The sequence below is a fragment of the Collinsella sp. OM07-12 genome (genome assembly GCF_003438275.1).
Lineage (GTDB): Bacteria > Actinomycetota > Coriobacteriia > Coriobacteriales > Coriobacteriaceae > Collinsella.
This window is the reverse complement of record NZ_QSTQ01000012.1, coordinates 1-57,671: the sequence shown is the minus strand read 5'-3', so window position 1 is coordinate 57,671 and position 57,671 is coordinate 1. Positions and strand designations below refer to the sequence as shown.

The following is a 57,671-nucleotide window of genomic DNA, read 5'->3' as shown; positions in this document are numbered from 1 at the left end:
GCGGCGCCCGTGTGCTCGCGCTCGATCCGGGCTACCGCACCGGCTGCAAGGTCGCCGTCATGGACGAGACCGGCAAGCTGCTCGACCACAGCGTAGTCTACCCCACCAAGCCGCGCCACGACGTCGCCGGCACTAAGCGCGAGCTCGCCCGCCTCGTCAAGAAGGACGGCGTCAACACCATCGTCATCGGCAACGGCACCGCCAGCCGCGAGACCGAGGAAGTCGTCTCGGAGCTCATCGCCGAGCAGGCGCCTGGGCTGCGATACACCATCGTCAACGAGGCCGGCGCGTCGGTGTACTCCGCCTCCGAGCTCGCCAGCCAGGAGTATCCCGACCTGGACGTCACCGTGCGTGGCGCCATGAGCCTGGGCCGCCGCCTGCAGGACCCACTGGCAGAACTCGTCAAGATTCCGCCCCAGTCCATCGGCGTTGGCCAGTACCAGCACGATCTTGACCAGGCCGAGCTTTCGCGCACCCTGGGCCACGTGGTGGAAGACGTCGTCAACCGCGTGGGCGTCGACGTAAACACCGCAAGCGCGAGCCTGCTGGGCTACGTATCGGGCATCACGCCGAGCGTAGCCAAAAACATCGTGGCATACCGCGAGGAAAACGGCGCCTTTACCGATCGTCGCCAGCTTAAGAAGGTTCCCAAGTTAGGACCCAAGGCATATCTCAACGCCGCGGGCTTCCTGCGCATCAGCGGCGGTAAAAACCCGCTCGATGCGACAAGCGTCCACCCCGAGAGCTACGAGGTGGCCACGGCCGTCCTGGAGCGCGCCGGCGTTGCGGCAAGCGAGCTCAGCCGCGGCGGCGTGCCCGACATCGGGCGCCGTCTGGGCAGCATCTCGGCGCTGGCAAGCGACCTGGACTGCGGCACCCTGACGCTCATCGACATTGTCAACGAGCTCAAGAAGCCCGGCCGCGACCCGCGCGACGACGCACCCGAGGTGGTCTTTAGCCGCTCGGCGCTTTCCATCGACGACCTGGAGTCCGGCATGGAGCTCAAGGGCACGGTGCGCAACGTCGTGGACTTTGGCGCCTTTGTCGACGTGGGCGTGCACCAGGACGGCCTCGTGCACATCTCCAAGCTTGCCAACCGCTTCGTCAAGCACCCGAGCGACGTGGTGCGCGTCGGCGACACGGTCAAGGTGTGGGTCGAGAAGGTCGATCGCGACCGCAAGAAGATCTCGCTCACCATGGTGCGGGGCAAATAAGCCGCTGCAGGCGCTCGGCGGGTCCCATTCCGCCGAGCGCCCCTCCTTCTAAAACGATTTGGCGATATCCCGAAGTGCGAGACACCGTTTCCTCTAATCCTCACCTGCAATTTTTGAGATATTCGGCCTCACTGGGCCGCGATAACACCTCTTCAAAGTGCAAGCTCAACAAATAGGCGTCAGATATTCCACAAAAGTCCCATATCTGCACCCGCAGAGGTGCGGTACGGGACGTTTTTCAGCCATATTGGCAATCTTGACGGCACCCTGAGACCGAATATCTCGATTTTTGTTGGTGGGACACTTATGGGCACGAACCGCAAAGACCTCGTTTGCCCAGTAGAGCTGTTCAACCACGTCAAGTATGAGATCTTACATGCGCGGAACAAAGGATAATCGAAGGGTCTTGGGCGACTTGCGCGTCGCCCCGAACACATAGCCGGCAGGGTCCTTTGCCTTGGCGATGACTGCCAACTCGGGGCCGGATCGTTTTCGATACTTGATAGATATGGATTAGAAGATCATTAGATTACAGGTTGATCCATGATGCGGAACCGCGTTGTCCACGCGATGCCGCCGGAGCCCACGCCGCCGTCCGAGGTGACGCCGGACGCGTAACACGAATCGTCATCCGGCGAACGAAGCCGCCAGTGGCACGCGGCGTTGCCATCCGAGCCCAGCCCCATTACTGCCCGAGACAGTTGGCGGGGTAACGCTGTCGACCCCCATCGGAATAAAGGTAGCGATTCAGCTCAGGATCTACCGACGGGTTCGTGTCGGCAGCCCCGGCCTTTCCTTTGCCTAGCGCGACCCTCGCGAAGCGCGTGAGCGATAGGGAAAGGAAAGGCCGGGGCGAACAATCCGCGGCGCAGCCAGTGTTCGCGTTACGGCAGGATATGGAAACCGAGCGCCGCGATATCCTTGGCAAAGCCGCGCACGGTATCGAGCGAAACCTCGTACGGGTCGCGGCCGATGTTCTTGCGCTTGGCCAGAATGCTGTTGGGCACCGTGATGATCTGGCAGCCGCAGGCCTGCGCCTGGTAAATGTTGATAAGCTCGCGCGTGGATGCCCACAGAACCTCGCAGTTGGGCTTGGCGGCGGCCTTCTTGACCGACTCCGTCATAAACGGAATGGGATCGACGCCGGTGTCGGCGATGCGGCCGGCAAAGAGCGAGATGATGGACGGCGTCTCGGCGTCGACGGCGTCGACCATCTCGTCAACCTGCGCGGGCGTAAAGATGGTGGTGACGTTGACCTTGATGCCGTCGGCGGAAAGCTTGCGCACCAACTCGGCCGTGGACTCGCCCTTGGTGGTCACGCACGGAATCTTGACATAGACGTTCTCGGCCCAGGCAGCGATCTCGCGGGCCTCGATCTCCATGGTCTCGACGTCGTCGGCAAAGACCTCAAACGATACGGACGCATCGGTGATGTGGGCCAGGACCTCCTTGGCAAACGCGCGGTAATCCGTCACGCCGCCCTTCTTCATAAGGGACGGGTTGGTCGTGAAGCCCTGAACGTTGCCGTTCTCGTACATGTCGAGCATGCCCTCGAGGTTTGCACCGTCAGCGAACACCTTGATTGCCATCTGCCTGATTCCTTTCGTTAGCATACGGGCGTGGAACTGCTAAACACTTTATCTACGTTTATCAAGGCGTGAGCTGCGGTTTTTTATCTTCTCGGCGAACGGTATAAACGCCTTAGCGTTTGAATTGATAAATCGATTGAGCATGTGAATCCGGTGAGTTGCAGATCGAAAATCGTCCGAACGGCGAAATAATTAGATCAACCCAAAGTGGCGCATGGCGGTGACGGTACCGTCGCGTGCGACGTCGTCGGTCACGTAGTCGGCGATTGCCTTGACCTCGGGCATGGCGTTGCCCATGGCAACAGCCGTCTCGACGGCGGCAAGCATGCCCAGGTCGTTGCCCGAATCGCCAAAGCCAAAGGTGCGCGCGTTGCCGGCGCGCCCCAGATACTCAAGCGCTCGCGCCACGCCCACGCCCTTGTCAATGCCCTTGGGACTCAGCTCGCGATTCTGGCCGCCGGTGTTGCACAGCTCAAAGTTGCGTTCGATAAAGCCGTCGTCATTGGCCACGCGAGCCAAGCCGGGCTCGTTAAGGCACACCTTGCCCACACGCAGGCGGCCGTCGATGCGCATTTCCTCGGCGCTATGCACCACATGCGTGCCGATCAGAGACGACCGTTCAACACCCGCGGGCTCCAGTGCAAAAGTCGCAGCGTTGGCCTCAAAAAAGACCTCAATGCCGGCGTCCACAACGCGACGCGCAAGCTCCTCGACAATGTCCTCTTCAAAGCAATCCTCGTGCACCACACGGCCCTCAACCTCGAGCGTCGCCCCCGCCATGGCCACGATACCCGCAGGTTCGAGCTCACGCAGACCATCGGCAATCAGCCACAAGGGGCGTCCTGTGCAGATAAACGCCTTGTGCCCCGCATCGTGCAGGCGATGAAACGCCTCAATGACCGTCTGCGACGGGCGCACCGCCGAAAAGTCCTTATCGGTCATGCTGTCGGGATCGAACGACGTCAGCGTGCCGTCCACGTCAAAAAACAGTACAGCGGAATCGGGGCACGCATCAATCATATGGGTTCCTTTCGAGGGCGATGGCAAACGAAGCTTCCATCATATAATGGAGCGACACAACCAGAGAGGTCACCCATGGAATTTTATGCAAGCTGCCCCGAGGGCTTTGAGTCCGCACTCGCCGACGAGCTTAAACGGCTCGGGCTTTCGCATGTCCGCCGCCTCAAGGGCCGCGCCACGTTTGAGGGCGAGCTCGAGCAAGGCTACCGTGCCTGCCTGTGGTCGCGCCTGGCCAGCCGCGTGTTTGTGGTGCTCGGGCGCTTTGAGGCACAGGATGCCGACGAGCTGTACGATGCCGTTTACGACATTGCCTGGGAAAACATCGTCCGTCCCGGCGCCACCATTGCCATCACTGCCCGTGGTGTGACCGAGCAGCTGCGCAACACGCGCTTCTCGGCCCTGCGCGCCAAGGACGCGCTGTGCGACCGTCTGGCCGAGACCACGGGCCGTCGCGCCGATGTCGACGCCGCCGATCCCGATGTTCACCTGCTGCTTTCGCTGCGTCAGCGCCGCGCGAGCATTAGCCTGGACCTTTCGGGCGATCCGCTGTTCAAGCGCCTGCCGCCCGCAGCGACCCGCGCCGGCGAGGGCACGCACGTGCTGCGCCCCGACTACGCCGCCCTGGTGCTGGCGCAGGTCGGCTGGACCGCGCTGTGCGAGCGCGAGCTGACGGCCGATGATTACGAAAACGAGGCCCTGCCCGCGCTGATCGACGCCTCGTGCGCCGGCGGCGGCCTGCTGCTGGAGGCCGTGAACATTCTGACCGACCGCGCCCCGGGCGCCGCCCGCGAGCGCTGGGGCTTTGAGGGCTGGCAGCTGCACGATGCCGCCCTGTGGGAGCAGCTGCTTGCCGAGGCACGCGAGCGCGAGGCGGCAGCGCGCGAGCGGCAGGCGCGCATCGTTGCCGTGGATGTTGACCCCGCCGCCCGCAAGACCGCTGAGCGCATGGTCAAGCGCGCCGGCTATAAGCGCTTTGTCGACTTTTGCGCCGCCAAGCCCACTACCGTACTGGACCATGCGGGTGCTGTCGCCGGCGCCGCCGTGGTCGCAGACACCACCGAGACCCCGCTTTCGCTCATGCACGACGCCCTGACGCTGGTCGGCGAGCTGCGTCGCGCGCCCGAGCTTACCGCCGCACCGGTCGCCGCACTCACCCGCGACGGCCTTATGGCCCGCGCACTCCATGCCGAGCCCGCGCGCTCCATCGCCGTCATGCCCAACAACGAAGAGGCGACTATTGAGATTTGGCCTTCGCTCGACCACGCCGCCGCAGCATTTGAAGCTGCGACTAGCGCGGATGCCGAGGAGCAGGCCGCAGATACCGAAAACGAAGCCGCCAACGCTCCCATGCCCGAACCTGCCGCCACGCTCGATTTGGGCGACGGCAAGCCGCTGCCCGTGCTCATTCCCGAGTCCGAGCAGTTCGCCAACCGCCTGCGCAAGAACGCCCGCCTGCGCCGCAAGTGGGCAAAGCGTGAGGGCGTGAGCTGCTACCGCGTCTACGATGCCGACCTGCCCGACTACTCCGCCGCCGTCGACCTGTACGAGGGCTGCCCGCAGACGCCGGGCCGCTGGCTCGTCATCGCCGAGTACGCCGCACCCAAGACCATCGATCCTGCGCTGGCCCAGGCCCGCATGCTCGATATCTTGGCCATCGCGCCGCGCATCTTGGATGTTCCAGCCGAGCACGTGCACGCCAAAGCCCGCATACGTTCGCGCGGCGGTTCGCAGTACGGTAAGCAGGGCGCCGGCAAGGGCGGCTCGGGCGAGCGCGCCAACATTGCGCGCCGTCGCCTGCCGCTCATCGAGGAAGGCGGTCTTACCTTTGCCGTCAACTTTGACGACTACCTGGACGTCGGCATCTTCCTGGATCATCGCGTCACGCGCAATCTGGTGCGCGAGCACGCCAAGCAGGCGCGCCGCTTCCTCAACCTGTTTGCCTACACCGGCACCGCCACCTGCTATGCAGCCGACGGCGGCGTCGAGGAAACCGTGACGGTCGACCTCTCCAACACCTACCTGGACTGGGCCGAGCGCAACATGCGCCAGAATGGCTTTGTGGGGCCGCAGCACCACTTTGTGCGCGACGACGTGCTCGCCTGGATTCGCGACCAGCGCCAGACGCGCAATCGCTGGGACCTGATCTTTGTCGATCCGCCCACGTTTTCGAACTCGTCCAAGATGGGCCGCCGCACCTGGGATGTTCAGCGCGACCATGTTGAGCTTTTGGCCGGTGTATCGCGCCTGCTCGCGCAGGGCGGCCACGCCATCTTTAGCTGCAACCTGCGCGGCTTCCGCCCCGAGACGCGCAAGCTCGCGCGCGCGGGCGTCGTGCTGGAGGACATTACGGCGCAGACCATCCCCGAGGACTTCGCGCGCAACCAGAAGGTGCACCATTGCTATATCGTGCGCCGCCTGCCCATCGAGGATGCCATGGCCGAAGTCGGCTTTAGTACCGAGGAGATTGCCGAGCGAACCGAGGAGCTGCGCAACCCCGAAGCCCGCAAGCCCCGTACAGCAGTGCCCGCGCACGCGCAGGCCGGCGACCGAGGGCCGCGCGGTGACGGCAAGCCCACCTGTGCAGGTAAGCCCAAAAAGAAGAAGTTCTACGCCAGCAAGCCCAAGGGCAAATAACAAAATTGCGGTGGAATAGTTCCTAAAAATGCCTGGTAAAGGCCCAAATAGGATCTATTTCACCGCAACTCATAGAGGGGCCGCGCTCTGCCCTACTCCTGGGTGACCAATCGGTAACCGATACCCACATGCGTTTGGATATAGCGCGGATGGGCGGGGTCGGACTCGATCTTCTTGCGCAGCGTGCCCATAAAGACGCGTAGGCTCGCCAGGTCGCTCTTAGTCGCCGTACCCCAAATCTCGTTCAGGATAAATTGGTGCGTCAGCACCTTGTCGGCATTGTGTGCCAGCAGGCAGAGCAACTTGTACTCGATCGGCGTCAGATGCAGCTCCTCGCCATCCATCGTGGCGATGCCGGCATCAAAATCGATATGCAACTCGCCGGTATCGAACGAGCCCTCGGAAGCAACACCGCCCGCCTGCGCATACGAAAGGCGCCTGAGCGTCGTGCGAATGCGCGCGAGCAGCTCCTCGACCGAAAACGGCTTAGTCAGGTAGTCGTCGGCGCCGGCATCGAGCGCGCGGATCTTGTCCACGTCCTCGCTGCGTGCCGAAACCACGATAATCGGCATGCCCGACCACGCGCGCACCGACTCCACCACCTTGACGCCGTCCATATCGGGCAGGCCCAGATCGAGCAGCACAATGCTCGGCGCCTGCGACGAGGCGGCGGCGATGGCGGCGTGAGCGGTCTCCACGGCCATATGGCGCAAGCCGTGCGCCTCGAGCGCGGCGACGATAAGGTTGCGGACGGCGGGATCGTCCTCAACGACCAAGATGAGCGGTTTCACGGCAGAGTTCGGCACAGCGCTACTCCTTATCAAACGAAATATCGGCGGCGGGAAGCTCAATCGTAAAGACAGAGCCGTGCGGGGCCGCCGCGGCAACCTCTATGCTACCGCCATGTGCCAGCGCAATGGAGCGACAGAGCGAAAGCCCCAAGCCCACGCTGCGGCAACTGTCGGCTAGGCCATGGTTGGCGGTGTAGAACGACTCAAAGATTCGCTCGCGGTCCTCGGGCGCAATGCCCGGGCCATCATCAGCAACCGAGCACGCCACGCATCCATCATGGACGCCAATCGAGATTATGACATGCGAGCCCGCAGGCGTATAGGTGATGGCGTTGTTCACCAGATTGACCACCAGCTGCACCATCAGGCGCGCGTCGACGTTGACGAGCGCCGGCTCATCGCACGCCACTACCTTAAGGTCGTGCTCGCGCACGGCCGGATTTACGTGACGCAGCGCCTCCTCGACGATATCGTCCATGAGCTCGAGCGTGGTCGACAGGTGCATGCCGCCGCCCTCGAGCTTGGTGATGGCGAGCAGATTCTCGACGGTAGCGTTGAGCCACAGCGCATCCGAGCGAATGGATAGGAGCATGCCGCGGCGTGTCTGGTCGTCGAGCACGGCCGTGCCGGTCGAGCCCTGGTCGAGCAACACGTCGGCATTACCCGAAATACTGGTGAGCGGCGTACGCAGATCGTGCGAAATGGAACGCAGCAAATTGGCACGCAGCTGCTCGTTTTTAGCGAGTACCGCCGCCTCCTCGCGGGCCTCCATGGCGCGGGCGCGATCGAGCGCAAGCTCGCCTTCGCTCACAATGGCATCGGCAAGCGTCCGCTCCTCGGGCGTCAGCGCATCGGGCTCGGCGACAATGGCGAGCACCCCCACCACCGAGGCGGGATCGTCCGCGCGCACCATGGTGTCACCCGAGCGCACGGTCAGGTATATGCCGTAGAACGCCGAGCCACCATAGGTGGCATCGAGCGGCGTTCCCACATAAGCGGATGCCGAGAGCCGCGGCGGCATCTGGGGCGCCAACTGGTGCACCGGCGCGGCATCGCCCACGGCCGTGTACGTCGCGCGCGGCAGCAGGTCATCGTCGTCGGCATCGGCGCTATACCACACGACCGGACAGTCCGAAAGACGCGCCAGCTGCGTTGCCATAGCGTGCACAATCTGTTGCTGATCGGCGCAGCGCTGCAGCATACGGTTGGTCTCGAGCACCATCTGCGTGCGACGGTCGCTGGCGGCAGCCTGCGCCAAGGCGCGGCGCAGGGCCAGCGCGATCGAGCTCGACACGAGCGAGACCGCAAACATAATGAAGAACATGCCGGGATAGACGCGGTCGATAAACGACAGCGAGCAGCGCGGGTCGACAAACAAGAAGTTGTAGAGCGCCACGGCGGCAGCCGAGCTCAGCAAGCAATACAGGCGACTCCAGGTAAAGAATGCGCACAGCTGCACGGCGAACACATAGACGATCATGATGCTCGGCGCGAGACCCGGATGGTCGAGCAGCGCGCCCACAATCGTCGCCGCGACCAGCAGCCCCGCCGATACGCAGGCGTCATACAGAGGGCTGCGACGCGTCAGCGTTGTACGCCGCCACCAAAAGTTCTCGGCAATATCGCCGTCCGCATGGACGTCCATCAGCGCCCCGCCCCTCTCTCAAAAACAAAAACCACCACAAAGGGGACAGGCACCTTTGTGGTGGTTTCCCCTCGTGGTGGTTCCAAGTGTATAGCCTTTGCAACCTGCGGTCGCTAGACAAACAGCACGTGCGCGAGCAGTGCGCACACGCACGCCGCGACAAACACCAGCGCCACGACCGAAATCACACGATCGGCCATGTCCATGTTGGCCCGATTCGTAAAGAACCGATCTTCGGCGGCGTCGACGCGTGCCTCGCGCACCAGCTCGGCCGCAAGATCGCGACCGTCAAGCGTCTTTGCGTCCATGGTTTTCTCCCCAGACTCATTTCCCGTCATTGCAAACCTGCCCGTTCACAGTCAAATCTCAGGTGTCGATTACGGGCGCTCGTTGGGAGCCAGACGCTGCATCTTGCTCACGGCCTTAAACTTGGTGAACAGCGGCACGTACTCAAAGTTCACGTTGGAGTTCTCCAGGCCGTACCAGCGCGCAGGCGTGCCAGCGGCGCGGCGGATGATGTACTTGAGCGTAATGGCCGTACGCTCGCTCGGCTCCACGTCGCTTTCGGGCGCCAGAAGCTTGCGGATCATAACGAACTTGAACGTACCGATGTTGCCCGGATCCTTGTAGACCGAGTAGTCATGCGTCTGCGGCGGCAGCTCGCCGCTGGCTGCCAGATCCTGAACAACCTGGCGCAGATAGGCGTTAACGCGCTGGTTGATCTTGTAGCCCAGGTACAGATGCACGCGGAACACGTAGTCGGTGCCGAACGTCTCGACCGAGTAGGCAAAGGTATGCGGCTCGTCCATGGTCTCGACATTCACGAACCACCAGGCGCGAGCGCGCTTGGGGTGCTTATCCAGGATGGAGTAGACGATATCGCGGTCGATATAGTCGGTGTTGGTGTCCTTGGTCAGGTACACGATATTGTCGCTCATGAGCTCGTAGCGGTCGTCGTCGCGCAGGCGCTTGAGCTGCGGCAGGTAGCTGCGCAGCGGCAGCAGCGTAAACTGGCGCTGCTCGACCGCCGTGCCGTTGTACCAGCACACCATAATGCTCATGATGAGCGCGGCCATAAGGATGGTGAAATAGCCGCCGTGGAAGAACTTGGTGAGCGAGCTCACAAAGAAGAAGCCCTCGAGCATGAGGAAGAAGACGGCAAAGATCCACGGCGCAACCTTGAGCTTGCGCTCCACGTGCAGATAGAAGAAGAGCAGCAGCGTCGTGCACATCATGGTCAGGGTAATAGCCAAGCCGTACGCAGCCTCCATGTGCGCCGAGTTCTGGAACAGCAGCACCACGATAACGCAGCCCACGAGCATGACGTTGTTGACCATGGGGATGTAGAGCTGACCCTTGGTCTCGGCAGGATAGAAGACCTGCATATGAGGCATGAGGTCCAGGCGGCTGGCCTCGGACACCAGCGAGAATGCGCCGGTGATGAGCGCCTGCGAGGCAATGATGGCGGCGATGGTGGAAAGGCCGACGGCAAAGGGACGCAGGCTCGGGGTGAGCATCTGGTAGAAGGGGTTGAGGTCGGCGATGCCCATGAGCTCGGGGTTGGCAGCGTTGTTGATAAGCCACGCGCCCTGACCCATGTAGGACAGCAGCAGGCAGCACTTAACGAACGGCCAGGTGGCGTAGATGTTGCCGCGGCCCACATGGCCCATGTCGGAATAGAGCGCCTCGGCACCGGTGGTGGCGAGGAAGCAGCTGCCTAGGATCATGATGCCCGCATGGTTGTTGGGGCTCAGCAGAAAGCCGATGCCGCGCAGCGGGTTGAGGCACAGCAGCACCGCGGGATGCTGGAAGACAAAGAACAGGCCCGTACCGCCCAGGAACAAAAACCACAGCGTCATGATGGGGCCAAAGGCGTGACCGATCTTGGCCGTGCCGATGCGCTGCACCAAGAAGAGCGCAATGATAATGGCAAGCGTGATCGCGACAACGCGACCCTGGTCGTCACCGAGCACGGCGTGGACCGCCGGGATGGTGCGCAGGCCCTCGATGGCAGTGGTCACGGTAACGGCAGGCGTCAGGATGCCGTCGGCGAGCAGTGCCGCGCCACCCAGCATGGCGGGGATGATGAGCCACTTGCCGCAACGCTTGACCAGGCTGTACAGGGCAAAGATACCGCCCTCGCCGTGGTTGTCGGCGCGCAGCGAGATCAGCACGTACTTGACGGTCGTCAGCAGCGTGACCGTCCACACAACAAGGGAGAGCGCGCCGAGCACGAACTCCTGCGTGACGCTTCCGATGCCGCCGTTGCCGGCAACGAGCGCCTTGGTTACATACATGGGGCTGGTGCCGATATCGCCGTACACCACGCCCAGCGTGACGAGCATCGCCGAGATGCTCACAGGAATCGCAGCGTGCGAAGCTGCCTCCTTGGCCTTTTGTTCCATAAGCCGGTTTCCTCCCAACTTTAATGTTCGAAGGGATTATAGGTAATCGGCCCATGTTTGCATGGCGCCGTTTTCCCAGCTAGATAAACATTTATACGGCCTTTAGGCCACCACGGCGATATGGAATGTGACAGAGGGACTTTCCCTTTGTCACATCGCCGCATTCGTTACTTGCCGAGCCAGTTTTTGAACCACCACTCCATGGAACGGCTCATCTCGGCCATAAAGGGGCTCGTGTGCTTGCGGGTGTAGATATCCACCACGCGCTCGCCTGCCTCGCGGGCATGCGGACGGAACATCGCGTCCATCTCGGCCACCTGCGCGTCCATGGTCGCGGTATCGGCGCGGCGGTAGCGCTCCTCGTGCACCAGGTTCACCACGGGATGCGCGATTGCCGGACGCTCCTTGCGGGGCGTGCCGATGATGAGCATCGACAGCGGCATGGTATAGGGAGGCAAGTCCAGCAGCGAGGCGACTTCCTCGGCATTCTCGACGATATCACCGATGTAGCAGCTCCCCAGCCCCAGGGCCTCGGCGGCGACCACGGCATTTTGCGCGGCGATCACGGCGTCCTGCGCCGCGATGGCAAAGTCGCCCAGACCCGGTGCACGACGGGGCGCCTTGCCCGTGCGCTCGACAAACTCGGGCTTAAAGCAGCCCACGTGCTCAAACAGATCGATCCACTTGGCATAATCGACCACAAATATGAGTGCCCAGGGCGCCTTGGCGATCATGGGCTGGTAATCGCACAGGTCGGCGAGGCGGTCCAATGTGGCCTGCTCGCGAATGCTCACGATGGAATACATCATCATGGCGCCCGCCGACGGCGCGCGACTCGCCGCATGCAAAATCGCCGCCCGCTGCTCGTCAGTCACCGCCACGGGACAGTCGTCGTCATCACGCGCGAAGGCACGCGTAGACGAGCGATGCTCCAAGATGTCCAGCACCGTGTTGCCCGTAGTCTCGACCGGATAGCCGCACGTATCCACGCCCGCAGCTCCGCCGCAGTACTCGGCGCCTGTCATACAAACCTGCTCGCTCATCGCCCTACCCTCGCCATTTCTTTAAGAAGCCTTTACGTTTCCGTGTAATTCCCGTCCATTATCGCGCAGGTCGCCACTACATTGCGCCACACCGCCACACGTGCGCGTTAATATGGCTGGTTGTGCGCAGCCACCAATTGCAGCGCATATCTTGCTAACAATCGGGTAAACCCCCGCTTTCGTAGGTTTTAAGTTTGTGAGGAGTCTCAGCATGTTCGCAGCCGCCATCTCGCTCGTCGGTCTTGCGGCGACCATCTACCTTGTCTTGCGCGAGGCCAAGGCCATTCGCGCTCAGTCGGGCACCGTTGCCAAAAGCGCTCTTGGGTGGAGCGTCGTCTTCGGCCTGTTCCAGCTCTTTTTGACCATTTGGGGCGCCATTGGCCTCGTCGCCCAAAACGAGCCGCTCGCCTTTGTGATGCTCATCCTGACCAACGCCATCCTTACCGGCTGCGCCTGGGCCAGCATCGCCCGCGACCGCATCGCCCCGCGCGTCTTTGCGTTTGCCGGGCCCGACGCTCCCGCCCCCACCGGCAAGCTCGCCCGCCTGCGCGGCGCCTTTGTGGGCAAACCGCTCGTCGCCGCCGTCCTGTGCCTGCTGCTCGCCGGCGTCTTTGCGCTGCTGGGCATGGAGGTCTCGTCCAACCACGACTTTACCTGGGTCTATCCCCTATGCATCCTGCTCGAGTGGGCCATCATCACCGTGCTCATGGTCGGCCTGTTCTTCCTGTTCCAGCGCCATGGCGCAGCTCCGGCCGTCCTGGCCTTTGCCCTCTTTATCCTGGGCATTGCCGAGTTCTTCGTCATCACGTTTAAATCCATGCCCATCCAGCCGGGCGACCTTTCGGCCATCTCCACTGCCGCCGCAGTCGCCGGCAACGGCTACACCTTCTCCATCTCGCTGTTCTGCGTGCTGTCCATGGGCTTTACCGCCATCGCCATGCTGCTATGCGAGTACGCCGGCCTAGTGGCACCGCATCGTCAGAAGGGTACCGCCAACGCCAAGCGCATGCTGCTCACCAACCTGCTCGTGGCGGTGCTGTGCCTGGGCGGCGTTACCGCACACGTCACGCTCATCGACTACTACAACACCCTCGGCATCACCGTCTACACCTGGCGCCCGCTCGAGAGCTACTGGCGCGAGGGCTACCTGCCTGCCTTTATTAGTGCGGCACAGTCCATTAAGCCGCCCAAACCCGCCGACTACTCCGTCGACGATGCCAAGGCCACGCTCAAAAAGTACGCCAAGGCCTACGACAAGTCCAACGCGGCCAAGAGCGACGAGCGCGCCGCCGCAGAGGAGCAGTTCGACAGCGAGAAGCCCACGGTCATCGCCATCATGAACGAGACCTTCTCGGACCTGTCGATCTATCAGAACATGCGCGCCGGCTACGAGGGTCCGCAGCACTTTAAGAGCCTGTCCAACTGCCTCAGCCGCGGCAAGCTCTATGTAAGCGCCTACGGCGGCGGTACCGCCAATACCGAGTTTGAGTTTATGACCGGCAACTCCATGGCCAACCTGGGCTCGGGCGTGTACCCCTACACCATCTACAACATGGAAACGACTGGGAACCTGGCAGAGCAGTTCAAGTCGCTCGGATATTCCACCACGGCCATGCACCCCAACCACGCGACTAACTGGAACCGCGAGAACGTCTACAAGGACTTTGGCTTTGACCAGTTCCTGTCCATCAACGACTTCCAGGGCGCCGATACCCTACGCGGCATGGTGACCGACCAGGCTACCTACGACAAGATTCTTGAGCTGCTCGACCAGAACGCCGATCCGCAGTTTATCTTCGACGTGACCATGCAGAACCACTCGGGCTACGACACGGGCCTGCTGCCGGTCGACAAGCAGCTGCACCTGAACATCGACACGACCGACCTGGACACCAAGACCGTCGAGGACGGTACGCTCTCCGATGTCGACGAGTATGTTTCGTGCATTGAGCAGTCCGACCAGGCGCTGCGCTACTTCCTTAACGCCTTGAGCAAGCTCGACCGCAAGGTGGTCGTGGTGTTCTGGGGCGACCATCAGCCGTTCTTCCCGTCCAAGTTCAACGATAAGTGGTTTACCGGCGAGGACGACGCCACGCACCAGGAGCGCTTGTGGCAGACCGATTACATCATTTGGGCCAACTACGACGTTGCCGGCTGCGACCAGACGAGCGAGGTCGACGACCTGTCCACCAACTACCTGTCTACCCAGCTGATGCAGCTGATCGGCGCCCCGCTGACCGACTACCAGAAGGCGCACATGACGCTGCGCGAGTCGCTGCCCGCTATCAACTCCGTGGGCTACGAGGACGCCAGCCTGCGTTGGGCGCTTTCCTCCAACGTCACCGGTGACGACGCCGCTGCCGCAGCCGCCACCAAGGCGCGCGAGGATTACGCCAAGATGCAGTACTACGAGATGTTCCGCGACGGCAAGAACGTGTACACCGAGCACTTCCAGACCGAGGCCAACGAGACCGACCCCAACCTGGCACCGGGAACAACCAAGATTAAGTAGCGGGTCGCTCATAACTGAAACGTCTGTCCGGACGGAGGCATATAAGGTTCCCTGCTCGGACAGTCCTGCGCAAGACGGAGGCCACATTAAGTGGCCTCCTTTGCGTGCGGAACTCGCGATGAGCCTTATATGCCTCCGCCCGGACAGACGCCCAGTTGCTGGAACGCGGCTTGTCATCGGGGTGATGGAAAATGTCGCCCCAAACGCTTGCAGTGGTTGCGTCCACAAGTGTCAAGAAAAAGCCTCGAGAATCTCGAGGCTTTCACATTTGTATTGTTTTGCACGAAGGACCGCGAACGGCGAAGCTACTCTCCCAGCACGGCCTTCTTGGCGGCTGCAGCCATGTTGTCCAGGTCTTCCTTGGTGGGATGGTCCTTCGCGGCAACCCAGTTGTCGAGCAGCATCTTAAATCGGACGTTATCGGGATCTTGCTCGAGCATGGCCTCGTAGCGCTGCTTGACCGCGGGGCCCATCTTGCCCTGGCACATCGCCCAGCCCGCAAGCTCGGCATCCCCAGCCAAATTGGAAGTTACGCGATCAATAATCTGCTGGTAATAGCTCTGGTCGGCCCCAAAGCCGCAGGTGCCAAACAGGAAGACGCGCTTACCGTGCAAGGCGGAGAGCAACGCCGCGACCGAAGGCGTGCACGCGCCCTTGTCACACCAAAAACCGACGAGCACCGTGTCGGCCGCGCAGGCGCCCTGCGCCTCGAGCTCAACCTGATCTGCGTCCGCATCGTCGCTCAACGCCGCAGCGTGGACAAACTCAACGCCCGCAGCCTGCAGAGTGCGCTTGATCGCACCCGAAACCATCCTGGTATTACCGCTCTTGCTGTTAACCACCAAAGAGCACGTCGTAGTCACGTTGCCTCGTTTCCCCCGAAACTCGAGCCATTAATGCAATTTGTTAGAAGCATATCTTAGTACTAACGGCGCAGATGTAAACCATCTGCCGCTAATCGGTATTCCCTACTGGGCGAATTGGCTGCGGTAGAGCTCGGCATAGAAGCCGCCTGCCGCTATCAGCTCGTCGTGTGTGCCACGCTCGATAATCTGGCCGTCGCGCATGACCAGAATGCAGTCAGCGTTGCGGATCGTCGACAGGCGGTGCGCCACCACAAAGCTTGTACGGCCAGCCATGAGCTCGTCGAATGCCGCCTGCACCTGCAGCTCGGTGCGCGTATCGATGCTCGAGGTCGCCTCGTCCAGCAGCAAGATCGCCGGGTCGGTGAGCATGACGCGCGCGATGCACAGCAGCTGCTTTTGGCCCTGGCTAAATGTGCCGCCGTCCTCGCCGATCACCGTATCGTAGCCGTCGGGCAGCTGCACGATAAACTTGTGCGCATGCGCACGCTTGGCGGCTTCGATGACCTGCTCGCGCGTGGCGTCGGGACAACCGTACGCGATGTTATCCGCCACCGTGCCCTCGAACAGCCAGGTGTCCTGCAGCACCATACCAAAGGCGCGGCGCAGGCTTGCGCGCGTGTAGTCACGCGAAGACTGGCCATCGACCATGATGCGTCCGGCATCGATATCGTAAAACCGCAGCAGCAGGTTGATGAGCGTCGTCTTGCCGCAGCCTGTGGGGCCGACCAGGGCAAAGCGCATGCCGGGTTTGGCCTCGATGCAAATGTCCTGCAGCAGCTTGCGGTCGGGCACGTAGCTAAAGTCCACATGCTCAAAAGTCACCTCACCCTGCGGGGCAGCAAGTTCCACGGCATCCGCCGCATCGGGCTCCTGCTCGCACGCATCGAGCAGCGCGAACATGCGGCGCGCCGAGGCATACGCCGTCTGGATCTGCGTAATGACGTTGGTGACCTCGTTGAACGGCTTGGTGTACTGGTTAGCATAGGACAGGAAGATTTGCACGCCGCCCACCGTGAGCGCCGCGGGCACGCCCGTGATCACGCCCACGCAGCCGATCACAGCGACCACGGCATAGATGATGTTGTTGATAAAGCGCGTGCCAGGGTTGGAGAGCGAACCCATAAACTGCGCGCGCTCGCCCGCGGTGTAGAGCTCGGCATTGAGGGCATCGAAGCGCTGCTGAGAGCGCGGGCCGTAGGCAAAGGCGTCGACAAGCTTCTGCTCGCCCACGTATTCCTCGATATGGCCGCCAAGCTGACCCTGAATGCGCTGTTGAGCCGTAAAGCTTTTGTTGGAGAGCTTGGCGATGGCGCCGGCGGCAAAGATGGAAAGCGGCGTGACGAGCACCACCACGAGCGTCATGGTCAGATTGATGGAGAACATAAACGCGAGCGTGCCCACGATGGTAATAACGCCGGTAAAGAGCTGCGTGAAGCCCTGCAGCAGACCGTCGCCCACCTGATCGACATCGTTGACCACGCGGCTCATGAGGTCGCCGTGGGCATGGCTGTCGATAAAGCCGAGCGGCATGCGGCTGAGCTTATCACTCGCCTCCACGCGCATGTCACGCACCGTCTCGTAGGATAGGCGGTTAACGCAGTAGCCCTGCAGCCACTGGAAGGCCGCGGCTCCCACCACGACGAGCGAGAGTTTGGTGACGAGCGGCAGCAGTGCGTCGAAATCCACCTGGCCCGCGGCAACAATCAGGTCGATGCCCTCGCCAATGAGAATAGGTGTGTAGAGCTGCAAGATAACGGAGATGGCGGCGCTCACAAACGACGCCGCAAACGAAATGCGATGCGGACGGACGTAGCCCAACAGGCGGCGAGTCACCGCACCCACGGGATAGCGCTCGGGATCGCCGGGCTGGCGCGGACCGTCGCCCAGGTCGTTGAGGTTATCGTTGCCGGACACGTTGGCCGTCATCGTGGCGACCGAACCGGAGGAAGTATACGGATTCATCTAACAGCCCTCCTTTGTGCAGACGGATGCGGGGGCAGTCGGGGCGGACGCGGACGCCGCGCTCCCCTGCTGGCCCTCGAGCTCCTCGCGGCGCAGCTGCGACTGGCAAATCTCGCGGTAGAGCTGGCAGCTTGCATACAGCTCGTCATGTGTGCCCAGGCCCGCAACCGAGCCGTGATCGAGTACGCAGATCATGTCGGCGTCGCGCACGGTCGAGACGCGCTGACTCACGATGACGGTCGTCAGCGGCAGCCCGCCCTCGGCGGCACCGCGCACGCTGCGCTCGCGGATGGCATGGCGAAGCGCCGCGTCGGTCTTAAAGTCGAGCGCCGAGGCGGAGTCGTCCATAATCAGGATCTGCGGCGAGCCCACCAGAGCACGCGCAATGGTCAGGCGCTGGCGCTGACCGCCGCTGAAGTTCTTGCCGCCCGCCTCGACCGGGGCATCGAGCCCCTGTGGCTTGTTGCGCACAAACTCGCTGGCCTGCGCCATATCGAGCGCCGCCCAGAGCTCCTCGTCGGTTGCCGCCTCGTCGCGCCAGGTCAGGTTGCTGCGGATGGTGCCGCTCACCAGCGACGCGCGCTGCGGTACGGTCGCAACCACATGGCGCAGCTGATCGAGTGGCCAAATGCGCACGTCGGTACCCATCACGCTCACACTGCCGGTGCCCGCATCATACAGGCGCGGAATAAGCGAGACGAGCGTGGACTTGCCGCTGCCCGTGCCGCCGATGATTCCGAGCGTCTTGCCCAGCGGCAGCTCCAGGGTCACATCGTCGACGGCATTTGCCGCGCCCGCGCCAAACGAAAAACTCGCATGGTCAAAGCTCAGCGCGGGGGCCGGGGCGGCATTGCCCGTCGCGCCCGGCTTGGGCAGTGCGACCGGCTCGTTGTCCTCGTCGGTAACGCTCGGCACGCAATTGAGCACCTCGTTGATACGCGACGCACTGGCGCTCGCCTTGGTAAAGACCACGACCAGGTTGGCAACGTACACGATGGAGGTGAGGGTCTGCGTCATGTAGTTTACAAACGCCATAACCTGACCCTGCGTGAGCTCGCCCACGTTGACCTGGATGCCGCCCACCCACAGGATGGCGCACACGCCTAGGTTCATCACCAAAAACGTGACGGGGTTGAGAATCGATGAGAGCTTGCCCACCGCGATGGCAGTATTGGCCTGGTCATCGGCGGCTTGGGCAAAGCGCTCACGCTCGTGGTCCTCGCGCACGAAGGCGCGAACCACGCGGACGCCCGAAAGACCTTCGCGGCAGATAAGCGCGATGCGATCGAGCTTTGCCTGCAGCTGCTTGTAGTACGGGATGCAGCGCGCCATGACAAACCAAAACACCAAGCCGATGGCGGGCGTGCAAATCAAAAAGATCATGCCGAGCTTAAGGTCGATGGCAAGGGCCGCGACCATGGAGCCCGCGGCCAAGAAGGGCCAGCGGATGAACATGCGTACGCCCAGAGCCACAGCGAGCTGCACCTGGTTAACGTCGTTGGTGATGCGGGTGATGAGCGACGGCGTGCCAAAGCGATCGAGCTCGGCGTAGCTCAGCTTATTGATGTGCTCGTAGAGCGCGCCGCGAATGTCGGTGCCCATGCCCTGCGAGGTGAGCGCCGCCATCTTTTGGCAGACGAGCGTAAACGAGATGCCGATCACAGCCATGGCGGCGAGCACCACGCCGTAACGGACGACAGCGTTCACATCGTGCGCCCCAATGCCCTTATCGATCATCTGGGCAATCACCAGCGGCGTAAGCAGGTCAAAGATCACTTCAATCAACTTGCACGCAGGGCCGATCACCATATAGCGGCGAAACTTTCCACCAAAACGCCTGAGCAGCTCAATCATAAAAAGGCGCTCCCCATCATCATTCACACTCAATTCGAACCATGATAGTACGGTGAGCCCAAAAGAAGCGTAAACAACTCGTCATTTCTAATGGGATTCGGTTTTCAGAGGGGTATACGCGCACACCCAGCCAGTGTCGGGTCAACTAGCTTGGTATACTTACATTAGTGCTACCAAGTTAGTCGCCGACTCTGGAAATGAGGTGCCGAGATGAACGACATTCTCGCAAGAAGAGCAAGACGAGCAACTGTGGGCATCGCCCTTTCCGCGGCACTTGTCGCGGGAATCGCCCCCGCAACGGCGATCGCGGCAGAAACCAGTTCCCCCACCGGTGCGGCCGTTTCGCAGACGAGCGCCGCCAACGGCAATTCGGGCGCCCCGCAGACAGAAGACGCGGCCGCCGCAAAAGAAAGAGCGTATGCAGCCATGCAGGAAGCGCTCAAAAACCTCGAAGCCGCAAAAGACGCCGCAAGTCCCGAGAAACTTGCGGAAATCGATGATGACATTGCCAGTTTTCAAGAGATCCACGACATGGTGGTGACGGAAGCCGCCAAACGGAGGGAACCCCTTCCCGCCATGCAAGCGAACGTCGATGCAGCCCAAGCCAAATACGATGAGGCCCACAACCGGACAAGCGGCCTTCAGGCAGAATTAGATAAGGTACTCAAGGAGCTCGGCGACGAGGCGCCCAGCACAGCTATTAAGGAGCATATTAAGCAGTTGCGCAGTGAGATCATGGCGGCAGAAAGGCGAGAAGAATCTTGTGAAGATGATCTTCACCGCTACCAACGCCGGCTCGAAAGCCAGGAAAAACAGGTTCAGTATTTCGAAAGTGAGGCAGAGGAAGCTAAAGCCCACATCGACGAGGACATAGCCAAGCGAAATGCACTCCTCGGCGATTTGGAAAAGGCGCAAGCGGCCTATGACGACGCCTGCAAGGCATACGAAGAGGCAAAGGCCGCGGCAGACAAGGCCACCTCGCCCGAGATAACGAAACCCGCCGAGACGACAAAACCCTCCAGCTCAGCGCAGCCGGCCGAAACGGCACAGCCCGCCAGCTCGCCCGCGACCGGCAAATACGCTCCATCGAGCTCCACCAAGCAAGCAGATACGACCGACGGCAAGCTCGCGAACACGGGCGACGCAGCGCCGAGCGCAATCACACTCGCAGGAATCGCCGCCGCAGGGTTCGGAATAGCCACCGCGGGTGTACGTCGCATCAAGAACTCAAAGTAGCTGCCAGAGCATATCGCTCCCACCAATCTACAAGCCCATAGACAAAGAGGCCCGTTTCCCCAACCAAAACCAGGGAAACGGGCCTCTTTACTTGTAAAAACAGATGGCAACGCCGCCGTCTCTTGAACCACGTAGCCATTGATGTCTTGGCGCAGTCAGCGAGCGCCATCCAGGGCGAACAAGTTGGCATGAAAAAGGCAAGGCATAGACCTTCTGGTCATGCCTTGCCTTTTGAATGACAAATTGTCGCCCTGGATGGCGCGCAGCGTCGAGCATTGCGCGGTTTGGTAAAACCGCGCAAAAAGAAAGCCCGTGCGCTCGATGGATCCGGATGCCCGACAGAGGCTCCTTATGGCTGCTTCCTTCCGGACCTGACCAGATTCGGAACATGTCGTCATCCGAACCCATCGAACGCGCTAGGCGCTCGGTATATCTTACCCGCTCCCGCCCGATGGGGCAAGACAGCTAATTTGGGACGGGGCTTTTTTGACTACTTTTTGACTGATGGGTAGTCAAAAAAGCCCCGTCCCAAAATGACTACTTTTCTAGAGGCGGCCGAGGTCGTAGGCTCGCGCGGCAGACTCGCCGGCGCAGATGAGGTTGGTTGCGGCTTCTTGCGGATCGAGTGCCCGCTCCAGGTCCATGGGCTTGCGACAGATCGGCAGGACAAGGTCGATACCCTGCTCGTACACCGCATCCAGGTTGTCGGCACGACCGCCCACGACGGCAACAACCGGCTTGCCATAGCGCTTGGCACGGCGGGCCACGCCCACCGGCGCCTTACCGGCGGCGGACTGCTCGTCCATATTGCCCTCGCCCGTTATGACCAGGTCGACATCGCGTACACGCTCGTCAAACCCCACGAGATCGAGCACCGTCTCCACGCCCGAGCGTAGCTCCGCACCGAGCGCCAGCAGCGCGGCACCCAGGCCGCCGGCGGCACCTGCGCCGGGCACGCCAAGCACCGAGCCAAATGTCCGTGCGCCCTCGGGTGCGCGCAACAACCCCTGGGCTCGAGCCTCGACAATTGCCGTATCGAGCAGACGACCGTAGCCGACCATCCAGCTGTCGCACCTGCTCAGCGCCTCGGCGTCACCCGTCGGCAAGCCTTTCTGCCCGCCAAACACCGCAAGCGCGCCCCGACGCCCTACGAGCGGATTCTCGACATCCGAAAGCACAACGATACGAGCGCCATCCAAAGCCTGCAGCGCTGGCGCCAAATCAACGCTCGCCACCCGCTCAAGGCCGGCAAGACCGGGGGCGACATCGCAGCCCTGGTCATCGACCACACGCGCGCCCAGCGCCTGCAGCATGCCGGCCCCACCGTCGTTGGTAGCACTGCCGCCCAGACCAATATAGATAGTCTTTGCCCCAGCACGGACTGCGCGAAGCATGAGCTCGCCCACGCCATAGGTCGAAGCCGCCAACGCCGCCGACTCCGTACAGGGCGAATACCCAATACCCGCCGCCTCGGCCATCTCAATAATAGCCGACTCGCGCTCGCCGTCCACCAGCATCCGGGCAGACACGCGTTCGCCCAAGGGACCTGCCACCTCGCAGGCCGAGAGCTCACCACCGCATGCGGCGATAGCATCGAGCGTTCCCTCGCCACCATCTGCCAGCAGCAATGTGCACACCTCGGCATCGGGCCAAACGCGGCGCATGCCTTCGGCAACGGCCTCCTCTGCCTGCGCACTCGACACGCTACCCTTAAAGGAATCAATCGCCAGCAGCACACGGCGGGGCCGGCGGCATGCGACACCAAAATCGACCGCCTCAACGGCAATATCTTCGGCACACGCGAGTGCCTCGGCATGAGCGGCATGCGCCTCAAGATCGGCCCCACAACCGCAGCCAGCACCATCGGTGCCACGCAGCCCACTAAAATAGCTGCTCAACACCTCACGACACTCGTCTGCCAGCACGCCGGCCGTCACGTTAAACCGATGGTTCAGGCGCGAATCGGCATTCAGGTCATACAACGAGCCCAAGGCGCCCGCCTTGGCATCAGCCGCGCCATACACGCAGCGCCCCACGCGCGCGTTGACCATAAGCCCCGCACACATGCAGCAAGGCTCGAGCGTCACGTAGACCGTGCAATCGGAAAGGCGCCAGCGACCGAGCGACTGAGCGGCAGCGCACAGGGCCGCGAACTCTGCATGCGCCGAAGGGTCCTGGTCGAGCTCGCGACGATTATGCGCCCTCGCGACGATCTCGCCCGCGCGCACCACTACGGCTCCGATGGGCACCTCGCCCACCGCAGCGGCGGCGCGAGCCTCCGCCAGCGCCTCGCGCATGAACTTCTCGTCGATTTCGGTGATCGTCATCGTTCGCCTTCCCTGTTGCAGATTCAAAACGATGCTATCATTACGACTCACGGAGAGATGGCAGAGCGGTTGAATGCGGCGGTCTTGAAAACCGTTGAGCGCGGGAGCGTTCCGGGGGTTCGAATCCCCCTCTCTCCGCCACTTTTAGCGATGCACCGGCGTCATGGTCCGCTCGAACAGCGCATCGACAACGTCAGCCATCTCGGAGCGACGCTCCAGATCGTGACCCGATTCCCACCACATAGTAAAGAGCCGAATAATGCCGCCGGCGACAAACTCAGCCGTCGTGTCGAGCGGCACGGGCGCAAGCGCGTCCTCGTCTAGCGCACTCATCACACGCTCGCGGATAGAGCGGGCAATGCGATCGCAAATCATGCTGGTCAGCATGCCCGACATGCTGCTCGCCAAAATGTTGTCCATGAGCTGCTCATGGGCCAGAATCAGGTCCATGGCGTCGGTGAACACCTCGTGGCGAAGCACGCGCACGTCGTCGGCCGACACCGTGCCGCCCTCGCCAGCCCGCTTTTGCGGCAAACCCGACATAAGCTCATCGATATAAAAGGCAAAGTAATCGTTCTTGTCGCGAAAGTGCTTGTAGAACGTCGTGCGGCGAATCATGGCGCGGTCGCACAGCATGGCAACCGTCAGGTCCTCAAATCGATGCTCCTCGAGAAGCTCGGTGAAGGCATCGAACAGGGCGCGGTAGGTTTTCTTAATGCGAAGGTCCACTGGTATCGCCATCCTCAGGGTAAAGACAACACTCGTCAATCTGTCGCATATCTTACACCTGTACCTCGCGCGCTTTGCCCCGGTGCCAACCCCGCCGAAAACATAACGCTTACCGGAAAGTTCGGCACGACAAAACGTTGCGGGTATACTAGTAGCGTTATACCAACGGCAGCTGGCGCATGCCGCCGCGGCCATTCGAAACGGAGACATCATGCTTCCCGTCATCATCGGCATCGTTGTTGTTATTGTGATTGTCTGCGCCATCGCCGGCATCTACAACAACATGGTCACCAAGCGCAACCGCATCGATAACGCATGGCAGAACATCGATACGCAGCTGCAGCGCCGCAACGACCTGATCCCCAACCTAGTCGAGACCGTCAAGGGCTACGCCAAGCACGAGCAGGAGACGCTCTCCGCCGTGATCAGCGCGCGTAACACCGCCGTCAAGGCCACCACGCCCGAGGCCAAGATGGAAGCCGACAACGTGCTGACCGGTGCGCTGCGCCAGCTCTTCGCCGTAGCCGAGGCCTATCCCGACCTTAAGGCAAACACCAACTTTACGCAGCTGCAGGCGTCGCTCGAGGATACCGAGAACAAGATTAGCTATGCACGCCAGAGCTACAACGACTGCGTGCTCAGCTACAACAACGCCATTCAGACGTTCCCGGCTGTCATCTTTGCCGGCATCTTCCAGTTTAAGGAGCGCCAGGGCTTCGAGGCAGCTGAGGCCGCCCGCCAGACCCCGACCGTCAAGTTCTAAACAACAAGGCAGAGTCTTAAGCCAGTTCATCAACCCTTTGGGACCCAAGGCACAAACCTTGGGCCCTTTTCGTATCCACGCACAACGCGCGGCCAAAAGGCCGGACGCCATCTTTATTCAGATTAATTGTTGCCTGTTGCGACAACGTCGTTCCCGCAGAGCGGAGAGCAAGTTCCCTCCCGGCGCACTCCGCAGAACGCAAGAAGCCCTCGCCGCACGAAGTGCGCAGCGAGGGCTTCTTGCATGTCCGAGGACGCGCCGGGAGGGAACTTGCTCTCCGCCCGAACAGGAAAGGATAATTACGCGACGGTGTAAACCCAGTCGTGCTTATCCTCAACAGCACCAGACTGGATGCCCGTCAGGGTCTCGCGGAGCTTCTTCATCACAGGGCCGATCTCGGTGTAGCCAGCCGGGAAGGTCACGGTCTCGTCGGCGCCGTAAACCTTGTTGTCGATCTCGCCGACCGGAGAGATGACGGCAGCGGTGCCGCACAGACCGCACTCAACGAAGGTGCCGGCCTTGACCTCGGCCCACTCGACGGGACGCTGGTCGACGGTCATGCCCAGATCCTCGGCAACCTGAACGAGCGAGCGACGGGTGATGGAGGGCAGGATGGAGTCGGTGTGCGACTGCGGAACGACGAGGGTGCCGTCCTCCTTCACGAACAGGACGTTCGCGCCGCCGGTCTCCTCGACATAGGTGCGGGACTCGGAGTCGAGATACAGGTTCTCGGCATAGCCCCCGCGATGGGCCTCCATCGTGGGCTTGAGGGACATGGCATAGTTAAGGCCGGCCTTGATGTTGCCGGTGCCGTGCGGTGCGGCGCGGTCGTACTCGGAAACGCGCAGCTTGACGGGCTTAAGGCCACCCTTAAAGTACGGACCGACCGGGGTCACGAGAATACGGAACGTGTACTCAGGAGCGGGAGCCACGCCGATCACGTCACCGGAGCCGATCATAAATGGACGCACGTACAGGGTTGCACCGGAGCCGAAAGGCGGAACCCAGGCGGCGTTGGCAGAAACGACCTGCTTGACGGCCTCAACAAACTTGTCCTTGGGGAACGGGGGCATCTCGAGGCGCTGGGCAGAGTTATACATACGCTCGGCGTTCATGTCGGGACGGAAGCAGACGATGCTGCCGTCCTCGGCGGTATAGGCCTTCAGGCCCTCAAAGACCTCCTGGCAGTAATGGAAGATGCCGCCGCACTCGGAGACATGCAGGGTGTGGTCGGTGGTCAGGCCACCCTCGTCCCACTCGCCATCCTTCCAATGAGCCTCGTAGCTGTAATCGGTCTTCATGTAGCCAAAGCCAAGGCTACCCCAATCGATATCCTTCTTCTCGACAGCCATATGTCGCTCCTTACATACACAGTTGCATACTCGCGAACCCGCACGCAAGGACCGAGGCCGACCGCGTCGCAACGTCGCACGCCCGGAGCGTAGAGCCGGACGGGACACGCGAACAGCATCAAAGCCGATGGCACGTCGGTTCGCATGCACGAGATTGTACTCCCCGCATGCGTTGGATAAAACGTTTTTCTTTAACTAACTAAAGTATTTTCATTTGACCGAAGCAAAGGGCCCGCCACCGTAAACGGTGACGGGCTTCAACGGCACGGTTTGCGCGCTGGCTCGAGCTACGCGTTCTTTTTGCCCAGCTTAGCCTTAACCAGACCGACCACAGTCGGGATGATCGACACGGCAACGATACCAACGATTAGCAGCTCAAAGTGCTCCTGCACAAAGGGAATGCCGCCAAAGAAGTAACCCAGCAGCGTAAAGACCGTCGACCAGGTGATACCGCCCAGCACGTTATAGATGACAAAGTTACGCCAGTGCATGCCGCCCATACCGGCGATGAAGGGCACAAAGGTGCGGATAAACGGGAAGAAGCGACCCAGGAAGATGGCCAGGTGGCCCCACTTGTCCAGGAAGTCCTCGGACTTTTTGATACGCTCGGGCGTCATGGCCTTCACCTTGCCCGAGGCGATGATCTTTTGGCCAAAGAAATGACCGATCATAAAGTTGCACTGATCGCCCAAGATGGCAGCCGTCCATGCGACGGCCAACAGAGCCACGATGTTAAAGCCGCCGTTGTGGGCAAAGAAACCCGAGGCAAACAGCAGCGAGTCGCCGGGAAGGAACGGGAAGAACACCACGCCCGTCTCGACAAAGATAATCAGGAACACGCAGCCGTACGCCATAAGCGGGCCGGCGGCGATCCAGCCGGCGATCGCAGTGCGCGGATCCTTAAGCAGCTCGGCGATAAAATTGATGAAACCCATGAAGTAAAACCTCTCAGTTGTGGGCGCGGACACGTCCAAGTTGACCAGTATACGGTTACGACACGGCCACGCACACGACCTTACAAAAGCGTGACTTCATTACCAGCAAGTTTGCATAATTGACACCTGTCGCGCAAAGCAGGCAAGATTGCCCTTTCTAATCCCTAGCGAATCGCTATACTTTATTGAATTGCATTGTCGCGGCGCTAAGGGAGGGCGGCCGGTGAGCTTTATCAATACCATTCGCGAGGACATCAAGACCGTCCAGGCACAGGATCCCGCTGCGCAAAACGGCCTGGTCATCTTCCTCTCCTATCCCGGCCTACACGCCAAGTGGAACCACGTACCCGAGCACTGGCTCTGGGAGCACGGCCATCGCTCGCTCGCCCGCGTGCTCTCGCAAATCACCCGCCATATCACTGGCGTCGAAATTCACCCTGCCGCGCAGATTGGCAAGCACTTCTTTATCGACCATGCCATGGGCGTCGTCATCGGCGAAACCGCCATTGTGGGCGACAACTGCGTACTCTATCAGGGCGTCACGCTCGGCGGTACTGGCAACGAGACCGGCAAACGCCACCCAACGCTCGGCAACAACGTCACCGTGGGCACGGGCGCCAAGGTGCTCGGCAACATCCGCATCGGCAACAACGTCAAGATCGGCGGCAACTCGGTCGTCGTCAAAGACGTGCCCGACAACTGCACCGTCGTGGGCGTGCCGGGACGCATCATCAAGCGCAACGGCTGCCGCGTGTTCGAGGAGAGTTTCGACGCCAAGCAGCATCGCGAGTACATGCCCGATGACGCCGCCGAGCAGAGTGCCCTCAACCGCCAAGGCATCACCGAGAACGCCCGCCGCGTCAAAGAACTCGAGCGAGAGGTGGCGGAGCTCAAGGCCCTCGTCGCCAAGCTCGTGGACGAACGCTAGGGCTGCGGACGGTACAGACCCGCATCAACGCAAGAAGGCGCGCCAGGGAATCAATCCCCCGGCGGGCCTTCTTTTCGATGTGACAAGGGAACTGTCCCTTTGTCACCTTAGGCGAACTGACTCAGATAGAGGTCGGCGTAAGCGCCCTCGGCTGCGAGCAGCTCCTTATGTGTGCCCTGCTCGATAATGTTGCCGTGATCCATGACCAGAATCAGGTCGGCATCCACGATCGTCGACAGGCGATGCGCGATCACAAAACTGGTGCGCCCGCGCATGAGCGCGTCCATGGCGCGGCCGATGGCAAGCTCGGTGCGCGTGTCCACGCTCGACGTCGCCTCGTCCAGGATGAGAATCGCCGGGTTGTTGAGCAGCACGCGTGCAATGGTCAGCAGCTGGCGCTGGCCCTGACTAATGCTCTCGGCATCGTTGGCCACCCGCGTGTCATAACCCTGCGGCATGGTACGCACAAAGAAGTCGACCTGCGCGGCGCGCGCAGCCGCCACGATCTCGTCGCGCGTCGCCTCGGGACAGCCGTAGGCGATGTTCTGCGCAATCGTGCCATCAAATAGCCAGGCGTCCTGCAGCACCATGCCAAACTGCTGGCGCAGCTCGCCGCGGTCCATACGGCTCGTGTCCACGCCGTCGAGCGTAATGCGGCCACCGTCGATCTCGTAAAAGCGCATGAGCAGGTTGATGAGCGTAGTCTTGCCCGCGCCCGTGGTTCCCACCACGGCGATCTTCTGGCCCGGCTCGGCGGTAAACGACACGTCGCGCATAAGCGGCTTGTCGGGCGAATAGCCAAAGCGTACATGCTCAAAAGCGACGCGACCCTCAACGCGACCCGGCAGCTTGGCGGCCTCGTCCGGCAGCGGATCGGCCTCCATCTCGGGCTCATCGAGCAGGTCGAACACGCGCTCTGCGCTCGCCAGCGCGCTCTGCAGCGAGTTAAAGGTAAACGACAACTGCGTCATGGGTTCGGACGCCTCGTAGATAAACTGGAAGAACGCCTGGAACACGCCGACGGTCATGTGACCGGCAACCAGCATACTGCAGCCCACCAGCGCGATCACGATCTGCGCCAAACGGCCGATAAAGCGCACCGCAGGGCCGACGGCGTTAATCATAAAGTCGGCCTTGGCACTCACGCGCGCCAGCTCGCCCGAGGCTTCGTGCACCTCGGCAGAACTCTGGCGTTCGCGGTTGAACGCGCGAATCACCAGACGGCCCGAGTAACCCTCCTCAACCGCGCTCGTAATCTTGGAGACCCATTCCTGGCGCTCACCGGTTACGTCATGCGTGCGGTGCGAGACCACCTTGGTCACCAGCAGCGATACCGCCGTAAAACCCAAAAAGATCAACGTGAGCCTAACGCTATAGACGAACATCATGATGATGGCGCCCGTCACGGTGCCGATCGACATCAGCAGCTGCAGCAATCCGCGCTGCATGCTCTCGGACATCTTGTCCAGGTCGTTGGTCGCGCGGCTGACTACCTCACCGGGGCGATGCGCATCAAAGTAAGCGAGCGGCAGACGGCTGAGCTTTTGCGCGATGCGGTTGCGCAGGCGCAGGTTGAGGCGCTCAGCAACACTCGACATCAAAAAACTCTGCAGTGCATAGAACGATCCGGCGGCCGTCCAGATTAAAAAGTAGATGAAGATGGTTCTGCCGCAGCTCTCCCAGGTGATGTTGAAGGTGGTGTCGTTGGCAAACGCCACCTGTATATGGCCCCACAGCTCGTCGATGACATGAGCGCTATATGCCGGCGCGGCGGTGTTAAAGATGACGTAGAACACGATGCTCACGAACACGATATAGAAGCGCCAATGGTCGCCGGTAGCCTCGTTCCACAAACGGCGCACCGTCGCCCAGGTATCCCGAGGCGTCTCGTCCTCGTCTTCGTCGTCCACGTCGCGCATACGCTCTGCCTCGGCACGGGCGCGCTCGTCCTCGGCTCGTTCGTTTTCCTCGTACAGCGCTTGGCGACGAGCCTCGCGCTCGGCCGCTGCCTTGGCGGCATCGTCCAGCTCGGGTACCGCGGCAGCCGTTTCCTCAACCAATCCCGCGGCAGCGGCGTCATCAACGCCGCCCTGCTTCTTGAGCTCCTCGGTCATGCTACTCACCTCCCTTCATCTGCGATTCCGCGATAGCGCGGTACACCTCGCAGGTCTCCATGAGCTCGTCGTGCGTGCCTAGGCCCACGACCTCGCCGTCCTTGAGCACCACGATCTGGTTGGCATGCAAGATCGTCGAGATGCGCTGCGCGATGATGAGCACCGCAGCGTCGCGCGTCTCGTCTTGCAACGCATGGCGCAGGGCGGCATCAGTCTTAAAGTCCAGGGCCGAAAAACTATCGTCGAAGATATATAGATCGGCATGCTTCATGAGCGCACGGGCGATGGCCAGACGTTGGCGCTGGCCGCCCGAAAAGTTCGTGCCGCCCTGCGCCACCGGGGTATCGAGCCCCTGCGGCTGATCGAGCACAAAGGTGCTCTGGGCAACCTGGAGCGCATGAAGCATGTCTGCCTCAGTCGCGTCTTCGTTGCCAAAGCGCAGGTTGCTTGCCACGGTGCCCGAGAACAGCCACGCCTTCTGCGGCACATAGGCAATACGCCCGCGGATGTCGTCTTGCGAAAGTTCGCGCAGATCGACGCCGTTCAGGCGAATGGCGCCCTTCGTGGCATCGTGGAAGCGAAGCAAGAGCTTGGCCACCGTTGACTTGCCCGATCCCGTCGAGCCGACAATCGCAGTCGTCTGACCGCGGCGACAGGCAAAGTTCAGATCGCACAGCGTGTCCTCGTCGGCATCGTCAAAACGAAACGACATGTGATCGAACACGGCGACCGCATCCGATCCGTCCTTTGAGTCGGACGCGCTCGCGTCGAGCGTGCGTTCGCCATCCACGATACTCGGCTCAATCTCCAGCACCTGCTGCGCGCGGTTCAGACATGCGGCGGCGCGCGGGAGTGTCAGCACCACCATCTGCGCCATCATCACAAAGAACAGAATCAGGATCGCGTACTCCAGCACGGCCGAGATGCTGCCGATTTGCATCGCATGGGCGCCCACGCGGTTGCCGCCCACCCACAGCACCGCCACCTCGGCGATGTTCATCAAAAAGAAGCTGGAGCTGTCGAGCCCCACAAACAGGTGGTTGACCTTAATGGCATTGTCCGCGTAATCGCTAAACACCTCGTCCAGGCGCTGCTCCTCATGGCGCTCCTTGTTAAACGCACGGATGACGCGCACACCCACGATGTTTTCGCGCAGCACCACGTTCATACGGTCGATAAAACTCTGCAAGCGCATAAAGATCGGAGCCGCGTTGGCAACCGTAAAGACCGCCGCAACCAGCACGATCGCAACCACGACGCCCAGAAGCATGCCCATGGCCGAATCGATGAGCCAGGCGAAGATGATGCCTGCCACCGCCAGGAACGGCACCGGCAGCACCAGCTGGATCGTCTGCAGAATCGCCTGTTGAATCACGTTGATGTCGTTGAGCGAGCGCGTGATCATCGAGCCCGTGCCAAAGCGCTCAAAGTCACTGGCAGACAGCTCGAGCGACTTGTCGTAGACGGCATTGCGGATATCGCAGGCCACGTTGGCGGCCAAGCGCGCCGAAAGATAGCAGCCCAACACCGCGCCGCCGCTGGCCATGCCGGTCGCGATAAGCATGTAGAGGCCGTTGCGCAGGATGTAGTCGACATCGCCCGTGGTGATGCCGGTGTTGACCATGTTCGCCAGCATCGTAGGAACCAACAGCGTACCGACGTTGTCGATTAGCAGCACCAACAACGTCACCGCGACAAGCCTGCGATACGGCTTCATAAACCTCATTAAGAGTCGCACGACTCCCCCTCACCTTGATTCTCGGCCTGGCTCTCGGCAGCGATATGCTGCTTAAAGGCATCGCACTCATCGCCGAGCGCATGGGAAAATTTTCCGATTAGGCGCATGATTTCGCGCTGTTCCCAGGGCTCGAGCACTTCGAAAGCCTGTTGCTCGGCTTCTTGCGCCGGCAGCGCATATTGCTCGGCAAACCGCATGCCCGCTTCGGTCAAACGCACAACCTTGTTCTTACGGCTGCCTTCGGCAAACTCCAACGTTGCGAAACCCCGCGCCGTCAAGGTTTTAATTGCCGAGTTGATAGTCTGCTTGCTGTAGAACCATTCGCTTGTCAGACGGCTTACGGCAACACTGCCGCCCGCCGTGCTGGTATCGACGAGCATCCAGTAAGCGCAGTCCGAAAGACCGCAGGCGCGCGAGAACTCCGAATAGATATGGTCGAGTCCATTGAGCAACCGGTCGAAATCGACCAGTGTAACCGCACTATTCATCTATCCCACCATTCGATTGTCCGATTTTTGACCAATTTTGTATCTCTATATTAGTCCGAGTTTTGACTATCGTCAACAGGCGCTCCGCAAATGTTTGCACTTTTATGGCCTATCGGCAGAAAAAGACCGCCGGCGCGGGGGCAGCGCCAGCGGTCACGTGAAATTCGGGTTTTATTGCCTGTTAAGCGGCGACTGCCTCATAGACCGTAGCGCCCGAGAAGCTATCATGCAGGCTCTTGCCGGCAATCCACGGCAGCTCGACGACCTCGCAGACCGTGTTGACCAGCTCGGAGCAGTCAGTAAAGTGGCCCTTGTCGTTGAGGGCCTCGCAATCCTGAACACGCCAATAGCCATCGGTGTGCGTGATGTAGTACTCGTGATCGTTGATCGACACGAAAGCGCGCGTCTTGGAACGCAGCAGCTTCAGAAATCCTTCGAAATCGGTCTCGACGACATCTCCAGCCTGGAACATGATAGTTACCTCCTGGCCCGGCGCCACCACAGCGCATTGATAAACGTTGGTTCTCCTTTAGTAAAACCTTTATCAGAGCTTATACGCGCATCATTTAGGCAAGTGGTAAAAAACCGCAGGGTAGACGGGATAAAACGTTTAACCATCCCATTTGTTTGTCACATTCTGAAGGCACTTTTATGCAAACTCACTTTCCCAATTGGAATCTATCCTTTTGGCCGGGCAATTGACCGTCTATCGTTTGAGCCCGACGGGTATGAACGGGGCATCTGCAACGCCATCGCAAGGAGACACCATGGAGACTATCGAAGCGCTCATTCACCGCCGCAGCTGTCGCAAATACAGCGATCGCCCCGTCGAGGCCGAAAAGCTTGCACGTATTATCGAAGCCGGCCAATATGCACCGAGCGGCATGGGCCGCCAGCCGGTGACGTTTGTCGCCGTCACCGACCCCGCGACCGCTGAGCGTCTCTCACAGCTCAACGCGCAAGTCATGGGCAGCAACAGCGACCCCTTCTATGGCGCCAAGACCGTTGTGGTGGTGCTGGTCGACCGCAGCGTGCCCACGCATCTGGAAGACGGTTCGCTTGCCATGGGTAACCTGCTCAATGCTGCCTATGCGCTGGGCGTTGATTCGTGCTGGATTCACCGCGCGCATGAGGTTTTCGATTCGCCCGAGGGTCTGGAGCTACTGGCCAGCTGGGGTCTACCCGCCGACGGAAGCCTACGCGGCGTCGGTCACTGCATTCTGGGCTATGCCGAAGACGCACTTCCCGAGGCAAAGCCGCGCCGCGACAACGTGGTCTACGTAAGGTAACCCAGGAGCGTCATAGGGGTAGCTAATTTGGGACGGGGCTATTTTAGCTACCCCTCTCGCAACTTATATTGACGTCGCCGTTGTCGTCGTTTCGTTCGTGTGAGTCGTTTCGGCTTCGCTGCTTTGTTCGTCCTCGTCCTTTTGCGCATCGGCGATGGTGGTGGCCGCCGCGACGATACCGCGTTGGGGCACAACGCCCGTCTGGGTCTGTGCGCCCTCGACAACTTCTGTGCCTGCATGCGCGAGCTCGGGCGATTTAAACATTGCGTCCAAGTTGGCGCCGCCGCCGGCGTAGCCAAGCGCAGCGAGCGCGATGACGATCGCTGCAACGACAACCATGATCGGCACGTAGCGATGCCAGCCGGCGGGATTGAGCCCGCTGCGGCGAGCCGCCCCGCGGCTGATGTAACCGAGTGTGCCGTCGTGCTTGAGCTTTGAGCCCACCACGCGCTTGCGGCCCCACAGCGACGACTCGGCCTGCATAGCCAAGCGAGCGCTTGCCGAAGGATAGCCATATTTAGTGCGCTTGAACGAGCCATCAAACCCCGAGGCGTGTTTGCCCCACGTCACCGATGTCGTGCGTCGGTTAACCGGCGCGGCGCTCCGTCTTCTGCGGCTCGGTTTTGAAGTCTCAGCCATATGCCCTCGCACGCCGTAACCAAATCGAAACAATAACGCTTTGGACTGTAGCACACGCGTCGCGCGCGGTCACGGGCGCCTCGCTCAACGGTCATCGTCCTTCAGCAAGCGCCACAGCGTTGTACGGCTTATACCCAGCACCTCTGCCGCACGAGTCCGGTTGCCGTGGAGATGATCTACAACCAGATGCGCGATATCTCGCTCGGTATCGGCCAGCGGTCGCAGGATATACAGGTCGCTTTCGAGCGTCGGGGCGCCAAAGGTTGCGGTCTTAATCACGTCCTCTTGGGCGAGCACTTCCTCCGCCACAGCGCGGTCCACCGTGCCCGCCCCCACCAATATATACAGTCGTTCCGAGACCTCGCGGAGCTGCAGATAATTGCGCGGCCAACGGTAAGCATCGAGCGTCTTCGTCGCCGCGGCAGACAGCGTGGGCGCTGCCGTCCCAAATGCATCAGCGAGATATTCCAAATAGCGCGCAGCCTTCGTCGACGCGGCTCCCTGCTCGGCGATTGCCGGCGCCACGCTCACCGCACAGGCGAAGCGCTCGGTCACAAAGGCGGCTTGATCACTTTCGCTGCCGCCCGGCATGTCATTCGCCGTCAGCACCACATGGCAGCGCGTCGCCAACGCGGTGTCGGCCATCGTGGAAACGAGCTCGCGGAGGCGCTGGGGGCCAACCGCGTTCCAGCCCTCAATGCAAAGGGTCAGCCCCGTTTGGAACAGCGGCGATTCGGAGCTTTTGAGCATATGGCGCCAACCGCGATCGGTGAGTTCATCGAGCGCGACGGAAACAAAGGGCTGATCGGCAAAAGGACCGTCCAGATAGAGGCGCTTGGCTATCTCGACCTGACCCGCCCCCAGCTCGCCCTCGAGCATAAGGGGCACTCCGCGCGCGTAGCTCTCGGCGACCGGCGCAGCCATCGAGGCCGCCCCCTCAACGATGCCGTACGCGCTCGATTCGTAGCGGGCCTCAACTTCGTCGGCATTGAGCCATTCGATGCCCGCATGTGCCGCGGCGCCGCGCACCTCGCGGACCACGGCGACCCAAAGCCCCCCGCCCTCTTTGTCGGTGGGGCGAACGGTCAGGCTCAGGCGCGCACCCGCACGTCCCATAACCAGACGCGCGCCGTCTCCTATACGGTCGAGGCGTTCGGTAACAAAAGCCGCCACATCCCGCTCAAGAGCCGCGTCATTCATGGTAGAAATCGCGACGTCCCCCCGCGCATCGATTGCCAATGCCGAGGCCCCGGCAGCAGCCAGGGCCTCGGTCAAGATGTTCAGCTTGGAATCGCTATCCATGATTTGCCCCTGTCCGCGGCGACGTGCAGCCGCCGACGGTCGCACGACCGAGTGTTTCAAAATTGAACGATATTGCTCACCAAACACTATAGGGCAGAAAGCGCCGTCCTGCGAGTATAGGTGTTGCCCCGCATCGCCATCCTGGCGGGGCGATAAGAGCTCTTCGGGACCTATCAACCTGCGGACAAGCCATACCCGCAAGAGCTCCTATCGCTCCACCGCAGGCATGCGCTCACCAGCAGCCAACACGCAAACTGGCTACTTCTCTACCAGATTCCCAGCACGTACTGCATTCCCAAGCTCATGCACGCAATGCCAATCCAGCAGCAAAGGCCCAGCGCAATGGGCTTACCGCCCTTTTTGACCAGCTCAACGATATCGGTATTGAAACCAATAGCCGCCATGGCCATCACGATAAAGAACTTCGAAAGCTCCTTGATAGGTGCCGTAACGGACGCGGGAAGCTGAAGCACCGTGGTGATCACGCTCGCCAGCACGAAGAACAGCACAAACATGGGAAACGCGCGTTTAAGCGAGAACGTGCTTTTGGCGTCGCCGCCAGCCTTGCGCGCTAGATGCATCTGCCAGCATGCGAGGACCAACGTAATGGGAATAATGGCCAGCGTCCTGGTGAGCTTGACCACCGTGGCGCTCTCGAGCACATTGGCACCGGGATGCATGCTGTCCCAGGCGCTCGCCGCAGCCGTTACCGACGAGGTGTCGTTGATGGCGGTGCCGGCAAACATGCCAAAGCCCTCGTTGGTCAGCCCGAGCATGCCGCCGAGCGTCGGAAACACGAGCGCCGCGATAACGTTAAACAGGAAGATGACCGAAATAGCCTGGGCAATCTCGCGATCGTCGGCATCGATGACGGGTGCGGTCGCGGCGATGGCAGAACCGCCGCAAATCGACGAACCCACACCCACAAGCGTCGCGATCTTGCTCGGCACGTTCATGACGCGGCAGAGCACGAAGGCGGCAACAAGCGAGGTCGAGATCGTCGCCACGATAATCGGCAGCGACTGGGCGCCCTTGGACAGAATCTGCGAGAGGTTCATGCCAAAGCCAAGCAGGATAACCGCGTACTGCAAGATCTTTTTGGATGTATAGGTGACGCCAGCAGCGAGCGGTTCGCGACGATTCTTGGGAAAGACGAGAGCCAGGACCATGCCAAAGAGGATGGCAAATACCGGCCCGCCAACCACCTCGATCTGCTTGCCGAGCAGCGTTGCGGGAATGGCGATGATCAGGCAGAACAAGACGCCCTTCCAGCGCTCGCGTACGATATTTGCCAGTTGCATATGGGATTCCTTCTTCCTATTTCACGTTTGCGACGACTTACGATACGACAACGCTAAGCGCAATCCCGCGCAAACGCAGGAAAAAATGTCGCAAAAGTTATCGGGCGGCGATTGAATTACCCACCGCGGAGGGCTGACTCGCGGCATAATAAACAACTGACATATGAGTGTGAATGAACGGTTGCGAGGCGCTATGGAAGAATCGATGCACATCGGCGAGCAAGAAGCGAGCCTACAGGACCAGTCCTACCACACCATTCGACGCAAAATCGTCTACCTGGACTACAAGCCGGGCGAAAAGCTGGGCGTTAAACAGCTTTGCGACGACCTGGATATGGGGCGCACCCCTGTGCGCGAAGCGTTGGTGCGTCTGGCGCAAGAGGGCTTGGTGCGCACCGTGCCCCAAAGCGGCACCTATGTCTCGCCCATCAACCTTACCCTTGCCGAGAGTGCCTGCTACATTCGCGAGCACCTGGAAAAGCAGGTGATCGTGGAGTGCTGCGCGCGTGCCACCTCGGTGGGCATCGAGCAGCTCGACCGCGCCATCGTGCTGCAGGAAAAGGCGATGGCCGAAGAGGATCGCATCGGCTTTTTTTTGAGCGACAATCTCATGCATCGCATGATCTTTAGCATCGCATGCCGCAGCACCGTGTGGTCGTGGCTCGAGGAGACCAATGCCGACCTAGAGCGCTTCCGCTGGCTGCGCGCCGCCACGCAGACGCTCGACAAGCAGGAGATTGTTAACGAGCACAAGCAAATCCGCCGCGCTATTGCCGGACGCGACCCCATCGAGGCGCGCTTTTTGGTGAGCAAGCACCTGCACATGATGTTCCGCAACCAGACCGAGATTCTGGACCAGTATCCCGAGTACTTCGAGACCAGCAAGCTCCGCTAACCTGCCAAAACCACCACAAAGGGGACAGGCACCTTTGTGGTGGTTTCTCCGTACAAAAAGGCCCGGCTCCGTCTGATGACGCGGAGCCGGGCCTTGGCTGTTGGAACGCCGGAACATCCGCTACTCGACAGTAACGCTTTTCGCCAGGTTTCGGGGTTGGTCGACGTCGCAGCCGCGCAGGATGGCGACCTCGCGGGCGAGCAGCTGCAGCGGGACGCTCGCCGTGATGGGGCTGAACACGTCGCGGACTGCCGGCACGCGGATGATGCAATCGGCGATCTTGTTGATCTCCTCGTCGCCCTCGGTGGCAACGACGATGACCTTGGCACCCCGCGCCTTGCACTCCATAAGGTTCGACACGGTCTTGTCGTAGGTGGCGCTCTTGGTGGCCACGGCGATGACAGGGAAGCCCGGGTCGATCAGGGCGATGGGGCCGTGCTTCATCTCACCGGCGGCGTAGGCCTCGGCGTGCAGGTAGCTGACCTCTTTGAGCTTGAGCGCGCCCTCGTAGGAAATGGCGGCGCCCATGCCGCGGCCCACGAACAGCGCCGATTGCGCGCCCTTGCACAGCAGGGCGGCCTCATGAACGGTCTCGGTTTGGGTATCCAAAATCCACTGGATCTGCTCGGCCGTATCGGAAAGCTCGCGGAACAGCATGCGCGCCTGCTTGGTGGTCAGGCGGTACTTGACCTGCGCCAGCAGCAGCGCCAGCAGCGTCAGGCTCACAACCTGGCCGATAAAGCTCTTGGTCGAGGCGACCGCGATCTCCTTGTTGGCCTTGGTATAGATGACGCCGTCGCTCTCGCGCGCCACCGGGCTGCCCACCACATTGGTGATGCCGAAGACCTTGGCACCCTTGATGCGCGCGTCGCGAATGGCGGCAAGGGTATCGGCCGTCTCGCCCGACTGGGACACGGCCACAACAAGCGTCGTCGGCGTGATGATGGGGTTGCGGTAGCGGAACTCGCTTGCCGCCTCGACCTCGGTAGGAATACGAGCCCAGCCCTCAATAAGGTTCTTGGCGATGAGGCCAGCGTGATAGCTGGTGCCGCAAGCGATCACGTAGACGCGGTCGATATCGTTGAGTTCCTCGAGGGACAGGCCCAGCTCGTCGATATCGAGCTCGCCGGCGGGGGTCATACGGCCCACCAGCGTATCGCGCACGACGCGCGGCTGCTCGTGGATTTCCTTGAGCATAAAGTCGGGATAACCGCCCTTTTCTGCCATGTCCAGGTCCCAGTCGATGTGGGTGACCTTGGGCTCGATGACGTTGCCGGCCTCGTCGGTGTACTCGACGCCCGCGGGCGTGAGCTTGGCAAACTGACCGTCCTCGAGCACCACGACATCGCGGGTGGCGTCGATGAGCGCGATGACATCGGAAGCAACATAGGAGCCGGTTTCGCCCACGCCGACTACGATCGGGGAATCCTTGCGGGCCACGGCGATCACGCCGGGCTCGTCAGCGCACACGGCGGCCAGACCATAGGCACCGACCACGTGGGTGCAAGCCTCGCGCACGGAGGCCATCAGGTCGTGCGTCTCGGCATAAGCCTCTTCGATCAGATGCGCGAAGACCTCGGTATCGGTCTCGCTCTTAAAGTGGTGACCACGGCCCTCCAGCTCTTCGCGCAGCTCGGCGAAGTTCTCGATGATGCCGTTGTGGACGATGGCGATACGACCGTCGCAGCTGGTGTGGGGATGGGCGTTAACGACGGAGGGCTTGCCGTGGGTGGCCCAACGGGTGTGGCCGATACCGCAGGTAGCGTCGCTGTCGATGTTGGAAAGCTCGCTCTCCAAGCCCGCGACCTTGCCCACGCGGCGGATGACGTCGAGGTGCGCCGCGGCGCCCTCACCCACCTCGAGCGCGACGCCCGAGGAGTCATAGCCGCGATACTCCATACGCTTAAGACCCGTGACCAGGATGTTCTTTGCAATATCAGAGCCGGTGTAGCCGACAATTCCGCACATAGGATAAATCCCTTCGTTCGCGTGACTGCAAGACGTCCACGCACAGGGGGCGCTGAGACGTATAACGTTCGAGTATTGTACTCACGCAAGCGCAAGCTGATATACCAGAAGTGGTATCTCAACTTAGATACCACCCGATGCACACATGCCCAGCCGGTCCAAACCACCACGAAGGGGACAGGCACCTTTGTGGTGGTCGCGCTGGCAACGGCGTTTCCCCAGATAAAACCTGCCAAAATAAACCTGTCCCTTTTTGGTGGGTTTGGGATGCTACAATCTGGCTTGTACTTGAAACGCATCAAAGGGGCCGCTATGGCAAAGGTAAAAATCAGCGACGTCGCGCGCGAGGCCGGGGTTTCGCTGGGCACGGTTTCCAACGCGCTCAACCACCCCGAAAAGCTGCGCCCCGAGACCCTCAAGCTCATCAACGAGACCATCAATCGCCTTGGCTACCTGCCCAACCAAAGCGCTCGTCAGCTCGCGGGCGGCGCCACCAAGTCCTTTGGCCTGGTCCTCCCCCGCCTCGACCATGGTTTCTCGCTCCAAATCGCCAGCGGCGCCCACAACGAGGCCCGCAAGCACGGCTACGACTTGCTCATCGCCAACGCCGATAACGACGATATTCTCGAGGACCATTACCTGCGCTATTTTATGGGCACGCAGATGTCCGGCGTCATGGTTCAGCCCATGGCATCCCCCGATTGGCACCCCGCCATGGCCAAGATGCCCGTGCCGATCGTCCACCTGGATATCCACTGTTCCGAGCCCGGTTACTACGTGGCCGCCGACAACGAGGCACAGGGGCGCATTATCGCCGAGCTCGCCATCGCCCGCGGCGCACGCCATATTGTCGTTGTGGGTCGAGCAGCATTCATGCAGCTCACCCTGCGCGTCCTTGGCATTCATAAAGCGCTCGCTCTACACCCCGATATCAAGATCGAAGTCATCGACGCCGGCGAATGGAATACCGCAGCCGACGGCTACAGCATCGGTGCCCAGATTGCCGAGCGCCCTGCTGACGAGCGCCCCGATTTTGTCATCGGCCTGACCGACGTATTGGCCTCGGGCGTTATCTCGGCGCTGGTCGACAAGGGCATTTCCGTCCCCGGCCAGATTCTTGTTGCCGGCTGCGATGGCAACCCGCTTGCCTGGAGCGGATCGGTCCCCCTCACCACGGTAGCACCACCGGGCTACGAGATCGGCCGCAAGGGCGTGCAGCTGCTCATGGAACAAATCGAGGATAAACCTGCCGCCAAGACCAAACGAGTCCGCATCGGCTCCGCCGCGCGCACCGTCACCACGGTCACGGCCACCGAGGACATTAACCGTCAGGAGCTCGTGCGCCCCTTCTTGCTCGAACGTATGAGCACCCAAAAGGCCGAGCAGCACCCGACGGGCCCATCCGCGGCCCCAATAACCGACATCAACCTGGGCGCCTACCTGTAACAAAAACGCCGCAACGGGAACAGCCCCGCTGCGGCGTTTTTGCTGGCCCCACGGGCCTTCCCCATTTAGCCGGACCTGCGGCTACGGATATTTATGGAATGTAATCCATTTTTCATTAGCTTTTTTGTTAAAATAGACTCAATTCCATATTTTTAGATATTTCCTATAAGTATTGATTTTGCTCCAGTTTTTTCTCGCCAAGAAAGGGGTTTCATGAATCTGATTGATCGCAAACGGTACCTCGACTGGCTCATTTCGTGGAAAGACTCACACGTCATCAAGGTCGTTTCGGGCGTGCGAAGGTCCGGCAAATCAAAGCTATTCGAAATCTACCGTAGCTACCTGCGCGATCATGGAATCACAGGCGACCAGGTTATATCCCTCAACTTTGAAGACCTGGAGTTCGAGTCGCTTACGTCGTATAGAGCACTCTACGACTACATTTCCGCCAGACTCGTCCCCGATAAGATGAACTACGTTTTTCTGGACGAGATACAGCACGTCGAGCATTTCGAAAAAGCCGTCGACAGTCTTTTTATCAAGGACAATGTCGACCTCTACATAACCGGTTCCAACGCTTATCTGCTCTCGAGCGAGCTGGCAACTTTACTCTCCGGCCGCTACGTAGAGCTCAAGATGCTGCCCCTATCCTTTAAAGAGTTTTGCTCGGCAAAAACCAATGACGGAAAGGCTCCCGCGCAGTTGTTTGACGAGTACATAACCAGGGGCTCTTTTCCCTTTATCGCCGAGACGGGTATTCAGGGACCCCAGGCGCGCGATTATCTTATGAGCCTCTACGATACCATCGTCATACGCGACGTTATCGAACGCCTGAAGGTCTCGGACGTCCCGACCCTGCGCGATATCACCAAGTTCCTACTCCATAGCATTGGAAACCGGATCTCGATTAAAAAAATCTCCGACACGCTCTCGTCCAACGGCAACAAAACCGACCAGAAAACCGTAGCCAAATACCTCAAAGGCTTAACGGACAGCCTTGTGCTGTACTTTGCTCCGCGCTATAACGTGCGCGGTCGGCAGCTTCTTTCAACAAACGGCAAATACTACGCCGTTGACCTTGGACTTAGAGGTGCTCTCGTCAAAACCCAAAGCAGCGATATCGGTCATATCCTCGAAAATGTTGTTTATCTCGAGCTCCTACGCCGTGGATACGACGTCTACGTGGGCGATATCGACGGCGGGGAAATCGATTTTGTTGCCCTAAACTCAGACGAGACAGCCTATTTTCAGGTTTCAGCCACAACGCTCGACGAAACCACCCTCAATCGAGAGTTGGCCCCCTTTAAGAAAGTCCGAGACAACTACCCCAAGACGCTTCTTACGCTCGACACGCTGTTTGCGGACGCGAACTACGAAGGAGTCCGCAAGCGCAACGTGATCGACTGGCTCCTTGAGTAACTTGTAGCGTCATAACCCTCCGCCAGCTCCTTACCAAGGCCGCAGCCCCAGTCGCTTAAAGCACAATGCCCCTCTTATCAGCCAAAACAGCAATCTTGGCGTGATAAGAGGGGCTGGCTGCGTCAGCGCCTCCACGCAGGCGCCGTTGCCGCCACCGTCCCGCGGGATCGGGCGCGGGACATGGCGACTCACGTACAAACGCTAACACACGGCCTTGACCGCCGCCGTCAGATCGAACAACGTGTCGAGCACGGCCTCGCAGCCATCCACCACGTCCTGCGGCAGCGGCACGATATCGGGGACGGCAAAGACGTGGCAGCCGGCCGTGATGCCCGAGACGCAGCCGTTGCGTGAGTCCTCGACCACGGCGCACTCCTCGGGAGCAAAGCCCGCGCGCTCGCAGGCGAGCAGGTACATCTCGGGATCGGGCTTGCCGTGCGCGACGTCATCGCCGCAGGTCACCGTTTCAAACTTGTCAAAGAGACCGACCATCTTAAGGTTGCGCTCGGCGGTAACGTGGCGCGACGACGTCGCGAGGCCCACGTGATAGCCCGCAGCCAGCAGCTCGTCGAGGCACTCGGCGGCGCCGGCCTTAAGCTCCAGGTCGGTCTTGACCATCTCGTCGCGAATCTCCCTATGGCGACGATAGATTGCCTCAGCGGTTTCGCAGCTGTCGTAATGCTCCTCAAGGATGCCCATGACGTCGGGCAGCGTACGACCGATAAACTGATGGATCAGCGCATCATCAATCGCGAATCCCAGCTCGGCCGCGCCCGCCTTCCACGCCTTGATACCCAAACGCTCGGTATCGACCAGCGTTCCGTCCATGTCAAAAATAACGGCATTGATCATATCGGTCCCCTCACCGGATTGCATTACTGCCACTCTACCGCACTTTACAAACTTGTATATAACGTATATAGCATATTGCGCTTTCGTTACATAGATAGAAGTCTTATGACAAGCGGCTCGGTAGGATTATAGTTTTCGACCGAGTACTCAACGGCAAGGATCGATTCATGCTTTCAGACACCACCGCACCTGCAGAGGGGCTTCAGGACAAACTCGCAGCGCTCGAGCAGCTGCTTTTGGCATATGGACGCGTCACCATCGGCTTTTCCGGCGGCGTTGACAGCAGCTTTTTGGCCGCCGTATGCGCCCGCATCATGCCTGCCGACACGCTTCTCGTTCACCTCACCACGCCGCTCATCGGCACGCCCGAGCAGGCTTCGTTTGAGCGGGCGGTTGACGGGCAGGCCGATGAGGGGCCGCATTTCAAGCTCCCCGTGCTCAATCTTTCGGTCGATCAGTTACAGCTCCCCCAAGTAGCCTGCAACGATGCTAATCGCTGCTACCACTGTAAGCACGCCGGCTTTACCGCCATCGTCAACCACGCCAAGTCGCTGGGCTTTCCCACCGTCATCGACGGCAGCAACGCAAGCGACCGCGGCGACTACCGCCCCGGCATGCGCGCCGCCCAGGAGCTCGGCGTGCGCTCGCCGCTTATGGAGGTCGGCTTTACCAAGGACGAAGAGCGCGAGTTGCTGCGCGCCTGGGGATACCCCGTCTGGAACCTGCCGGCAGGAGCCTGCCTGGCCACGCGCGTCCCCACGGGCGAGGAGCTCACGCGCGAGAAGGTCGATGCAATCCGCACCTGTGAGGACTACCTGCACGACCTTGGCCTGGACCAGGTCCGCGCACGCCTCGTCGGCGGCTGCATGCATATCGAGGCCGCGCCGGCAGACGTCGCCAAGATCGCCGCCCTCGGCAGTACCGCGGTCAACGACGAGGGCAAGGCCCCGCTTCCCGCCGCCATCGAATCTGCGCTGCGCAACCTAGGCTGCGGCCATATCTCCCCCGAGGTCACCCCCTACATCCACGGCAACATGAACCTTTAGGTTACGCCGTTTTACAAACGGCGTAACTGCTCGGCGCTGCGCAGGCCCCGGGCGCGGCAATCTGACGTTCAACTTCACGGGCGCGACCAAAAGGTCAGCGCCCGCTTGTTTCACGTCACCTTACCGCACCCGGAGCCTGCTCGCTCGCATATGCTCAACCTGGACTGCGTTAACTGACCTACCAAAAGGGACAGGTTTATTTTGGCAGGTTTTATCTGGGGAAATATCGCGAGACAATCGCCCCTCCAGCACCCATCTGGCCTCGAGAGACACTAGAGAGGCGACCCGGCTGCATCTACTTCTTCCGATATCGGCGGTTACGACTCGTCGATGAACCCATTACTTCGATGAGCCCTTTATCCGCCATTTTTGGCAGATGGTAACGGACAGACGAAATTCTGACCCCCGATGCAACCGCTATTTCTCGCGCCGTCATATCCACTTCGGCGCTGAGAGCCTCCAGGATCCTATCCGCCGTCGAAGCTGACGGTTCTCTGTTCCTATCGATAATTTCGAACGTGTCTTTGCCGCATTTTGACAGGGCATGTTTATCTACAAGGTCCCCGCAGATCAGGCGAATGTCATCCGAATCCCACTTCAGGGCCTCTCGTATTTTTTGAACATCGCATACGCACCCATGCTCCCGCATAAACATGAGCAATGTTTCTTCGCGATCCGTCAGCTCGGTGCCCACATGGTTCTGAATCCACGTGCGGTTTTCAGCAAGCTCCGCCCCGTGCCGGGAAAGCAGCACCGTAAACGAATCGGCCTTAACGATAAATTTCGGCCTGCCAAGCGAACGAGACTCCATCTCGCGAATCATAGCCGGGATGCCAGATCCCTGACTTTCCGCAACAGCCCCCTCAGCATGCTCTAACGGCGTCGCCCCCATCAGACTCATGAGCTTTGGGTTTCGGCAGCGCGATTCCCCGTCCGCAAGATTGTCCACCGTCTTTCCGCCCCAAAGCCCGCCGGGGTTTTTGATCTCTATTCTGTCTGGGTAGATATCGACGCTCACGGCCTGCCCCACAAACATGGGCGAATACTCTCGATGGATGCAGGCATTCGCCAAGGCCTCGCGCAAAACCTCCTGGGGTACTTCCCAATCTTCCCTTCTACCAGCGCCTCGCACTATCGCCGCTTTGCGCAAGTTTCGTCCGATCGCAGCGAGGGCATCTTCGATGCAGGCCGGAATCGGGCCATCGCACAACTGGCGGTCAATAAACCGGGGTTGCCCAGGAGCAGATTTTTCCACATCGGAATGAACGGCGACATCGATCATCAGCTTAGGATAGAACTGCTGGGGGTAGATTCCCGCCGACAGCAGCCCCGCGAGCTTCACAGCTCCATCCTTTGTAGTGATATTGAGTCTGGCCAGCTGCTTTTCCAGCGTATCGGCCCCGCGCAAAACGCGCGGGGTCTGCAGCCGGCGATTTGCGATAATGGACCGCACGACATCTGGATCCAAATCCTCGACTGTTGCCTCCGAAACCACCGTACCGTCTGCATCGCTCGGAAGCAACGCACTCTGTAGCTCATATAGCTCAGCGGGCGACATCTTGATATCTTTATCATCCACGCGCTTGTAGCTACCGTTCTGCACGCCGCGCGCGCCGATATAGCATGGCTTCGCTTTGAGCTCAAGTTCAAAGATGCGCACCAGAAGTACCTGGAGCCCGTCGACCTCGCCTCGATCAAGCTCATACCGTGGCGCATGGGTCACCACCGCCGCTGAGCCTCCGTCTCCGATACCCGAAACAAACTGGTCGCGCACCCTGTCGATAGCAAAGTTGGCAGAAGGAACAAATCCTTCGGCTTCGTTCAGGCCCAAAATAATGAGCCCGCCCGCAGTGTTCGCAAAAGCACTCACTGTCTCCCATACGTCTGCACTCAATTTATTCGTGCAGGCTTTAACTTCTACCGATGCGTCATCGGTCCCCCGCCTGCGAAGGCGCTCAACGATAAGGCCAAGAGGTTCATCCAACAGCATTGGCATTCCGTCTCTCTAAAACAATAGATTTATCTCTCTAAAGCTTAGTATATCTCTCTAACTTTAGAGAGATGAGCACCTTCTTTTAGAGAGAAATTTAGAGAGATGTATCGAATTCACTGCTAGATTACCTAAGGCCATCTCTCTAACCGACGTTCTCTTTAGAGAGACGTTTAGAGAGACGAGCGCATCTCTCTAACCATGGGCTCCGCTCTTTAAAGCGTACACATCCCAACCGTGCCATAAGTTGCGGCGGGCATTACCCCGCCAACCCGCCAAAAGAGGACGGGTTTATTTTGGCAGGTTTTATCTGGGAAAACGCAAGCGGGGCCACGCCGAAGCCACCGTCATCAGCCTCGGCGCATACCTTTAGCGCACGGCCCTGACCGCCGCCGTCAGATCGAACAGCGTATCGAGCACGGCCTCGCAGCCGTCCGCCACGTCCTGCGGCAACGGCACGATATCGGGAACGGCAAAGACATGGCAGCCGGCCGTGATGCCTGAGACGCAGCCGTTGCGTGAGTCCTCGACCACGGCGCATTCCTCGGGAGCAAAGCCCGCGCGATCGCAGGCGAGCAGGTAGATCTCGGGATCGGGCTTGCCGTTCAGGGTATCCTCGTTGCAGGTCACCGTCTCAAACCTATCAAAGAGGCCGACCGTCTTAAGGTTGCGCTCGGCCGCAACGCGGCGCGACGACGTCGCAAGGCCCACGTGATAGCCCGCAGCCAGCAGTTCGTCCAGGCACTCGGCGGCGCCGGCCTTAAGCTCCAGATCGGTCTTGACCATCTCGTCGAGAGCATCCCTGTAGTGGGCTTCGACCGTCTCGACGATTTCGCGGCTGCCGTAATGCTCCTCAAGGATGTCCCTGACATCAGGCATCGAGCGACCGATAAACTGATGGACCAGCGCATCATCAATCGCAATCCCCAGCTCGGCAGCGCCCACCTTCCATGCCCTCACGTCCAAACGCTCGGTATCGACCAGCGTTCCGTCCATGTCAAAAATGACAGCCTTGATCATATCGGTCCCTTCATCGGCTTGCACGGCCTTCGTTACCGTCACTCTACCGCGCTTTACAGCTTGTATATAACGTATATATCATATTTGGCTTTCGCTACATGAATCAATAGCCTACCAAAAAGGGGCAGGTTTATTTTGGCAGGTTTTATCTGGGAAACGACCTGCGGCGTCTCCTGCTAGACTGGTAGATTCGCAACCGACTAACCAGGAGCCCCCATGTCGCGCAAGTCCGCCTACAAGCAAGTACTTTCCATCGGCACCGCCGTGGTGCTGGGGTTTGCGCTGTTTACGGGATCGATCGACGGAGCGCCCAAGCTGTTGTCGCCGCAAAGCGATGAGCAGGCGGCGGCTCTGGCCGAGAAGCAAAGCGAGAGCCCCAACCGCACCGACGACGAAGCGGACTTGGTCGCCCGGCTCGAATCGGGAACGGCGAGCTCCCCGGACCCTCAAAACAGCCAGGACTCTGGCGATGGCTCCGATTCCGCCGCAACCGACACCGGCGACGGCGCTTCCGCGGACAGCGCCGCCACCCCCATCGACGAGGTCGAAAACCCCGATCTCGACCGCGCCCGCGGCGTATATCTCAGCAGCATCCCCGACTACGCCGGCAACCCCTACGTTACCCTTCGCGCCGACGGCACGCATCCGCTCGGCACACCGTCGTTCACGCTCGATGAATACGAACGGGCCACCGAAGAAGGATGCTTTAAGAGGTTCTCAAAGCTCGACAGCCTGGGCCGTACCCGCAAAGCACTCGCCTGCATAGGACCCGAATCGCTCGGTCAGGGCAAGCGCGGCGATATCTCGCGTATCCACCCCGCCGGATGGCACCAGCAGCGCTACGACTTTATTCCGAGCCAGAGCCTCTATAACCGTTGCCACCTTATCGCTTGGTCGCTCTGCGGCGAAAACGCCAACCGCAAAAATCTCCTGACCGGCACGCGCTATCTCAACGAGACGGGCATGTTGCCCTTCGAAGAGCAGATCCTCGGCTATATCCGCGACACGGGCAACCACGTGCTCTACCGCGTCACGCCCATGTACAACGAAGAGGAACTCGTCTGCCGCGGTGTCCGCCTCGAGGCGCAGTCGGTCGAGGACCACGGCAAGACACTGTGCTTCCACGTGTACTGCTACAACCTGCAGCCGCATGTGCAGATCGACTACGCCACCGGCCGCAACCAGGCCTCGGGGGATTAGCCCCGAGCCACGACAAGAACCGATTTGCAACCCCACCGGGGATCAAAAAGGGCCGCTCCGGATCACCCAGAGCGGCCCTTGCATCGGCACGTATGTTACAGGCAACGTCACACGCTACTTGGCGCGGCCCTCCTCATAGCGCTCGACCAGCTTGGCCTGAACGTCATAAGGCACCTGCTCATAGCCCGCGGGCTTCATGGTAAAGTCGCCCGTGCCGCGCGTGATAGAGCGCAGGCGCGTCGAGTAATCCGTCAGCTCGGCCAGCGGCGCCTGGGCGATGACCACGGTGTCTCCGCGCTCATCGGTCTCCATGCCCGTCACGCGACCACGCGAGGCCGAGATGTCGCCCATCACGGCGCCGGCGTAGCTCTCGGGGATCGTCACCGTGATTTCCTCGATGGGCTCCAGCACCACCGGGTCGGCATCGGCGCACGCCTTGCGCAGGCCGATGCGGGCCGCCGCGCGGAACGCCATCTCGTTGGAGTCGACGCTGTGATACGAGCCGTCGTACACAGCCACGCGAATGCCCGTGAGCGGGTAGCCGGCGATGATGCCGTCCTTCATAGTCTCCTGAACACCCTTATCCACGGCAGGGATCAGCGAGCGCGGAATGCGGCCGCCCACGACCTCGTCCACAAACTCATAACCGTCGCTCGTACCGTCGGCGGTAATCATCGGCTCCACACGCAGCCAGCAGTCACCATACTGACCGGCACCACCAGTCTGCTTCTTATGACGACCCTGAGCACTTGCCGTGCGGCGGATGGTCTCGCGATACGGGATACGGATCGGCACGCTCTTGGCAGCGACCTTGGTGCGGTCCTCCAGACGATTGAGCAGGACCGAAACCTGCGCCTCACCCACGGCGGAGATAATGGTCTGGCCGGTCTCCTCGTCGCGGTCGATGCTCATGGTCGGATCGGCCTTGCAAGCCTTCTCGATAAACGTGTAGAGCTTCTCTTCGTCGCCGCGGTTCTCGGCTTCGATGGCGATACGGTACTGCGAGTTGGGGAACTTAAACGCCGCAGCCTCGACCTTACCGGTAATCGAGAGTGTATCGCCCGTCTCGGCAGCCAGCTTGGGCGCCACGATGATATCGCCGGCATACGCGTGCCCGACCTCGGCCATGTCGCGGCCGCACATCACATACAGGTGAGCCAGACGCTCGCCCTTGCGCGTGCGCGCATTGACCAGCTCAAGGCCCGGCTCAAGCGTACCCGTCAGCACCTTGATAAAGCTGATGCGACCCTGCTGCGGATCGGCCAGGGTCTTAAACACAAACGCCACCGGGCGGTCATCGTCGCTCGAGATCTTGAGCGAATCGCCATCGATAAGCGGCATCTCGCCGTAGTCCGTCGGCGCCGGGAAGTACGTGGCAATATCGTCCATCAGCGAGTTGACGCCCTGCTCCTTAATGCAATCGCCCGCAAAGACCGGCACAAAGATGCGCTCGGCGATCGCCTTGGACAACAAGCCCTCAAGCTCTTCCTGCGTCAGTGTCTCCTCGCCTTCCAGGTATTTCATCATCAGCTCATCGTCGGCCTCGGCAACGAGTTCGCACAGGTGGTCGTGGGCCTGTTCGGCCTGGGTACGATACTCCTCGGGGATCTCCGACTCAACGGCTTCAGCGCCGTTGCAATGGCGCGCCTTCATGCGCACCAGGTCGATGATGCCGTCAAAGTCCTCGCCCTCGCCCCAGGGAAGGGTCACGGCGCCCAGACGCGCACCAAAGCGCTCCTGCAGCAGGTCCATCGTGGTCGCAAAGCTGGCCTCGGAACGCGACAGACGGTTTACGAACACCGCACGCGCCAGACGCAGGTCCTCGGCGGCATACCAGAGCTTAACCGTCGTAGGCTGCGGGCCGGCCTCGGCGTCGACAACAAACAGAGCCGTCTCGCAGACGCTCATCGCGGCATAGGCGTCGCCGATAAAATCGGGATAGCACGGGGCATCGAGCACGTTGATGCGCGCACCCTTCCAGTCGATCGGCGCAATGGTCGTCGAGATGGAAAATGCACGCTTGACCTCTTCGGGGTCATAGTCAAGCGTGGGCTTGGTGCCGTCGTGGCCGCCCAGGCGGGCGGTCTTGCCGGAAAGGTGGAGCATGGCCTCGGCGAGTGAAGTCTTGCCCACCCCGCCTTGGCCTACGAGCACCACGTTCCTTACGTTACCGGTCTTGGGAGCACCCATGATGACCTCCTTGCAGGGCCGCGCGCAATGCGCGACGCCAACGGGGAGAGTTCGCGGTCGGTGCCGTCCCGGGAGCAGCATGGTCGGCAGCCGAGCCGACTCACCCTCCAAATGTCCTATGCCACCACCCTACCCTTGCATCCGCCTGTCCATGCACACCTTTCGGCGCACGTATGAATACAGACGGCGAGAGGCCAGAGCAAACGTGCGAGGCGATTATTAAACCCCATCGATACAAATAAAAGCCGCCGCAGGCCGTAAGACCTGGCGGCTTCGCCTCAATTAAAAAGTTGAGTAAATAGCTGAGCCTACCCCTCGATACGGCTCAAGAACTCGCGGGTACGCTGCTCGCGTGGATGGTCGATGACCTGCTCGGCAGGACCTTCCTCGACAATACGGCCGCCGTCCATAAAGACCACGCGGTCGGCAACATCGCGCGCAAACTGCATCGCGTGGGTCACGATCACCATCGTCATGTTCTGCGCCGCAAGGTCTTTAATGACACGCAGCACCTCGGCCGTCAGCTCTGGATCGAGCGCCGAGGTCGGCTCATCAAAGAACAAGATTTCCGGGTCGAGCGCCAGGGCGCGGGCAATACTCACGCGCTGCTGCTGGCCGCCCGAAAGCTCGCACGGCACCTTGTTCTCGTTGCCCACAAGCCCCATCTGAGCAATCAGCTCGTGCGCACGAGCTTCCGCCTGCTCGCGCGGGCGCTTAAGCACGCGGATCGGCGCGTCGGTGATGTTTTTCATCACGGTATAGTGCGGAAACAGATTGTAGTTCTGAAACACCAGACCAAACCGCGAGCGCGCCTGCTTGGGCACATCGCCCTTCGCATACACCGCGCCCGAACCCGCATCCGTCGCGACGGCAAGGCCGCCAAACGAGAGCGAGCCTCCGTCGAGCGTCTCGAGCAGTGTGGCGCAACGCAGCAGCGTGGACTTGCCGCCACCCGAAGGCCCGATAATCGCCACGACCTCGCCACGCTTCACCTCAAGCGAGATATCCTTGAGAACCTCATTGCCGCCAAACGCCTTGCGCGCGCCTTCGATCTTCATCACTGAGTTAGTCATGGTAATAGTCCAGCTTCTTTTCGGCGGCGCCCAGCAGCATCTCGACCACAAAGTTAAAGACCCAGTAGATCAGCGCCGCGATTGCAAACGGCACCATGTTCACTTGCGAGGCAACCAGCGCCTTGGCCGTCGAGAACATCTCGCCCACGCCAATGGCAAATGCCAGCGACGTATCCTTGACCAGCGTGATAATCTCGTTGCCCATCGCCGGCAAAATGCGCTTAGCGACCTGCGGCATCACAATGTACAAAAATGTCTGCAGGCGCGAATAGCCCAGCACCTCGGCAGCCTCGTATTGACCACGCGGAATAGACTGCAGGCCCGATCGATAGATTTCGGCAAAGTAGCCGGCGTAGTTGATGATGAACGCCACAACGCACGCCGTCCATTTGGAATCGGGTGTGAGCGAGATGCCAAACACGTAGTACGGGGCAAAGTAGATGGCAAACATCTGCAGCATGAGCGGCGTGCCACGCATGACCGAAATGTAGATGCGCGCAATCCAGCGAAGCGGCGCGATTTTGCTCATGCGCATAAACGCCACGGGGATTCCCAGTGGAATCGACCCGAGCAGCGTCAGCACAAACAGCTGCAAGCTGACCAAGAATCCCTGGCCAAGCATCTGCATCATGACTTGGATAGACAACCTACCCTCTCTTTCGCAACAGCAGAACAGCGGATCTTATTCTCAAATAGGCGCAGTGCCCAAGACTGCGAGCGACAAGCCCGACGAAGCGTACTTTGGTACGCGAGGAGGGTTTGAGCGGCAAGATCGGGTTCCTGGGAAAGCCGTTATTTGAGCACCCAATTATCGAAGGAAAGACCGTAATCTGCATACTTGTCGCAGAGGTCCTTAACCGTGCCGTCCTCGTAGAGCGCCTTGAGCGACTCGGTTACAGCATCGGCCGACTTGGTGTCGCCCTTCTTAAAGCCAACGGCGTAGTGCTCGCTGGACAGCGGCTTGTCGAGCTGCGTATAGGCATCGGGCTTGGCGGCGAGCTGATACTGGGCAATCGAAAGGTCGCAAGCCACGGCATCGACCGCGCCGCTCTCGAGCTGCATAAACGCCGTGTTGTACTCACCGATGGTATCGAGCGTGGCAAACGTCGCGGCCAGATCCTTCTGGTCGCCCTCGAGCACATCCTGCGCAGCGGAATCGGTCTGGGTGATCACGGTCTTGCCGGCAAGATCGTCCCAGCTCTTGATGCCCGCATCCTTCTTGACCACCAGCACCTGCTCGTTGAGCATGTACGGCTCGGAGAACGTGTAGTCGTCCTCGCGGCCCTCCATGGTAAAGCCGTTCCAGATGCAGTTGATGGCGCCCGAGTTGAGCAGCGTGTCCTTGGCATCCCAGTCGATGGCCTCGTATTTGACCTCCCAGCCCTGCTTATCGGCAACAGCCTTGGCCAGATCGAGATCAAAGCCGGTGTACTCGCCGTCGTCGCCCACAAAGCCGTACGGAGGATAGGACTTATCAAAGCCCACCACGAGCTTCTTGGACTCCGCGGCACCCTTCGTATCCTTGGCCGCGGCAGAGCCGGCAACAGAGCCCTTACCGGCACCGCCGCCACAACCGACAAGACCAAGGCCGAGCACCGTGGCGAGCGAGCCGGCTAGACCAACAAACTGACGACGAGACATATCGGTATTCATGGTATTCCCCCTTGGTGGCACTTTAGTTAAGTAAAGTGAGTCATGTAACGTTCAGAATCATACACTTTACCTTGATAGAGTACAAGGGAGGATTTGCCCGCCGGGTGCCGGGGCAGGGGTTAAGTTTGCTGCTCTACAGTCCTGCTCACGACGGAGGCCACATTAAGTGGCCTCCTGTTCGTGCGGAACTCGCGACAAATTAAACTCCGCGCCGGGCGCCACTCAGCCGGGAGACAACGTGCTCGGAACCTTAAATAGCCTCCTCTCCAAACGGGCACGTTGAATGCACGGTACAATTGCTTCGGACTTTTCTTTTATTAAATAGTGGGGTTAATTCATGGCAGAATCTCGTGCGGAGCGTAAGGCTCGTCGTGCTTTGATCGAGGCGGCTGAGGGGTCGGGGGAGAAAAAATCTTCTAAGAAATCCAAGGCGTCTCAGGATGCGAAGGGTAAGTCGGCCAAGGGCAAGGCTAAGGCCAAGCGTTCTGGCTCTCGTCGGGGCGGGGATAAGGCATCTCAGACTCGCCCCAAGCACTCGCATAAAGATCCGGCTTCGGCTGCGCGCAAGACTGTGGACCCCAAGTCTCCCTGTTCGATCATGAAAGCTTGCGGTGGGTGCACGGCGCTCAATCGTCCTTATAAGAAGCAGTTGGCGGCCAAGCAGGCTGCTATGGAGGAACTGTTTGCTGAGCTCTGTGAGCGCGAGGGCATAACCGTCGATCCCATTCGCGGTATGGGCGTCACCCTAGGCGACCCGGGCAAATATCCTGCGCCGCGCGGTTTTCGTCATAAGGCTGCCACTCCGTTTGCTCCCGGTAAGGAGGGCGCTGTCCGCTGCGGTTTCTTTGAGCGCGGCACGCACAAGATCGTTGCCGTACCCGAGTGTCCTGTCGAGGCGCCGGGTGCTCGTCAGATTCTCAACGGTATCGCTCGCGAGGCCGAACGTCTGCACATTCCCGCCTTTAACGAAGACAAGCATCTGGGGCTGCTTCGCTATGCCGTCGTTCGCTGCGGCTGGCGCACCGACCAGATTATGGTCACCCTCGTGACCGCTCAGCGCGACTTGCCGTATGCGCAGGAGTTCTTTGAGGCCGTCGCCGCACTCGATCCGCATATCGTCACCGTTGCCCAAAACATCAACGGACGCCCCGGCAACGCCATTCTAGGCGAGGAGACCCGCATCGTGCATGGCGCCGAATGCATGCGCGACCAGCTGCTCGGCTGCGACTTCGACATCTCCCCCACCGCGTTCTATCAGACCAACCCGCAACAGACCGAGCTGCTCTACCAGCTCGCCATCGACGGCATGGACCTGCGCCAGGGCGACGTGCTTATGGATGCCTACTGCGGCAGCGGCACCATCGGCCTTTGCGCCGCAAAGGGTGCCCAGGACAAGGGCATTGGCATCATGCTGCTCGGTGTGGAGCGAAACCCCGCGGGCATTGCCGACGCGCGCCGCAATGCCGAGCTCAACGGTCTCACCCGCAGCGCTTGGTTTATGGCCGACGACGCCACCGACTACATCCTCGATGCCGCCGACAACAACGAACGCGTCGACGTCCTTTCCATCGACCCGCCGCGCGCCGGCTCCACCCCCGAGTTCCTCGAAGCCGCCTGCGCACTCAAGCCGCGCCGCATCACCTATATCAGCTGCAACCCCGTGACCCAAGAGCGTGACCTGCACCAGCTCCTCGACGGAGGCTATCGCCTGCTCAAGATCACGCCGGTCGACATGTTCCCCCATACCGACCACACCGAAACCGTAGCGATCCTCGGGCGCCGCTAGCCCACCCCAGTAGATTTTTGGGACATGCCTTAAAATCTACCGGCACAAGAAAGGGGGCGGCCCGTCTGGACCGCCCCCTTTCGTTGGCTATATGAGCCCGTTACATGCTCTTGCGCAGGTCGCACACGCCGGCTGCCGCCATCTCGCGCAGCAGCGTCTCGCGATCGCGCGTCACAATCAGGTCCAGCGGGAAATGAATCTCGTCGAGCATCTTGCGCGCCTGCTCGAGCTTGCCAATCGCCATACCAATGTGCGCGTCGGTCGAGATGCCAATCCCCACGCCCAGCTCGGCGCAGCGCTCGGCAATCTTGCGGCACACACCCCAATGCTCGGCATCGGTACCATGTTCAAGACTATGGTTGTTAATCTCGATAATCTTGTGCTTGGCCTTGGCCGCCAACAGCACCTCATCGATATCAAAGGGAACACCGGCGCGACCCGTGTGGCCCAGCATGAACACCTTGGGGTGCTCCAGGGCATTGATATACATCTCGGTCGTCTGGGCCAGCGTCGCGCCTTCAGCAATCTGTGAATTATGCACGCTTGCCACCAAATAATCCAAATTGCGCGTAACCAAATCGAACAGCGAATGCTGGCGGCTGAACGGATCGCCGGCAATATCGAGCGTGACAGGAGTGTCCTCGCCAAACAGGCTTCCGTCCAGCGAAACGATATCGGCCTCGGCACCGCGCAACACCAGCACGCCACTCCAAATGCGAGGCCAGACATCCTGGTTGATAAAGAACTGGTAGCTACGCAGGTCATTGGGGCAAGGCGAAACCATAGAGCTCAGATGGTCGGCAGATCCGAGCACCTGCAGGCCACGCTCTGCCGCCCAGTACACATTCTCCTCAATGGTCGAATATGCATGCGCAGAGAACATCGTATGAGTATGGATATCACAAGAAAGCAGGTAGGGCATCGGATCTCCTTATCCGGCATGGCCGTCGCGTATATTCATTGTACGCATAGCCTTCGATAGTCGTAAAACTGCTTCATCCCAATCACACAACGGCATAGACAACGGGGTCTGGCTTAAAACCAAACCCCGTTTCACGTAAAACATTGTAAGCAGAGCGCTTTACTTTCAAAGATATTCGTCGGCCAGTTGCTTCCAGGCAGGCAACGAATTGACGATGGTCTCGTAGCTCACGCAGTAGCCCAAGCGGAACCAGCCCGGCATGCCAAAGCTGTCCGAGGGAACCGCAAGCAGCTCATACTTCTTCGCGCGCTCACAAAAAGCGTTCGCATCGGGCTCCAGCGCCTTCACCCATAGGTAGAACGCGCCATTCGGCTCAACATAGGTGTAGCCGTACTCCGCCAGTGCATCGGTAAGCGCGGTGCGGTTGCGCGCATAGGCCTCGACATCGCTCGGTTCATCAATGCAGTCGATAATCACGCGCTGGAAGAGCGCCGGAGCGCACACGAAGCCCAGCGTACGGGCGGCACCGGCAACGGTGGGCATTAGACGAGCTGCCTGAGGATTCGTATTGGGAACCAGGATCCACCCCACGCGCTCGCCCGGCAGCGACAGCGACTTGGAGTACGAATAGCACACGACGGTGTGCTCGTAAATCGAGGGTACCCAAGGCACCTCGGCGCCGTATACAATCTCGCGATACGGTTCGTCCGAGATCAGCATGATCGGATTCTCGGGATCGCGCTTGGCGTTGACCTCGCACAAAACTTTAGCCAGGCGCGTCAAGGTATCGCGCGTATACACAGCGCCGGTCGGGTTGTTGGGTGAGTCGATAATGACGGCAGCCGTCTTATCGGTAATCGCCTTGAGCACGTTATCCACGCTCAGCTGGAACGTATCTTCATCGGCGAGCGCCTCGACACACGTACAGCCGGCCTTCTCAATCCACACGCGATACTCCGGAAAGTACGGAGCGATAACGATGACCTCGTCGCCCGGATTGGTAATCGCGTTGAGCGTACAGGTGAGCGAAGCCGCCGCACCCACCGTCATAAAGACATCCTTGCCCTCATAGCTCGTGCCAAAGCGGCGGTTGAGCGATTCGGCCACGGCGGTACGGCACTGCGGCAGACCCGGTGCAGGCGTGTATCCATGCAGCTGGTCGCTCGGCAGCTCCAAGGCCTTCTTAATGGACTCAGCCACGGCGGCAGGTGCCGGAACGCTCGGGTTACCCAGTGAGAAATCGAACACGTTTTCCGCGCCGATCTGTGCCTTGCGCTCAAGGCCGTAGCTAAAGATCTCGCGGATGATGGAGCTCTCCGCACCGCGCGCATACATAGTATCGTTGATCATCTGTTCCCCTTTCGCATAGGCGCTATTGTACGCTTTAGCCGAGCAAAGTGCCGCAGCAATGTTGATTGGGGACAGACTTAAATGCGTGAAAACGCTCATTTAAGTCTGTCCCCAATCAACAGATGGCTCCATATCGCTCAAAAGAAAAGGCTCTGTTAGACCAGGATTGACATTCTGCCCCGTCA

The 57,671-nt window shown here is 60.5% G+C and carries 44 protein-coding genes, 1 tRNA gene and 1 other RNA gene (1 of these 46 running past the window's edge); 14 read left to right on the top strand and 32 right to left on the bottom strand.

What is annotated here, in order from left to right; translation table 11 throughout:
• A protein-coding gene (locus DXB98_RS05815) for a Tex family protein (protein ID WP_117743467.1) crosses the window boundary here: on the top strand, positions 1–1,214 show its 3' portion. Its footprint begins 934 nt before the window's first position; 1,214 of the gene's 2,148 nt are visible here — the last part of the coding sequence; its start codon lies beyond the left edge, outside the window; the stop codon is at positions 1,212–1,214.
• Between the two features lie 884 nt (positions 1,215–2,098).
• On the opposite strand, the gene DXB98_RS05810 is transcribed toward DXB98_RS05815, so the two are convergent.
• The gene (locus DXB98_RS05810) at positions 2,099–2,803 is read right to left on the bottom strand and encodes a transaldolase (protein ID WP_233505104.1); all 705 of its coding nucleotides are present in this window, start codon (positions 2,801–2,803) and stop codon (positions 2,099–2,101) included.
• 192 nt (positions 2,804–2,995) lie between these two features.
• The gene (locus tag DXB98_RS05805; protein WP_117743452.1) at positions 2,996–3,823 is read right to left on the bottom strand and encodes an HAD-IIB family hydrolase; all 828 of its coding nucleotides are present in this window, start codon (positions 3,821–3,823) and stop codon (positions 2,996–2,998) included.
• A 75-nt stretch (positions 3,824–3,898) separates the two neighbouring features.
• Between DXB98_RS05805 and rlmKL the strand changes: the two genes are divergently transcribed.
• Positions 3,899–6,457, top strand: coding sequence for a bifunctional 23S rRNA (guanine(2069)-N(7))-methyltransferase RlmK/23S rRNA (guanine(2445)-N(2))-methyltransferase RlmL (rlmKL, locus tag DXB98_RS05800; RefSeq protein WP_117743451.1), 2,559 nt, complete (start codon positions 3,899–3,901; stop codon positions 6,455–6,457).
• Positions 6,458–6,549: 92 nt separating this feature from the next.
• Here rlmKL and DXB98_RS05795 read toward each other — a convergent pair whose 3' ends face one another.
• The 5 genes from DXB98_RS05795 to DXB98_RS05775 form a co-directional block, all read right to left on the bottom strand.
• Entirely contained in the window at positions 6,550–7,263 is a 714-nt protein-coding gene (locus tag DXB98_RS05795; protein WP_199407131.1) for a response regulator, read from the bottom strand.
• A 4-nt stretch (positions 7,264–7,267) separates the two neighbouring features.
• Complete coding sequence (locus tag DXB98_RS05790; RefSeq protein ID WP_117743450.1) at positions 7,268–8,893, bottom strand: ATP-binding protein; 1,626 nt, start codon at positions 8,891–8,893, stop codon at positions 7,268–7,270.
• Between the two features lie 113 nt (positions 8,894–9,006).
• Positions 9,007–9,201 carry a hypothetical protein gene (locus DXB98_RS05785; RefSeq protein ID WP_117734879.1) on the bottom strand — a complete coding sequence of 65 codons (195 nt, stop codon included), beginning with the start codon at positions 9,199–9,201 and terminating at the stop codon, positions 9,007–9,009.
• 69 nt (positions 9,202–9,270) lie between these two features.
• Positions 9,271–11,298, bottom strand: a complete 2,028-nt coding sequence (locus tag DXB98_RS05780) for a KUP/HAK/KT family potassium transporter (protein ID WP_117743449.1) — start codon at positions 11,296–11,298, stop codon at positions 9,271–9,273.
• 167 nt (positions 11,299–11,465) lie between these two features.
• Complete coding sequence (locus tag DXB98_RS05775) at positions 11,466–12,341, bottom strand: nitroreductase family protein (protein WP_117743448.1); 876 nt, start codon at positions 12,339–12,341, stop codon at positions 11,466–11,468.
• Positions 12,342–12,552: 211 nt separating this feature from the next.
• Here DXB98_RS05775 and DXB98_RS05770 point away from each other — a divergent pair, with 211 nt between their 5' ends.
• Entirely contained in the window at positions 12,553–14,853 is a 2,301-nt protein-coding gene (locus DXB98_RS05770) for an LTA synthase family protein (RefSeq protein ID WP_117743447.1), read from the top strand.
• Between the two features lie 305 nt (positions 14,854–15,158).
• Here the strand turns inward: DXB98_RS05770 and bilS are convergent, their stop codons facing one another.
• The 3 genes from bilS to DXB98_RS05755 all read right to left on the bottom strand — a co-directional run bounded on the left by bilS (position 15,159) and on the right by DXB98_RS05755 (position 19,535).
• On the bottom strand, positions 15,159–15,716 hold the full coding sequence (gene bilS / locus DXB98_RS05765) for a flavodoxin family protein BilS (protein ID WP_233505103.1): 558 nt from the start codon (positions 15,714–15,716) through the stop codon (positions 15,159–15,161).
• Between the two features lie 105 nt (positions 15,717–15,821).
• Positions 15,822–17,681 (bottom strand): ABC transporter ATP-binding protein, encoded by a 1,860-nt coding sequence (locus DXB98_RS05760; protein ID WP_117743445.1) that lies wholly within the window; start codon positions 17,679–17,681, stop codon positions 15,822–15,824.
• Positions 17,682–19,535 (bottom strand): ABC transporter ATP-binding protein, encoded by a 1,854-nt coding sequence (locus DXB98_RS05755; protein WP_117743444.1) that lies wholly within the window; start codon positions 19,533–19,535, stop codon positions 17,682–17,684. It lies immediately after the preceding gene.
• A gap of 210 nt (positions 19,536–19,745) precedes the next feature.
• Between DXB98_RS05755 and DXB98_RS05750 the strand changes: the two genes are divergently transcribed.
• On the top strand, positions 19,746–20,771 hold the full coding sequence (locus DXB98_RS05750) for an LPXTG cell wall anchor domain-containing protein (protein ID WP_117743443.1): 1,026 nt from the start codon (positions 19,746–19,748) through the stop codon (positions 20,769–20,771).
• Between the two features lie 315 nt (positions 20,772–21,086).
• Here the strand turns inward: DXB98_RS05750 and ffs are convergent.
• An RNA gene (gene ffs, locus DXB98_RS05745) (signal recognition particle sRNA small type) lies at positions 21,087–21,182 on the bottom strand.
• A gap of 134 nt (positions 21,183–21,316) precedes the next feature.
• On the bottom strand, positions 21,317–23,098 hold the full coding sequence (tadA, locus tag DXB98_RS05740) for a tRNA adenosine(34) deaminase TadA (RefSeq protein WP_117743442.1): 1,782 nt from the start codon (positions 23,096–23,098) through the stop codon (positions 21,317–21,319).
• Between the two features lie 51 nt (positions 23,099–23,149).
• Between tadA and DXB98_RS05735 the strand changes: the two genes are divergently transcribed.
• A tRNA-Ser gene (locus tag DXB98_RS05735) sits at positions 23,150–23,239 on the top strand.
• 3 nt (positions 23,240–23,242) lie between these two features.
• On the opposite strand, the gene DXB98_RS05730 is transcribed toward DXB98_RS05735, so the two are convergent.
• Entirely contained in the window at positions 23,243–23,827 is a 585-nt protein-coding gene (locus tag DXB98_RS05730) for a TetR/AcrR family transcriptional regulator (protein WP_117734871.1), read from the bottom strand.
• A gap of 211 nt (positions 23,828–24,038) precedes the next feature.
• Between DXB98_RS05730 and DXB98_RS05725 the strand changes: the two genes are divergently transcribed.
• Positions 24,039–24,590, top strand: a complete 552-nt coding sequence (locus tag DXB98_RS05725; RefSeq protein ID WP_199406608.1) for a LemA family protein — start codon at positions 24,039–24,041, stop codon at positions 24,588–24,590.
• A gap of 299 nt (positions 24,591–24,889) precedes the next feature.
• On the opposite strand, the gene DXB98_RS05720 is transcribed toward DXB98_RS05725, so the two are convergent.
• Positions 24,890–25,942: a branched-chain amino acid aminotransferase gene (locus DXB98_RS05720; protein WP_117734869.1), complete on the bottom strand. Its 1,053-nt coding sequence runs from the start codon at positions 25,940–25,942 to the stop codon at positions 24,890–24,892.
• 287 nt (positions 25,943–26,229) lie between these two features.
• Positions 26,230–26,877: a DedA family protein gene (locus DXB98_RS05715; RefSeq protein WP_117743441.1), complete on the bottom strand. Its 648-nt coding sequence runs from the start codon at positions 26,875–26,877 to the stop codon at positions 26,230–26,232.
• Positions 26,878–27,100: 223 nt separating this feature from the next.
• Between DXB98_RS05715 and cysE the strand changes: the two genes are divergently transcribed.
• Entirely contained in the window at positions 27,101–27,805 is a 705-nt protein-coding gene (gene cysE / locus DXB98_RS05710) for a serine O-acetyltransferase (protein ID WP_117717063.1), read from the top strand.
• Positions 27,806–27,912: 107 nt separating this feature from the next.
• Here cysE and DXB98_RS05705 read toward each other — a convergent pair whose 3' ends face one another.
• From DXB98_RS05705 to DXB98_RS05690, 4 genes are all read right to left on the bottom strand, one after another.
• Complete coding sequence (locus tag DXB98_RS05705; protein WP_199407130.1) at positions 27,913–29,919, bottom strand: ABC transporter ATP-binding protein; 2,007 nt, start codon at positions 29,917–29,919, stop codon at positions 27,913–27,915.
• Position 29,920: 1 nt separating this feature from the next.
• Positions 29,921–31,645 carry an ABC transporter ATP-binding protein gene (locus DXB98_RS05700; protein WP_117734867.1) on the bottom strand — a complete coding sequence of 575 codons (1,725 nt, stop codon included), beginning with the start codon at positions 31,643–31,645 and terminating at the stop codon, positions 29,921–29,923.
• Complete coding sequence (locus DXB98_RS05695; RefSeq protein ID WP_117734866.1) at positions 31,645–32,145, bottom strand: MarR family winged helix-turn-helix transcriptional regulator; 501 nt, start codon at positions 32,143–32,145, stop codon at positions 31,645–31,647. Before DXB98_RS05695 ends, DXB98_RS05700 begins: the two co-directional genes overlap by 1 nt.
• Before the next feature lie 181 nt (positions 32,146–32,326).
• Complete coding sequence (locus DXB98_RS05690) at positions 32,327–32,617, bottom strand: hypothetical protein (RefSeq protein WP_006235631.1); 291 nt, start codon at positions 32,615–32,617, stop codon at positions 32,327–32,329.
• Positions 32,618–32,912: 295 nt separating this feature from the next.
• On the opposite strand from DXB98_RS05690, the gene DXB98_RS05685 reads away from it, so the two are divergent.
• On the top strand, positions 32,913–33,434 hold the full coding sequence (locus tag DXB98_RS05685) for a nitroreductase (RefSeq protein WP_117734865.1): 522 nt from the start codon (positions 32,913–32,915) through the stop codon (positions 33,432–33,434).
• A gap of 63 nt (positions 33,435–33,497) precedes the next feature.
• Here DXB98_RS05685 and DXB98_RS05680 read toward each other — a convergent pair whose 3' ends face one another.
• The 3 genes from DXB98_RS05680 to DXB98_RS05670 form a co-directional block, all read right to left on the bottom strand.
• Complete coding sequence (locus DXB98_RS05680; RefSeq protein ID WP_147326603.1) at positions 33,498–34,073, bottom strand: hypothetical protein; 576 nt, start codon at positions 34,071–34,073, stop codon at positions 33,498–33,500.
• 84 nt (positions 34,074–34,157) lie between these two features.
• Positions 34,158–35,375, bottom strand: coding sequence for a helix-turn-helix domain-containing protein (locus DXB98_RS05675; RefSeq protein WP_117734863.1), 1,218 nt, complete (start codon positions 35,373–35,375; stop codon positions 34,158–34,160).
• A gap of 266 nt (positions 35,376–35,641) precedes the next feature.
• Positions 35,642–36,676 carry a YeiH family protein gene (locus DXB98_RS05670; protein ID WP_117734862.1) on the bottom strand — a complete coding sequence of 345 codons (1,035 nt, stop codon included), beginning with the start codon at positions 36,674–36,676 and terminating at the stop codon, positions 35,642–35,644.
• A 193-nt stretch (positions 36,677–36,869) separates the two neighbouring features.
• Here DXB98_RS05670 and DXB98_RS05665 point away from each other — a divergent pair, with 193 nt between their 5' ends.
• Entirely contained in the window at positions 36,870–37,571 is a 702-nt protein-coding gene (locus DXB98_RS05665) for a GntR family transcriptional regulator (protein ID WP_233502147.1), read from the top strand.
• 120 nt (positions 37,572–37,691) lie between these two features.
• Here the strand turns inward: DXB98_RS05665 and glmS are convergent, their stop codons facing one another.
• The gene (glmS, locus tag DXB98_RS05660; RefSeq protein ID WP_117743440.1) at positions 37,692–39,539 is read right to left on the bottom strand and encodes a glutamine--fructose-6-phosphate transaminase (isomerizing); all 1,848 of its coding nucleotides are present in this window, start codon (positions 39,537–39,539) and stop codon (positions 37,692–37,694) included.
• Between the two features lie 312 nt (positions 39,540–39,851).
• Here glmS and DXB98_RS05655 point away from each other — a divergent pair, with 312 nt between their 5' ends.
• Positions 39,852–40,985, top strand: a complete 1,134-nt coding sequence (locus tag DXB98_RS05655; protein WP_233504058.1) for a LacI family DNA-binding transcriptional regulator — start codon at positions 39,852–39,854, stop codon at positions 40,983–40,985.
• A 213-nt stretch (positions 40,986–41,198) separates the two neighbouring features.
• Positions 41,199–42,404 carry an ATP-binding protein gene (locus DXB98_RS05650; RefSeq protein ID WP_117743438.1) on the top strand — a complete coding sequence of 402 codons (1,206 nt, stop codon included), beginning with the start codon at positions 41,199–41,201 and terminating at the stop codon, positions 42,402–42,404.
• A 201-nt stretch (positions 42,405–42,605) separates the two neighbouring features.
• Here the strand turns inward: DXB98_RS05650 and DXB98_RS05645 are convergent, their stop codons facing one another.
• Complete coding sequence (locus DXB98_RS05645; protein ID WP_117794809.1) at positions 42,606–43,256, bottom strand: HAD family phosphatase; 651 nt, start codon at positions 43,254–43,256, stop codon at positions 42,606–42,608.
• Positions 43,257–43,423: 167 nt separating this feature from the next.
• Between DXB98_RS05645 and DXB98_RS05640 the strand changes: the two genes are divergently transcribed.
• Positions 43,424–44,302 carry an ATP-dependent sacrificial sulfur transferase LarE gene (locus tag DXB98_RS05640; RefSeq protein ID WP_117743436.1) on the top strand — a complete coding sequence of 293 codons (879 nt, stop codon included), beginning with the start codon at positions 43,424–43,426 and terminating at the stop codon, positions 44,300–44,302.
• Positions 44,303–44,597: 295 nt separating this feature from the next.
• On the opposite strand, the gene DXB98_RS05635 is transcribed toward DXB98_RS05640, so the two are convergent.
• A complete protein-coding gene (locus tag DXB98_RS05635) occupies positions 44,598–46,292 on the bottom strand; it encodes an ATP-binding protein (RefSeq protein WP_158553155.1) in 1,695 nt (564 codons plus the stop codon).
• A 369-nt stretch (positions 46,293–46,661) separates the two neighbouring features.
• Positions 46,662–47,312: an HAD family phosphatase gene (locus DXB98_RS05630; protein WP_117734855.1), complete on the bottom strand. Its 651-nt coding sequence runs from the start codon at positions 47,310–47,312 to the stop codon at positions 46,662–46,664.
• Between the two features lie 216 nt (positions 47,313–47,528).
• On the opposite strand from DXB98_RS05630, the gene DXB98_RS05625 reads away from it, so the two are divergent.
• Positions 47,529–48,512 (top strand): DNA/RNA non-specific endonuclease, encoded by a 984-nt coding sequence (locus DXB98_RS05625; protein ID WP_117743434.1) that lies wholly within the window; start codon positions 47,529–47,531, stop codon positions 48,510–48,512.
• Positions 48,513–48,626: 114 nt separating this feature from the next.
• Here DXB98_RS05625 and DXB98_RS05620 read toward each other — a convergent pair whose 3' ends face one another.
• From DXB98_RS05620 to DXB98_RS05605, 4 genes are all read right to left on the bottom strand, one after another.
• The gene (locus DXB98_RS05620; protein WP_117743433.1) at positions 48,627–50,702 is read right to left on the bottom strand and encodes a translation factor GTPase family protein; all 2,076 of its coding nucleotides are present in this window, start codon (positions 50,700–50,702) and stop codon (positions 48,627–48,629) included.
• Positions 50,703–51,010: 308 nt separating this feature from the next.
• Positions 51,011–51,775, bottom strand: coding sequence for an amino acid ABC transporter ATP-binding protein (locus DXB98_RS05615; protein WP_117743432.1), 765 nt, complete (start codon positions 51,773–51,775; stop codon positions 51,011–51,013).
• A complete protein-coding gene (locus tag DXB98_RS05610; protein WP_233505102.1) occupies positions 51,768–52,421 on the bottom strand; it encodes an amino acid ABC transporter permease in 654 nt (217 codons plus the stop codon). Before DXB98_RS05610 ends, DXB98_RS05615 begins: the two co-directional genes overlap by 8 nt.
• 146 nt (positions 52,422–52,567) lie before the next feature.
• The gene (locus tag DXB98_RS05605; RefSeq protein WP_117743430.1) at positions 52,568–53,428 is read right to left on the bottom strand and encodes a transporter substrate-binding domain-containing protein; all 861 of its coding nucleotides are present in this window, start codon (positions 53,426–53,428) and stop codon (positions 52,568–52,570) included.
• 337 nt (positions 53,429–53,765) lie between these two features.
• Here DXB98_RS05605 and rlmD point away from each other — a divergent pair, with 337 nt between their 5' ends.
• A complete protein-coding gene (gene rlmD / locus DXB98_RS05600) occupies positions 53,766–55,214 on the top strand; it encodes a 23S rRNA (uracil(1939)-C(5))-methyltransferase RlmD (protein ID WP_117734841.1) in 1,449 nt (482 codons plus the stop codon).
• 100 nt (positions 55,215–55,314) lie between these two features.
• Here rlmD and DXB98_RS05595 read toward each other — a convergent pair whose 3' ends face one another.
• Together DXB98_RS05595 and DXB98_RS05590 are read right to left on the bottom strand one after the other, a co-directional pair.
• Positions 55,315–56,136, bottom strand: a complete 822-nt coding sequence (locus DXB98_RS05595) for a phosphatase (RefSeq protein WP_117734840.1) — start codon at positions 56,134–56,136, stop codon at positions 55,315–55,317.
• A 165-nt stretch (positions 56,137–56,301) separates the two neighbouring features.
• Entirely contained in the window at positions 56,302–57,486 is a 1,185-nt protein-coding gene (locus DXB98_RS05590; protein WP_117743429.1) for a pyridoxal phosphate-dependent aminotransferase, read from the bottom strand.
• Between the last annotated feature and the right edge of the window lie 185 nt (positions 57,487–57,671).

What these genes read in the sequence shown, in the direction of transcription:
- DXB98_RS05630 (WP_117734855.1), bottom strand. Translation starts at nt 47,312, where the DNA reads ATGATCAAGGCTGTCATTTTTGACATGGACGGAACGCTGGTCGATACC.
- DXB98_RS05720 (WP_117734869.1), bottom strand. Translation starts at nt 25,942, where the DNA reads ATGGCTGTCGAGAAGAAGGATATCGATTGGGGTAGCCTTGGCTTTGGC.
- DXB98_RS05805 (WP_117743452.1), bottom strand. Translation starts at nt 3,823, where the DNA reads ATGATTGATGCGTGCCCCGATTCCGCTGTACTGTTTTTTGACGTGGAC.
- DXB98_RS05635 (WP_158553155.1), bottom strand. Translation starts at nt 46,292, where the DNA reads ATGCTGTTGGATGAACCTCTTGGCCTTATCGTTGAGCGCCTTCGCAGG.
- DXB98_RS05785 (WP_117734879.1), bottom strand. Translation starts at nt 9,201, where the DNA reads ATGGACGCAAAGACGCTTGACGGTCGCGATCTTGCGGCCGAGCTGGTG.
- DXB98_RS05665 (WP_233502147.1), top strand. Translation starts at nt 36,870, where the DNA reads ATGGAAGAATCGATGCACATCGGCGAGCAAGAAGCGAGCCTACAGGAC.
- glmS (WP_117743440.1), bottom strand. Translation starts at nt 39,539, where the DNA reads ATGTGCGGAATTGTCGGCTACACCGGCTCTGATATTGCAAAGAACATC.
- DXB98_RS05655 (WP_233504058.1), top strand. Translation starts at nt 39,852, where the DNA reads ATGGCAAAGGTAAAAATCAGCGACGTCGCGCGCGAGGCCGGGGTTTCG.
- DXB98_RS05725 (WP_199406608.1), top strand. Translation starts at nt 24,039, where the DNA reads ATGCTTCCCGTCATCATCGGCATCGTTGTTGTTATTGTGATTGTCTGC.
- DXB98_RS05680 (WP_147326603.1), bottom strand. Translation starts at nt 34,073, where the DNA reads ATGGCTGAGACTTCAAAACCGAGCCGCAGAAGACGGAGCGCCGCGCCG.
- DXB98_RS05770 (WP_117743447.1), top strand. Translation starts at nt 12,553, where the DNA reads ATGTTCGCAGCCGCCATCTCGCTCGTCGGTCTTGCGGCGACCATCTAC.
- DXB98_RS05595 (WP_117734840.1), bottom strand. Translation starts at nt 56,136, where the DNA reads ATGCCCTACCTGCTTTCTTGTGATATCCATACTCATACGATGTTCTCT.
- DXB98_RS05645 (WP_117794809.1), bottom strand. Translation starts at nt 43,256, where the DNA reads ATGATCAATGCCGTTATTTTTGACATGGACGGAACGCTGGTCGATACC.
- rlmD (WP_117734841.1), top strand. Translation starts at nt 53,766, where the DNA reads ATGGCAGAATCTCGTGCGGAGCGTAAGGCTCGTCGTGCTTTGATCGAG.
- DXB98_RS05620 (WP_117743433.1), bottom strand. Translation starts at nt 50,702, where the DNA reads ATGGGTGCTCCCAAGACCGGTAACGTAAGGAACGTGGTGCTCGTAGGC.
- DXB98_RS05750 (WP_117743443.1), top strand. Translation starts at nt 19,746, where the DNA reads ATGAACGACATTCTCGCAAGAAGAGCAAGACGAGCAACTGTGGGCATC.
- DXB98_RS05675 (WP_117734863.1), bottom strand. Translation starts at nt 35,375, where the DNA reads ATGGATAGCGATTCCAAGCTGAACATCTTGACCGAGGCCCTGGCTGCT.
- DXB98_RS05685 (WP_117734865.1), top strand. Translation starts at nt 32,913, where the DNA reads ATGGAGACTATCGAAGCGCTCATTCACCGCCGCAGCTGTCGCAAATAC.
- tadA (WP_117743442.1), bottom strand. Translation starts at nt 23,098, where the DNA reads ATGACGATCACCGAAATCGACGAGAAGTTCATGCGCGAGGCGCTGGCG.
- DXB98_RS05715 (WP_117743441.1), bottom strand. Translation starts at nt 26,877, where the DNA reads ATGGGTTTCATCAATTTTATCGCCGAGCTGCTTAAGGATCCGCGCACT.
- DXB98_RS05650 (WP_117743438.1), top strand. Translation starts at nt 41,199, where the DNA reads ATGAATCTGATTGATCGCAAACGGTACCTCGACTGGCTCATTTCGTGG.
- DXB98_RS05690 (WP_006235631.1), bottom strand. Translation starts at nt 32,617, where the DNA reads ATGTTCCAGGCTGGAGATGTCGTCGAGACCGATTTCGAAGGATTTCTG.
- DXB98_RS05590 (WP_117743429.1), bottom strand. Translation starts at nt 57,486, where the DNA reads ATGATCAACGATACTATGTATGCGCGCGGTGCGGAGAGCTCCATCATC.
- DXB98_RS05810 (WP_233505104.1), bottom strand. Translation starts at nt 2,803, where the DNA reads ATGGCAATCAAGGTGTTCGCTGACGGTGCAAACCTCGAGGGCATGCTC.
- DXB98_RS05695 (WP_117734866.1), bottom strand. Translation starts at nt 32,145, where the DNA reads ATGAATAGTGCGGTTACACTGGTCGATTTCGACCGGTTGCTCAATGGA.
- DXB98_RS05640 (WP_117743436.1), top strand. Translation starts at nt 43,424, where the DNA reads ATGCTTTCAGACACCACCGCACCTGCAGAGGGGCTTCAGGACAAACTC.
- DXB98_RS05780 (WP_117743449.1), bottom strand. Translation starts at nt 11,298, where the DNA reads ATGGAACAAAAGGCCAAGGAGGCAGCTTCGCACGCTGCGATTCCTGTG.
- DXB98_RS05775 (WP_117743448.1), bottom strand. Translation starts at nt 12,341, where the DNA reads ATGAGCGAGCAGGTTTGTATGACAGGCGCCGAGTACTGCGGCGGAGCT.
- DXB98_RS05755 (WP_117743444.1), bottom strand. Translation starts at nt 19,535, where the DNA reads ATGATTGAGCTGCTCAGGCGTTTTGGTGGAAAGTTTCGCCGCTATATG.
- DXB98_RS05615 (WP_117743432.1), bottom strand. Translation starts at nt 51,775, where the DNA reads ATGACTAACTCAGTGATGAAGATCGAAGGCGCGCGCAAGGCGTTTGGC.
- DXB98_RS05705 (WP_199407130.1), bottom strand. Translation starts at nt 29,919, where the DNA reads ATGACCGAGGAGCTCAAGAAGCAGGGCGGCGTTGATGACGCCGCTGCC.
- DXB98_RS05605 (WP_117743430.1), bottom strand. Translation starts at nt 53,428, where the DNA reads ATGAATACCGATATGTCTCGTCGTCAGTTTGTTGGTCTAGCCGGCTCG.
- DXB98_RS05625 (WP_117743434.1), top strand. Translation starts at nt 47,529, where the DNA reads ATGTCGCGCAAGTCCGCCTACAAGCAAGTACTTTCCATCGGCACCGCC.
- rlmKL (WP_117743451.1), top strand. Translation starts at nt 3,899, where the DNA reads ATGGAATTTTATGCAAGCTGCCCCGAGGGCTTTGAGTCCGCACTCGCC.
- DXB98_RS05670 (WP_117734862.1), bottom strand. Translation starts at nt 36,676, where the DNA reads ATGCAACTGGCAAATATCGTACGCGAGCGCTGGAAGGGCGTCTTGTTC.
- DXB98_RS05700 (WP_117734867.1), bottom strand. Translation starts at nt 31,645, where the DNA reads ATGAGGTTTATGAAGCCGTATCGCAGGCTTGTCGCGGTGACGTTGTTG.
- DXB98_RS05790 (WP_117743450.1), bottom strand. Translation starts at nt 8,893, where the DNA reads ATGGACGTCCATGCGGACGGCGATATTGCCGAGAACTTTTGGTGGCGG.
- DXB98_RS05760 (WP_117743445.1), bottom strand. Translation starts at nt 17,681, where the DNA reads ATGAATCCGTATACTTCCTCCGGTTCGGTCGCCACGATGACGGCCAAC.